At 59.6% G+C, this 57,671-nt stretch carries 53 protein-coding genes and 2 pseudogenes (1 of these 55 running past the window's edge); 39 read left to right on the top strand and 16 right to left on the bottom strand.

Features of this window, described 5'->3' with window-relative positions; translation table 11 throughout:
• The 14 genes and pseudogenes from ACNS84_RS14915 to ACNS84_RS14850 form a co-directional block, all read left to right on the top strand.
• Positions 1-1,141, top strand: the 3' portion of a protein-coding gene (locus ACNS84_RS14915; RefSeq protein WP_435075655.1) for a primase-associated protein. The gene continues 383 nt to the left of window position 1, outside the view; the window shows 1,141 of its 1,524 coding nt (coding positions 384-1,524); its start codon lies off the left edge, out of view; the stop codon is at positions 1,139-1,141.
• A gap of 147 nt (positions 1,142-1,288) precedes the next feature.
• Positions 1,289-2,602, top strand: a complete 1,314-nt coding sequence (locus ACNS84_RS14910) for a hypothetical protein (protein WP_435075654.1) — start codon at positions 1,289-1,291, stop codon at positions 2,600-2,602.
• 676 nt (positions 2,603-3,278) lie between these two features.
• Positions 3,279-3,719 (top strand): DUF8030 family protein, encoded by a 441-nt coding sequence (locus ACNS84_RS14905; RefSeq protein ID WP_435075653.1) that lies wholly within the window; start codon positions 3,279-3,281, stop codon positions 3,717-3,719.
• A 180-nt stretch (positions 3,720-3,899) separates the two neighbouring features.
• A complete protein-coding gene (locus ACNS84_RS14900) occupies positions 3,900-4,445 on the top strand; it encodes a hypothetical protein (RefSeq protein ID WP_435075652.1) in 546 nt (181 codons plus the stop codon).
• Between the two features lie 73 nt (positions 4,446-4,518).
• Positions 4,519-4,809 (top strand): DUF8069 family protein, encoded by a 291-nt coding sequence (locus tag ACNS84_RS14895; RefSeq protein WP_435075651.1) that lies wholly within the window; start codon positions 4,519-4,521, stop codon positions 4,807-4,809.
• Positions 4,809-5,000 (top strand): annotated as a pseudogene (locus ACNS84_RS14890) (DUF7558 family protein); the annotation flags it as partial. The gene ACNS84_RS14895 and the pseudogene ACNS84_RS14890, both read left to right, overlap by 1 nt.
• Positions 5,001-5,080: 80 nt before the next feature.
• Complete coding sequence (locus ACNS84_RS14885) at positions 5,081-8,419, top strand: hypothetical protein (RefSeq protein WP_435075650.1); 3,339 nt, start codon at positions 5,081-5,083, stop codon at positions 8,417-8,419.
• A gap of 328 nt (positions 8,420-8,747) precedes the next feature.
• Positions 8,748-8,858 (top strand): annotated as a pseudogene (locus tag ACNS84_RS14880) (DUF7558 family protein); the annotation flags it as partial.
• Between the two features lie 94 nt (positions 8,859-8,952).
• A complete protein-coding gene (locus ACNS84_RS14875) occupies positions 8,953-9,549 on the top strand; it encodes a DUF7437 domain-containing protein (RefSeq protein ID WP_435075649.1) in 597 nt (198 codons plus the stop codon).
• Positions 9,546-10,055: a PIN domain-containing protein gene (locus tag ACNS84_RS14870; protein WP_435075648.1), complete on the top strand. Its 510-nt coding sequence runs from the start codon at positions 9,546-9,548 to the stop codon at positions 10,053-10,055. The genes ACNS84_RS14875 and ACNS84_RS14870 overlap by 4 nt, the downstream gene beginning before the upstream one ends.
• A 143-nt stretch (positions 10,056-10,198) precedes the next feature.
• Positions 10,199-13,636: an AAA family ATPase gene (locus tag ACNS84_RS14865; protein WP_435075647.1), complete on the top strand. Its 3,438-nt coding sequence runs from the start codon at positions 10,199-10,201 to the stop codon at positions 13,634-13,636.
• Between the two features lies 1 nt (position 13,637).
• Positions 13,638-15,023 (top strand): hypothetical protein, encoded by a 1,386-nt coding sequence (locus ACNS84_RS14860; protein WP_435075646.1) that lies wholly within the window; start codon positions 13,638-13,640, stop codon positions 15,021-15,023.
• A gap of 803 nt (positions 15,024-15,826) precedes the next feature.
• Positions 15,827-16,726: a DNA-binding protein gene (locus tag ACNS84_RS14855; protein ID WP_435075645.1), complete on the top strand. Its 900-nt coding sequence runs from the start codon at positions 15,827-15,829 to the stop codon at positions 16,724-16,726.
• Positions 16,727-16,854: 128 nt separating this feature from the next.
• The gene (locus ACNS84_RS14850) at positions 16,855-17,895 is read left to right on the top strand and encodes a homing endonuclease associated repeat-containing protein (protein ID WP_321167230.1); all 1,041 of its coding nucleotides are present in this window, start codon (positions 16,855-16,857) and stop codon (positions 17,893-17,895) included.
• A gap of 349 nt (positions 17,896-18,244) precedes the next feature.
• Here ACNS84_RS14850 and ACNS84_RS14845 read toward each other — a convergent pair whose 3' ends face one another.
• Entirely contained in the window at positions 18,245-19,735 is a 1,491-nt protein-coding gene (locus tag ACNS84_RS14845; protein ID WP_435075644.1) for a hypothetical protein, read from the bottom strand.
• A gap of 264 nt (positions 19,736-19,999) precedes the next feature.
• On the bottom strand, positions 20,000-22,135 hold the full coding sequence (locus ACNS84_RS14840; RefSeq protein ID WP_435075643.1) for a hypothetical protein: 2,136 nt from the start codon (positions 22,133-22,135) through the stop codon (positions 20,000-20,002).
• A gap of 337 nt (positions 22,136-22,472) precedes the next feature.
• Between ACNS84_RS14840 and ACNS84_RS14835 the strand changes: the two genes are divergently transcribed.
• The 9 genes from ACNS84_RS14835 (at position 22,473) to ACNS84_RS14795 (ending at position 27,827) form a co-directional block, all read left to right on the top strand.
• Positions 22,473-23,399 (top strand): transcription initiation factor IIB, encoded by a 927-nt coding sequence (locus tag ACNS84_RS14835; protein ID WP_435075642.1) that lies wholly within the window; start codon positions 22,473-22,475, stop codon positions 23,397-23,399.
• Positions 23,400-23,493: 94 nt separating this feature from the next.
• Positions 23,494-24,375: a biosurfactant protein 1 gene (locus ACNS84_RS14830; protein WP_435075641.1), complete on the top strand. Its 882-nt coding sequence runs from the start codon at positions 23,494-23,496 to the stop codon at positions 24,373-24,375.
• Between the two features lie 138 nt (positions 24,376-24,513).
• On the top strand, positions 24,514-24,702 hold the full coding sequence (locus ACNS84_RS14825; protein WP_006183366.1) for a DUF8012 family protein: 189 nt from the start codon (positions 24,514-24,516) through the stop codon (positions 24,700-24,702).
• A gap of 91 nt (positions 24,703-24,793) precedes the next feature.
• Positions 24,794-25,174: a hypothetical protein gene (locus tag ACNS84_RS14820; RefSeq protein WP_246989562.1), complete on the top strand. Its 381-nt coding sequence runs from the start codon at positions 24,794-24,796 to the stop codon at positions 25,172-25,174.
• 67 nt (positions 25,175-25,241) lie between these two features.
• A complete protein-coding gene (locus ACNS84_RS14815; RefSeq protein ID WP_435075640.1) occupies positions 25,242-25,904 on the top strand; it encodes a DUF6735 family protein in 663 nt (220 codons plus the stop codon).
• A gap of 73 nt (positions 25,905-25,977) precedes the next feature.
• Positions 25,978-26,394 (top strand): DUF8025 family protein, encoded by a 417-nt coding sequence (locus ACNS84_RS14810; RefSeq protein WP_435075639.1) that lies wholly within the window; start codon positions 25,978-25,980, stop codon positions 26,392-26,394.
• A gap of 103 nt (positions 26,395-26,497) precedes the next feature.
• The gene (locus ACNS84_RS14805; protein WP_435075638.1) at positions 26,498-26,989 is read left to right on the top strand and encodes a DUF7995 family protein; all 492 of its coding nucleotides are present in this window, start codon (positions 26,498-26,500) and stop codon (positions 26,987-26,989) included.
• A 3-nt stretch (positions 26,990-26,992) separates the two neighbouring features.
• The gene (locus tag ACNS84_RS14800; RefSeq protein ID WP_435075637.1) at positions 26,993-27,358 is read left to right on the top strand and encodes a DUF7568 family protein; all 366 of its coding nucleotides are present in this window, start codon (positions 26,993-26,995) and stop codon (positions 27,356-27,358) included.
• A 73-nt stretch (positions 27,359-27,431) separates the two neighbouring features.
• Positions 27,432-27,827, top strand: coding sequence for a DUF7567 family protein (locus ACNS84_RS14795; protein ID WP_435075636.1), 396 nt, complete (start codon positions 27,432-27,434; stop codon positions 27,825-27,827).
• 285 nt (positions 27,828-28,112) lie between these two features.
• Here ACNS84_RS14795 and ACNS84_RS14790 read toward each other — a convergent pair whose 3' ends face one another.
• The 5 genes from ACNS84_RS14790 to ACNS84_RS14770 form a co-directional block, all read right to left on the bottom strand.
• A complete protein-coding gene (locus tag ACNS84_RS14790) occupies positions 28,113-29,633 on the bottom strand; it encodes a sodium:solute symporter family transporter (RefSeq protein WP_435075635.1) in 1,521 nt (506 codons plus the stop codon).
• The gene (locus tag ACNS84_RS14785) at positions 29,633-30,370 is read right to left on the bottom strand and encodes a TenA family protein (RefSeq protein WP_435075634.1); all 738 of its coding nucleotides are present in this window, start codon (positions 30,368-30,370) and stop codon (positions 29,633-29,635) included. Before ACNS84_RS14785 ends, ACNS84_RS14790 begins: the two co-directional genes overlap by 1 nt.
• Positions 30,367-31,026, bottom strand: coding sequence for a thiaminase II (tenA, locus tag ACNS84_RS14780; RefSeq protein WP_435075633.1), 660 nt, complete (start codon positions 31,024-31,026; stop codon positions 30,367-30,369). Before tenA ends, ACNS84_RS14785 begins: the two co-directional genes overlap by 4 nt.
• A 143-nt stretch (positions 31,027-31,169) precedes the next feature.
• Positions 31,170-31,721, bottom strand: a complete 552-nt coding sequence (locus tag ACNS84_RS14775; protein ID WP_017342097.1) for a hypothetical protein — start codon at positions 31,719-31,721, stop codon at positions 31,170-31,172.
• Positions 31,718-33,031, bottom strand: a complete 1,314-nt coding sequence (locus ACNS84_RS14770) for an NRAMP family divalent metal transporter (protein ID WP_435075632.1) — start codon at positions 33,029-33,031, stop codon at positions 31,718-31,720. Before ACNS84_RS14770 ends, ACNS84_RS14775 begins: the two co-directional genes overlap by 4 nt.
• A gap of 166 nt (positions 33,032-33,197) precedes the next feature.
• Here ACNS84_RS14770 and ACNS84_RS14765 point away from each other — a divergent pair, with 166 nt between their 5' ends.
• Genes ACNS84_RS14765 through ACNS84_RS14755 form a run of 3 tightly spaced genes read left to right on the top strand, consistent with a single transcriptional unit; the run spans position 33,198 to position 36,056 of the window.
• On the top strand, positions 33,198-34,127 hold the full coding sequence (locus ACNS84_RS14765; RefSeq protein WP_435075631.1) for a thiamine-phosphate synthase family protein: 930 nt from the start codon (positions 33,198-33,200) through the stop codon (positions 34,125-34,127).
• 47 nt (positions 34,128-34,174) lie between these two features.
• Positions 34,175-35,536: a bifunctional hydroxymethylpyrimidine kinase/phosphomethylpyrimidine kinase gene (gene thiD, locus ACNS84_RS14760; protein ID WP_435075630.1), complete on the top strand. Its 1,362-nt coding sequence runs from the start codon at positions 34,175-34,177 to the stop codon at positions 35,534-35,536.
• A complete protein-coding gene (locus ACNS84_RS14755; RefSeq protein WP_435075693.1) occupies positions 35,523-36,056 on the top strand; it encodes a hypothetical protein in 534 nt (177 codons plus the stop codon). The genes thiD and ACNS84_RS14755 overlap by 14 nt, the downstream gene beginning before the upstream one ends.
• Positions 36,057-36,069: 13 nt before the next feature.
• On the opposite strand, the gene ACNS84_RS14750 is transcribed toward ACNS84_RS14755, so the two are convergent.
• Positions 36,070-37,434 (bottom strand): restriction endonuclease, encoded by a 1,365-nt coding sequence (locus tag ACNS84_RS14750; protein ID WP_435075629.1) that lies wholly within the window; start codon positions 37,432-37,434, stop codon positions 36,070-36,072.
• 117 nt (positions 37,435-37,551) lie between these two features.
• Between ACNS84_RS14750 and ACNS84_RS14745 the strand changes: the two genes are divergently transcribed.
• Together ACNS84_RS14745 and ACNS84_RS14740 are read left to right on the top strand one after the other, a co-directional pair.
• Positions 37,552-38,238 carry a DUF6166 domain-containing protein gene (locus ACNS84_RS14745; protein ID WP_435075628.1) on the top strand — a complete coding sequence of 229 codons (687 nt, stop codon included), beginning with the start codon at positions 37,552-37,554 and terminating at the stop codon, positions 38,236-38,238.
• Positions 38,238-38,372 carry a hypothetical protein gene (locus ACNS84_RS14740; RefSeq protein WP_256867918.1) on the top strand — a complete coding sequence of 45 codons (135 nt, stop codon included), beginning with the start codon at positions 38,238-38,240 and terminating at the stop codon, positions 38,370-38,372. The genes ACNS84_RS14745 and ACNS84_RS14740 overlap by 1 nt, the downstream gene beginning before the upstream one ends.
• Before the next feature lie 11 nt (positions 38,373-38,383).
• Here the strand turns inward: ACNS84_RS14740 and ACNS84_RS14735 are convergent, their stop codons facing one another.
• Positions 38,384-40,471 carry a PDDEXK family nuclease gene (locus ACNS84_RS14735; protein WP_435075627.1) on the bottom strand — a complete coding sequence of 696 codons (2,088 nt, stop codon included), beginning with the start codon at positions 40,469-40,471 and terminating at the stop codon, positions 38,384-38,386.
• A 142-nt stretch (positions 40,472-40,613) separates the two neighbouring features.
• On the opposite strand from ACNS84_RS14735, the gene ACNS84_RS14730 reads away from it, so the two are divergent.
• The 4 genes from ACNS84_RS14730 (at position 40,614) to ACNS84_RS14715 (ending at position 43,669) form a co-directional block, all read left to right on the top strand.
• On the top strand, positions 40,614-41,774 hold the full coding sequence (locus ACNS84_RS14730) for a hypothetical protein (RefSeq protein WP_435075626.1): 1,161 nt from the start codon (positions 40,614-40,616) through the stop codon (positions 41,772-41,774).
• A gap of 97 nt (positions 41,775-41,871) precedes the next feature.
• Entirely contained in the window at positions 41,872-42,183 is a 312-nt protein-coding gene (locus ACNS84_RS14725; RefSeq protein WP_435075625.1) for a hypothetical protein, read from the top strand.
• A 139-nt stretch (positions 42,184-42,322) separates the two neighbouring features.
• Entirely contained in the window at positions 42,323-42,544 is a 222-nt protein-coding gene (locus ACNS84_RS14720) for a DUF8129 domain-containing protein (RefSeq protein WP_435075624.1), read from the top strand.
• A gap of 123 nt (positions 42,545-42,667) precedes the next feature.
• Complete coding sequence (locus ACNS84_RS14715) at positions 42,668-43,669, top strand: DUF6610 family protein (RefSeq protein WP_435075623.1); 1,002 nt, start codon at positions 42,668-42,670, stop codon at positions 43,667-43,669.
• 51 nt (positions 43,670-43,720) lie between these two features.
• On the opposite strand, the gene ACNS84_RS14710 is transcribed toward ACNS84_RS14715, so the two are convergent.
• Positions 43,721-45,397 carry a hypothetical protein gene (locus tag ACNS84_RS14710; protein ID WP_435075622.1) on the bottom strand — a complete coding sequence of 559 codons (1,677 nt, stop codon included), beginning with the start codon at positions 45,395-45,397 and terminating at the stop codon, positions 43,721-43,723.
• Positions 45,398-45,742: 345 nt separating this feature from the next.
• Here ACNS84_RS14710 and ACNS84_RS14705 point away from each other — a divergent pair, with 345 nt between their 5' ends.
• From ACNS84_RS14705 to ACNS84_RS14695, 3 genes are all read left to right on the top strand, one after another.
• A complete protein-coding gene (locus tag ACNS84_RS14705) occupies positions 45,743-46,090 on the top strand; it encodes a DUF8013 domain-containing protein (RefSeq protein ID WP_435075621.1) in 348 nt (115 codons plus the stop codon).
• Between the two features lie 87 nt (positions 46,091-46,177).
• Positions 46,178-47,125 carry an ArdC-like ssDNA-binding domain-containing protein gene (locus tag ACNS84_RS14700; RefSeq protein ID WP_435075620.1) on the top strand — a complete coding sequence of 316 codons (948 nt, stop codon included), beginning with the start codon at positions 46,178-46,180 and terminating at the stop codon, positions 47,123-47,125.
• Positions 47,126-47,215: 90 nt separating this feature from the next.
• Entirely contained in the window at positions 47,216-48,031 is an 816-nt protein-coding gene (locus ACNS84_RS14695; RefSeq protein ID WP_435075619.1) for a hypothetical protein, read from the top strand.
• A 13-nt stretch (positions 48,032-48,044) separates the two neighbouring features.
• On the opposite strand, the gene ACNS84_RS14690 is transcribed toward ACNS84_RS14695, so the two are convergent.
• Positions 48,045-48,848, bottom strand: coding sequence for a DUF6036 family nucleotidyltransferase (locus ACNS84_RS14690; protein WP_435075618.1), 804 nt, complete (start codon positions 48,846-48,848; stop codon positions 48,045-48,047).
• Positions 48,845-49,771: a helix-turn-helix transcriptional regulator gene (locus ACNS84_RS14685; RefSeq protein WP_435075617.1), complete on the bottom strand. Its 927-nt coding sequence runs from the start codon at positions 49,769-49,771 to the stop codon at positions 48,845-48,847. The genes ACNS84_RS14690 and ACNS84_RS14685 overlap by 4 nt, the downstream gene beginning before the upstream one ends.
• Before the next feature lie 138 nt (positions 49,772-49,909).
• Here ACNS84_RS14685 and ACNS84_RS14680 point away from each other — a divergent pair, with 138 nt between their 5' ends.
• On the top strand, positions 49,910-50,233 hold the full coding sequence (locus ACNS84_RS14680) for a DUF6788 family protein (RefSeq protein WP_435075616.1): 324 nt from the start codon (positions 49,910-49,912) through the stop codon (positions 50,231-50,233).
• A gap of 629 nt (positions 50,234-50,862) precedes the next feature.
• Positions 50,863-52,095: a DNA replication protein Orc4 gene (orc4, locus tag ACNS84_RS14675; RefSeq protein WP_435075615.1), complete on the top strand. Its 1,233-nt coding sequence runs from the start codon at positions 50,863-50,865 to the stop codon at positions 52,093-52,095.
• Between the two features lie 139 nt (positions 52,096-52,234).
• Here orc4 and ACNS84_RS14670 read toward each other — a convergent pair whose 3' ends face one another.
• The 3 genes from ACNS84_RS14670 to ACNS84_RS14660 are packed head-to-tail and all read right to left on the bottom strand — an operon-like array spanning position 52,235 to position 55,658.
• A complete protein-coding gene (locus ACNS84_RS14670) occupies positions 52,235-54,403 on the bottom strand; it encodes a type B DNA-directed DNA polymerase (RefSeq protein ID WP_435075614.1) in 2,169 nt (722 codons plus the stop codon).
• 2 nt (positions 54,404-54,405) lie between these two features.
• On the bottom strand, positions 54,406-54,711 hold the full coding sequence (locus tag ACNS84_RS14665) for a DUF8156 family protein (RefSeq protein WP_026046145.1): 306 nt from the start codon (positions 54,709-54,711) through the stop codon (positions 54,406-54,408).
• Positions 54,712-54,713: 2 nt separating this feature from the next.
• Positions 54,714-55,658, bottom strand: a complete 945-nt coding sequence (locus tag ACNS84_RS14660) for a hypothetical protein (RefSeq protein WP_435075613.1) — start codon at positions 55,656-55,658, stop codon at positions 54,714-54,716.
• A gap of 272 nt (positions 55,659-55,930) precedes the next feature.
• Between ACNS84_RS14660 and ACNS84_RS14655 the strand changes: the two genes are divergently transcribed.
• Both ACNS84_RS14655 and ACNS84_RS14650 read left to right on the top strand, forming a co-directional pair.
• Complete coding sequence (locus ACNS84_RS14655) at positions 55,931-56,521, top strand: hypothetical protein (protein ID WP_435075612.1); 591 nt, start codon at positions 55,931-55,933, stop codon at positions 56,519-56,521.
• A gap of 65 nt (positions 56,522-56,586) precedes the next feature.
• Positions 56,587-57,273 (top strand): SOS response-associated peptidase, encoded by a 687-nt coding sequence (locus ACNS84_RS14650; RefSeq protein WP_435075611.1) that lies wholly within the window; start codon positions 56,587-56,589, stop codon positions 57,271-57,273.
• An 18-nt stretch (positions 57,274-57,291) separates the two neighbouring features.
• Here the strand turns inward: ACNS84_RS14650 and ACNS84_RS14645 are convergent.
• Positions 57,292-57,671: BlaI/MecI/CopY family transcriptional regulator (locus ACNS84_RS14645; protein WP_435075610.1), on the bottom strand; the 380-nt coding region annotated here is incomplete at its 5' end.

Raw genomic sequence — 57,671 nt, 5'->3', positions numbered from 1 at the left:
CGGGGATGGATCACTCCAACAGGACATCGCCGACGTGCTGTACAGCAAGGAGCCCGGCGAGGATGGCCCACACCCGGGTCGGGTCTGTACGGGCATCACAGAGATGTCGGAGTTCGGGGATGGCCTCTACCTCGAAATCCCGATGGCGGCGGCGTCACGCAAATGCCTTGTTCGGGAGGACGAAGCGGCGACGGGGAGTGAGGATGGCGGGGAGATACTGACGCGAGTGAAGGACAACAACATGTACGTCCCGGTGGGTGATTTCGACAGCAAGTATCGGGACTACGCTGAGGGGGCGTTCAAGAAGCTCCTGCGGGTGCAAGAAGACGGGCTCTCCGACGACCAGCTGACGTGGTTGACCACGAACCAGTCGGCGATCAAGGAGCGGATCGATCGCTTCCTCGAGACCGGCCATCACGAGCGAATCTGGCGGAACTGGGACCGTGGGGAACGGACGATCCGCGTCCTCCGTCGGGCTCTGAGTGATGCGCCCGACGACGTCGTGCAAAAGGGCAAGTTCCACACAGCGAAGGAACTCTATCGAGCGGTCGAGGCGTATGAGGCCGAGGACGAGTGGGAATCCTCCGTGACGGATTGGATCTCGAGTCCAAGCAGTCTCGCGAAGACGCTGGCCGACCACGAGTCCCACTCGGCAGTCACGATCGACCGCGACGGGCGCGTCAATACGTATCGAATCGGGCGAGCTGGGACCGGCGCCGAGCAGATCGAGGTGGAAGAGATCGAGGACCTCTTCGAACTCCCCTGTATGGCGAATATGGAGGAGCGACTACACGAGAAGAAGCCCGTCCGGAAGGACCTCTACAACTTCGCGCGGATGGTGATGTGGCTGCCACAGTACCAGGGCAGTAGCCTCGACGAGATTGTCGCGGACCTCAAGGATGTCTTCTCACGGTGGCCGTGGTACGACGAGCAGGAAACCAAGTACCAAGTTCGCTACGAGTTCTCGAACACCATCGACGGGGACACACCGTTGCCGATGAACTGTGATAACGACGATCTGCAGCGTTACTGTATCGGCCAGGACCAGTGTCCCTACTCGATTTGGGGCAGCCTCCCGTTCCCGGACGAGATGTACGAGCAGGTTGAGGAGGAATCAGCTGGCCCCGCTGAGCAATTCTAAGTCATAGACTCCCCCGAATCTGTGAAACCCCTAGATAGTGGGTGGTATGGCGACTCTGCTGAATAGAGAGAGCGGATCGACCAGCGCGTTGAATCGCTAAGCACTGTACCACATCCTTATGTATATTCAAGGTTACAAAGATGGGTGATGCCGAAGCTGAAACGGAAGAAAAACGGTGACTACATCATTCACAAATCTGGCGATACTCACCCAGTGAATACTTTCCAAGTCACCGATGAAGGGGCTGAAATCGTCCTAAGCTCCGGGCGAGATCTTCGGGAATCCTTCCCTGATCAACTGTTCTACCTGCTTCACGACCTCGACCACCTATCCACCAAAGGCGAAGACACTGAAGAAACTGGAATCGACAGAATCCGTAACCTGGACTGGGCGACCGACGAACTATCTGTAGAGGAACGCGTCAATGTTGCAACCCAGATCGTTGAGAAACACGGTGTGGACCAACTACTGGAGGGTGACGCCGCCGAATGGATACTTTCGCTTACAGGGAAGGCAGCTTTCACCCTCAAACCGCTTATCGAAGAAATCGCAGAAGCAGCGGGGTACAGCTACTTCACAATCGAAGAGTACAGCGAACGGCTGACCTCTAATTACGACCATCTTGAAACCGCTCTCTGTGCGTACCTCCAGATGGAGGGTCTTCGAACAAAAGAATTCAATTCCCCAGAAGATTCGACTGGAGGTAACAAGATAGTCGGTGCTGACGGCGACTTCGTCTACCTAGATATCGGTGAAACACCGCGTCCGAAGTACTGTATCGCCGGGGATATACCGGACGCCGTACCGGAGGAATTGAAGTCAAAACTCGTGCCGGTCTACGCTAATTCTGTAGTAGGTGATGAGGTGGAGCCAGGAAAGCAAATGGATCCGTCCGGGTTCGCTGAACTGGCTAGGATCGAGGTTCGACTAGATTATGACGTCAATGAAGGAATGGTGCTGCCACGGGGACGACTTGAGGACTTCCCCGTCGAACTTCCGCCGCGGTCCGAGCTTACCGAGCAGTACGAGGCTTTCCGAATACTGCAGAATCATGTTGACCGGGTGCTGTCGTCGTCGGAGGCTGATGTTGAACATGGAGACGAATCGATCTGTGAAAAATGGTACAACCACATCAAGATACGCCTACAAGTCGGAGCTGACGGAGAAGACGGACTTGGAAGCCAGCAAAATACACGGGTCGATCACTCTGCCACGGTTTACAGAGACTGCTACGGTGACGGCGAACAAATCACCGACTTCACATGCATCGAAATGACCCACCCCAACGAATCACAGCAGTTGAACCTGTACGCTTTCGGCCCGTTCGACCACGGCGAACAAGTCAAGGTACCTGTAGCCCCTGAATCCAGAGAACCGTTACCCGTGTACCCTAAGTCACAGCAAGAGCTCGATCATGCCTTGGAGTTGCTGGATGAGTTCTCTGCGAGACCCGAAGCCTGAGCTACCGTCTAGAAGCTGAGTATGCACACCTAATTCACGGTTAATTCTCCATCACAGGTGCGAAACAAACATCGGCAGCTTTCAGCATCTACCCCTATATTCAGTATGCCGGTTGTGTAAGTCCGGAAGGTTTCAGCAGAGCCGATCATCTCAGTATATCAATAATAATATTACGGACCAGAATCAGGTTCTTCTGAACTCCCGTCGAGCAATGTTCAGTGGCTAGCACTACCGGAATCGAGGGGTTCAGTGGTATTTTACGATTCGAATTGCCGAGCCGGGGACCTGGAGAGATTCAAAACAGGTGAAGTAGCGGTCCCAATATATTCAGATACGCCCGACATCACCTTTGTTACCCTGTCGTCGGGCGATTTTTGAAATCATAGCATTATCCGGAACTCGTCGAGGTACTTTCTACTTTTTCAAATCGGCCCGACGGGCCTCTTCTGCGATCTACAGGAGTGATTCCGCCTTGCATATCGCGTATTTTGTCCAAAGAAAGAGGCGATATGCAGTGTGCAAAGGCCGCCGGCTCTCTCAGGCCGAGGGGCCGGCACCGGGGTAGCGGATTCACGGACATATCAGATCTAGCTCATAGATTGAACGGGTGCGTTTCGGTGGTGTCTGTCACCCCCCGCGAAGGGTGGCGGGGCGCATCATGTGCCTCCGATAGACGATGGTTTCGGAACGACACAGCAAGACACGAGCAGCGCATCAAGCGGAAAGTACTCCTGACGATGAGGCGCCGTGGACAGATCTCGAGGTGGTGGTCCCGACCCACCGGGATCACGCCTCGGTCGTCGCCCTCGTGGAGTGTGCTCTCGTCGAGCTCACGTACGAGGCCGTGGGCGCCGTCTTCGTCTCACGGCAGGTCGGGCGATCGACGCAGACGCAGTACGTCGCGGCCGATGACGTCGGCGAGCAGTTCCAGAAACGGCACTTCGACGACCGGCTGGGCTGGCAGGAGACCACCATCCTTCGACGAGCCGTTCGCGACGAGCTCATCACCCAGCTCACGCGGTCGCCCTCGACGCCGGCGGAGTGGTTAGGTGAAGGAGCAGCCAGCGAGCCAGATACCTTCGTCGTGAAGCCAGTTCGAGAGCTCCGAACGCCGTAGCAGCTAGACTTAACCAACATTCCCGATCAATACCGGTACAGTGTTGGTTAACGCTGGAACTGGCCCACTCCCTCGCCCCCACCCACCGCCCGATTTCTCGAGTGAGTGAATCCTAGCGTCGGTCGGCCGTTGAGGCCGTCGCGACGGGTTTTATCAGCCCGCTACTCCTCGAGAGCGAGTATGGTCGTCGTTGAGGAGGTCACCAAACTGAGCGAGCGCCGCACCCAAACCTCGTCCGAGACGTTTCCGGACGATGCGCTGGCGTCGATTCGGGCAACCGTCGAGGCCGTCCCAGCAAGTGTCTTCGACGGCTCGACGAAGCACACAGAGGTCGGTGGGTTCGATACCGCGATCGCCGACCGGCTCTCGCAGTACGAGTACGAAGGGGACGCCGCCGGCGGCTACAACCCGAACTGCAAGCTCTGGTCGCATCAGGGGTTTAACTACAGCGTCGACCTCTACGACGCCGACGCCCGCATCGCCATCGAGGTCGAGAAAAGCGAGCGGAAGAACGTCAGCGACGACCTGCTCAAGTTCCAGAAGGGGTACCGCACCCAGAAGGACGGCCGGCCGAAGATCGAGTTCGGCTGTCTGGTGGTGCCGGTGAACTATCTCGGCCGGCATAATCTCTACCAGCACAGCCTGACCAAGCTCGACTTCATGAAGGGCGTCCTGTTCATCGACGACGTCGCAGTCATCGGCTATCGAGACCCGCGACCGAACTGACGCTGTCCGCCCTGACTGTTTGTCGGCGCCGGGAGGCGTGCAGCGCGCGACAGCGTACGCTGCGTGACTCACCATGCCTGGTCCCGATCCTCACGACGATACGAGTAGCGACCACGAACAGTTCGAGAAGGAACAGCTCACACAGGACCGCGACACCGCCGGCGTCGACACGGCAGACGTCGACGACGCGACGGCCCAACGCCTGGTCAACGACCTCGTCGGCGCGGACGTCGTCACGCCGGTTCCCGAGGACCAAGTTCTGGTTCACGAGCCGAGCGGCACCGCATTCGACTCATCGACACAGTTAGCCGTCTTCCCCCGTGGCTGGACGGCCGGGCGCGACGCCGACGCGGGGGGAAAGTGATGCAGCAGACCCTCGTCGGCTGCGCGTTCTGCGACGCGCGGCCCGGTATCGAGACTGGCGAGGCCCACACCTGGGGGCAGGACGAGCGGGTCACCCACCCGATCTGTGTCGACTGCGCGATTCAGACGGAGCCGGATCCCGACGAGCGCGATCAAGCGTCGCTCGTCGCGCTCGTGGAGTGTGCCCTCGTCGAACTGACGCACGAGCACGTGGGAGCAGTCGTCGTCACCTCCGGAACGGTTATAAAATAACCGAGAAAACGGTGTACGCAGTGAGCGCGTTTGCCGCTTCGTTCATCGCTGGATTAATCCTCGTTGGAGCAGAGCGGGGGTCCGAGTGGGCGCACAGTTGGATCAACGACCTCGACCGGATGACAGAATACTCGGTGGACCTCGAGGACGTGGAAACCGAGTTCCAGCGAGCACTCGAAACCCAGCTCACCGAGCGGGTCGACGACGAACGAGCCGAGCCGCTGACGAACGCGCTCAAGCCGTGGGACTCGTTCGTCCACGACCTGTACGGATTAGAGACTGCCGTCACGGAGCCCGACGAGTTGGATTCCGCCGAGCATGAGTGGATGACGACCCAGACGGAAAGGGAAGCGATCGAAGCAATCTTGCACACTTGGGTCGCGAGGGTCGACTCACAGATGACCGAGCCGGTGCCTAGGGAGCAGATGCGCTCCGCCTTGGTCGACGCGTACCGGACGGCGATGCGAGAGTACGAGACCACAGTGGCCGGGACCGAACTCGCCGACGAAGCCCTCCTTGCGTCCGTTCGGGACCTACGCGAGCGACTCGCGTCGCTCCCCAATGATCGAACCGGAGTGAACGTCTACAAGTCCTTGAGTGAGTTCGAGCGCGTGACGGCACTGTTCGACACCCGACCGGAGTACGTCCCTATGCCAGCCGTTCGCGAGTCGGAACCTTCGCGTCGGGAGCGCTCGCCAGATCGCGTTGCGGACGCCCGGGCAGAACTGCTTCGGTTACTCGAAGGGGGGACAGACGTGATAACCGTCTCGGGCGACGGTGGAGCTGGCAAGAGCAGGCTCCTCGCTGCCACGGGTCAGATGGTTGACGCTCAGCTGGACTGCGAGGTGTTCTTCGTAAACACGCCAGAACCTGAGCCACTTCCTGCCGACCGGGATGTCGTCCTGTTCGTTGACGACGCTGGCCGACTCGACATGGACTACTTCATCCGGCAGGCAGTCGAGGAGCACCGCGACGAGTCGACGCGTGACGTTGATGTGCAGGTCGTCGCCGCGACCCGCTCCGCTTACGAGGAGTCTGTCTCTCGGTTCGTCGATGGACTCGGATCCGTAACCACCCGCACACTCTGGGTGAACCCGCCGACCGAGCGATCGCTTGTCCAGCTGCTGGAGCCGTACGACACCAACGAGGAGACCGCCTTCCAGATTGTCCAGCAAGCGGATGGTAACCCCTTCTTCGTGCTCCTGCTCGCGAAACTCGCCGCCGACACAGGTGGCGACTCTCTGACTCTAGAGCGGGCGTTGTCCAACGTCGTGGGTGAGATGACGAGTACCGAGGGAGACCTACAACACGTCGCAGAGGTCGACCCAGCACAGGTCGTCGAACGACTACTCAAGTGGATTGCCGTCCACTACGAGTACGTTGAACCTTCTGATGAGAGCCTCCTCACTGACGATCTACCGGCTCTCGATAGCGGGCTGGCTCGTCGCGATCAACTGGATTCGCTCACCGACGCTGGGTATCTCGATCGGGATGATAAGGCGACAGATCACGAGTTTACATACAGCCACCGGTACGACGTGGTCGCCGATTTCCTCCGGATCAAGGTGCTCGATGCACAGCAATTCCGGACGTACGCTCGCTCCGAGACGGTCCGGCGGAAGGCGACCGAAGTCGCGCGCGGCATCGCCGATCTGGAATCGAGCCCGTTACTGGACCTCTACCCTGAGGTTCGAGAGACGATCAACGCAATCTCAGGGCAACTGGCGAGCGAGATCGCAGATGCCGACCTCCCGCTTAAGACTGTTCTGGACGCCGAACGGTACCTAATGGCCGTCGCTCCGTCGGCAGTACCCATTGCAGAACTTCGAGCCGAGGTAGTCGACGGACTACGGAGCGATTCGATCGGAGACCACGCGTTCCGGTTCGCCGGGCGGGTCCTTCACGAGGTCGGCGACGGAGTTTCCGTCGACGAGGCGACCGAGTGGGTGACGTATATGAGCATCCTCGCCGACGAGGGAGAACTTTCCACCGCCGAGTACGGACAGGTTCTCTCCCATGCGGTTCGTAACTACGGTGCCATAGGTGCGCTAGAGGCCGTCGACGACGTTGTTGCGACGATCCAGAACCTGCCACGCGAGAGTACATCCCCGGAGTTCGCGGTCGCACTGGGAAATGCGGCTGACATCTACGCTCGAGCTAGGGCCTTCGATCGGGTGGAGACGACGCTTACAGAACTACGAGCACTCGACGATCACTACCACGACGACAAGACGTGCGACGCGCTCGCGATGGGGTTGATGAACGCTGCCGGCGGCTACGGCGCGGTTGGCGAGTTCGAACAGGTCGAGCGAATTCGCTTAGAAATCGATGCACTCTATCGGGCTCGACCGGAGACCGATACCGCAAGATACTACGGCATGCTGTTAGCCAACGCCATTGCCGACTACGGCAACCGCGACCGATTCGACTCCATCACACGGTACCGTTCGAAGCTTGACTCGTTGGCGGACTCCGTGTCAACACCGGCCCTTCGCCGGGAGTATGCAATCGGGCTGTACAACGCAGTCTCGCACTATGCTCGAGACGAGAACTTCGAGCAGGCTACTGAGGCGGTGTCCGAACTCGATGACCTGTATGCCTCGTCGGACGAGGCTACCGTCCGCGACGAGCTGGCCGACGCACTCGCGGAGCTCACGGCCTACGTGGGAACGGATCACCGTACGACAGCCGAGCACGCATGCTCCAAGCTCCAGGAGCTGTACGACGCGACGTCGGATGGAGCCGTTGCCGAGGCGACAGCCAGGGCGACAGCCAACACGATTGATGCGTACCGCCGCAATGGACAGTGGGACAACCTCGACGCGGCACTCGACGACGTTCGGAGCCTCTACGGCGACTTCCCAAATACGGAGATCGCGCGTATACTCTCGCGGGCCCTGCTGGCCGCGATTGCGAGCTACACAAAGACGACCGAATGGGAACAAGTCGACGAGGCACTCACCGAACTCGACGACTTGCACACCTCACACCCGACGGAGTCGGTCCGCGAGGATCTGGTTGGGGGACTCTTGTATGCAACCGAAGCGAGCCTCAAGGCCGAATGCGTGGACGAGGTCGATGACTACCTCTCTGATCTGCGGGCACTCGGGGAGGCTCACGGCGACCTCTCGACGCTGGTAGGCTCCGACAGGTTCCAAGGATCGATGCGTGAGATTGTTGCCGCCTCGCTCCGGGCCGATCCCGACATTACGGCCACCGTCCTCAATCTCTTGCCGGTAGTTTGCGACGGTTCGGCACTGATTGCGACCCGGACCCGGTGCGAACGCGCCGTCTACGAGGCGGTCGAGCGCGACGAAATCAGTACGGTAACGTACCGACAGCTTCTCGATTGTCTCTGAGGGTGGACTAATGTCGGTTCTAGATACAGGTGACCCAATCTATTGGGTGTCGCCACTGGAGGCATAGAAGAGACAGCACATTCCTTTAAACAATCCAAATATAAATACACTAATATATGAATTCTCTGACGTTGCGCACGCTTTGAGATAACGATTGTAGGATTCTTTGCTAAATAGAGCGTATTGGGCTCACTATCCGGTCATTTCCACATCTTCAACGGCCCGTCCCTACTCGCCGCTGCCGACCTCCGGTGAACAAAGCTCACCGATGTCCCGCTTTTTTTGTTCGCGGGCCTCCCGCGTCGCTCGCGCGCAACCATTCCGGTGGGTCTTCGACACAATCACAACCCTTCCTCGGTTTCGGATAGAACTCGGCCACGTTGAAGGCCCACTAAAGCTGTGCAAACGCTGTAGTCCGGGTGGCCTTGCGACGTACTGAACGCGCGACCTCGAGGAGCATCTCGTCGCGGCGCCGGCGGATTGACCCAAACACTCTTTACTGTTTCGCTGTAAACTGTAATCAAGAACAACCTGTGTCAAGCACCTCAAATCGCGCCGACGGCGATATCGTCCAAGACTTCCTCTCGGTCGCTGACCTTCTCGAGGAGCCACAGCTGGCCCAGCTGTACGCGTACCTTACTCGGGAGGGCGAGGCAACCGTCCAGGACGTGATGAAGGATCTCGAGCTCGCACAGGGGACCGCCTACAGCTACGTCAACCGACTCGCCGACGCCGGCGTCGTGGAGATCACCGACGACGAGCAGCCCCGCCGGTACGCCGCCCGGGAGATCGACCTGACCGTGACGACGGCCGCCAGCGACCGCGAGTACACCATCACGCCGGCGCTGATCGACGCCTTCGGCCGCCGCGAGACGGACGCCGACATCGACACCTACATCGACCGCCACGGCGTCGCCGGCCTCGCAACGGCGCTCACCTACGCGATCGCTCGGGAGCGTGGCGAGGTGACCCACCGCCTGATGGCGGAGGACCTCGACATCTCCCCGCTAGCCGCGGAGATGATCCTCCAGGCGCTCCGGCCCGTCGTCCACGAGCACTACGACATCGAGGAGGCTGGGGCGGGACTCGATGAGTTAGAATTCGACGGCGACAGCACTGACGACGCGTGAGCCGGCTCCACATCGCCGACACCGGCCTGTTCGTCGCGATGGGACACCCGTCGAACAGACGCTACCAAGCCGTTCGGCGGTTCGTTCGCCGAAACGACGTCAATTTCGTCCTGCCCGAACGGGTGTACGAGGAGCTGACCGTCGATGATCCGGATGTCGAAAACCCGCCCGTCGACGCCGCAATCGACGAGGGGTGGGCGACGGTTGCGGCGCCACTCGAGTTCTCCGAGCCTGTCGTCTCCCGGGCGATGGACGGCGTCCAGCGGTACATCGCGAACGCCGATGACCGCCCTGCCGACGAGGTCGAGCGTGCGGACGCCGCCCTCGCCGCCCTCGCTGCCCAGCATCTCAACGCGGGGACGGCAACCGAGGTCTACATCTACACGACCGATATCGCGGCCGGCGAGGGAGCCGAAACCGTCCTCGCGAGCGAGGGGTACGGTGACTCGGTGACGTTCGTGAACGGCTTCCGGTTCATCGAGGACCTGGTCGCCGGCAACAGCTGACTGATTGCTAGTCTGATTCAATGGGAGAGGACCCTCGAAAGCCCTCGGCCGCTCGGCATCCTACGACCACCGAACCGGGATTGGCACGGGACACCTGGTGGTAGATTTTAAGGTTCTGATATTCGACTGTTCACAGAACAGCGATGCCTGAGACATATTTGGTCCACACGAATCGACAGAACGAGCCGGATGTCGACTTCTCTCGACTGTTCAATGAGCTCGGTGTCGTGGCCACATATGGGCCCGAAGAATACGGCGAACAACTCCGTTCACTTGCCGCTGGTGACCACATCCTCTTGTACGACCAGCCTTCCGGCCAGTACATCGCTGCAGGGACGGTCACCGAACCATGGGACGAGTCAACGATCACTGATCCCGACCGGAAGGTCGTCCCTCGCGATGAAAGCACGGAGTATCACGTCTCGGTTGACTGGGAGCGATGGTACAATCCGACGGAGGGATATGATAGAGGGACGGTCAATCGCGCTTTGGGCTATCCCACGAGTTACGCACCGCCCCGGACTGTGAGTTCAGCAGATGGCCCGGACGATGTCGATCTTGACCGGGCGTACACTGCCCTCGTTCAGAACGAAATTCTGGGCCCGTCACTGACTGCTGAGCAACGAGCGATTCTTGAGCAGTGGCGAGATGTTGTGAAGACGACTCCATCAGGTGCTGAATTTGACCTCGAAGGCCACAACCGGACAGATGTGATCTCCAAACGCGCAGACGAGTTCATTGCAAACCCCACGCCTGAGCGGTTCAAAACGATGTGGAATCAGATGCATTCCGCCATCCAGGGAGGGCAAGCGACTCAGATTCTGAACAAGTGGACTGGATCCATCGATGACCTCGCGAGTCTTATCGACGAGATTCACAATGCCGACCAGTACAACGATCACTGGGAAGATTCTCTGGGCGGGAGGACGACCGTCCGGGAACTCTTCGGCTCTCTCCACATTGACGACCATCCAATACTGAACGCTGCATCAACGAACGGGCTCACGTTCTGGGGCTATGAGGATCCCCGTTCGTACGCCGAAGGCGAGCAGTATTTCACCGAATTTCTCGCAACGTACGAACGGATCGTCGGCTACGCGACGAGGGACGCAGACCACGGTGTTACCGTCCCGATTCGATTTGAGGTCGACCAGCTGTTCAATATCATCGATAAAGTCGATGAGCAAAGTATCGAAGACGAACCGTCTGATGTAGCAATCGAACTGTATGAGACAATTCTCGAGGTGAAACAGCGATCAGCGGAAGGAGAATCGTCGGTCTACTGGGTGACGCAGACGAACCGAGACGAGATCGAGAACGAATATCTGGAGGCGTCTGTCGACGATGTCTGGCACCACGACCTCACTGTACTCGATGTCGGTGATACGGTGATTCATTATCACCGCCCGGAGATCATTGGATATTCAACCGTCACCACAGAAGCATCTGAAATCGAGCAAAACGGGGGGAAGCGCTATCGTGTCAATGTGGATTTCGAATGGTTCGACGAACCGCAGTCGATCGACGAGGTACGCGACTACTTGATGCGTGACGACGTCCGCGGCGAGAAATACTACCCCCTCGACAGCAACGGCGAGGTTACGCAGACCTATCTAAGTCGTTTGACCGACGCCGCAGCTGAGGACCTCCTTGAGGGTATGACTGGTCCGGACTACTACTGGATTACGGCGAATCCCGATATCTGGTCAGTCGAAAGTATCGCACACGGTGGTGAGATATTTTACACTGCCACCAACTCGAACGGGAATAGGCGGCGTATCGCCGGCGCGTTCGAGTCCGCCTCGCCCGGTGGCCGGGTCGTCTTCTACGAGTCAAATCCCGTGAAGGCCATCGTCGCCGAAGGCACGATCGTCGAGGGACTGCACGAAGAGACGAAAGACGAGTATGGCGGGGCAATCGATGGAATCACCATTCAGTACGATCGGAGAGTGGAACCGATTACGTGGGAGCAGCTCACCGACCTTCCTGATCTCGAAGAAGCCTCTCCGATCCGGAATCGGGCACAGGGGAGCCTGTTCGAACTCTCTCCGGACGAGTACGAGACGATCTTAGCACTCGAGGAGTTGGCACCCATCGACCGACCGGATTCGTCGACCCGATACTTCTGGGTGAACGAGGAAACGTTCCGCCATGAGGATGGCGCCACGGCGTTCTATGCGACGATCGGTCCCTCCGGATCTCCACGGCTAAATCTCGAGGCGTACAAGCTCGCTCGACCGGACGACAAGGTGCTCCTCTATCAGGTGGCGCCGACGAGGGCGATCGTCGCACAAGCCCACGTCTCCGAAGGCCTCCACGAAGAGTACTCAGAAGAGCACGGCCGAGAGGTCGAAGGCATTACGATCGAATGGGATTCGGCCCTCGATGGTGCAACATGGGAGCAAGTCGTTGACGACCTTCAACTGGCGAAAAGCGAGATCATCCAGAGTAAAAACAATGCGATAATCACGGAACTCACCGAGGCGGAGTACGATCGAATCCTTGAACTCGGGACACAAGTCACGTTCGGCGATCACACCGACGATCTAGCGGCGCTCTCAGAGGGCGTTACTGTCGACTCGGGCCCGCTGTACTTCCCCGAGCAGGAGTGGGAAACCATCGAGTCTCGCGTTCAGCGCGCTCTTGAGAGCGGGAATCACGTCCTGCTCTTCGGTCCACCGGGAACAGGGAAGACAAAACTAGCACGACAGGTGTGCGAGGCGACCGTCGGCGAGGGCGACTACGAGATCGTGACTGCGTCCGCTGACTGGTCGACGTTTGACACCGTCGGTGGCTATCAGACGACCGCTGAGAATACGCTCGAATTCCAGCCCGGTGTCGTGCTCGATCGCTTCCAGGCCGATACGGATGGGACACCTGCAAACGAGTGGCTGATCATCGACGAACTCAATCGCGCGGACATTGACAAGGCGTTCGGCTCGCTGTTCTCCGCGCTCACTGGCGAGAGTGTCACCCTTCCATTCGACGGCTCCAATGGCGACCCGATTGAGATCCTTGACTCTTCGAGGACAGACACGACCGTCCGTCCGAGTCGGTTCTACATCCCGGACGATTGGCGAATGCTCGCAACGATGAACACGCTCGATAAGACGTCGCTGTACGAGATGAGCTATGCATTCATGCGACGCTGGGCGTTTATCCCTATTGGGATTCCCGCCCTCCCAACACCCGAGGAGGAAACTGCCGACGGTGAGCCGAAGCTCGCACGGCTCGTCGGGGAATACGTCGCGGTCTGGTCGGCTAATGAGGCCGTGCCCGAAGTTGAACAGCACTATGAGACAGTCGGTCGGCTCTGGTATGCCGTCAACAAACACCGTGCGATCGGACCGGCCATCATCGAGGATATCTATACGTACGTCGCTTCGACGCCGACAGTCGAGGACGCGGATTACGTCTCACCCATCATCATGTACGTGTTCCCCCAGCTGGAAGGGCTGCGACGGGGCGAACTCGAAGACGTTCTCGACGAGCTCGACGCGATCGTGGCCGATGACCAGAACGAACTCTGGCCGACTGCCCGCGACTTCTTCCAGGTCGACCTCGAGTCAGGGAGTGAGTAGAATGCCGAAAACATCGAGTCAGGCGCTCCTCGCTGACATTGCTGACGACTTCCACACGTACCTCAGGAAAGGCGTTCGATTCGACCGCGTCATCGACACTGCTCACCCGGACCTCGACGTCGATGATATTGAGACGTTGCTACGAATTCACTTCGTCCTCACGGATGCTGGTGACACCGACGAGTCCGTCGGTGTACTCGACTTCATGCGGACGTTAGAGGACCGTATCCGCCAGATGAAAACGACCGTTTCAGCGACCTCGGTCGAACAGCGAGGTGAAATTCGTGGCCGGATCGACTGGCCGGAAACGACAAAGCGACGGGCACGAGCTGGCCGCTTCGACGAACCACTCTTTGTCTGCCGGCAGCCCGAAGAACGCTACGACGTCGACGAGAACCTCGTCCTGAAGCGACTCCTGCGCCTCGTCCACGAGATCGTGCATACCGACTTGCAACCGGCTGTCGAGAATCCAGATGGCTACGAGTGGCTGTCAGAGTGGGTCAAACCAGCTGATGACGCGTCCCGAAGTCCGGAGTCCGCAGCGGCCAGGCTCAACCGAATCTATGAACGGAATATCTACCTCCAGCGTATCGAAGAGGCTGATAAGGATGTAACCGACCGGACAATCGAATCGGTGAAACGGTCCCGGTCTGCGTTCTACCGTGATGCCGCCATCCTCTTGGATCGCTATCGCCGCCTCATGAACCAAGAACTCGATAGTGACGAGGCTCGCGACATCTTGGCTCATACGGTCATCGCACCGGAGGAAACGGAGACCCTCTTTGAACTATACTGGATCTTCCGTATCCTCGACGCATATGATGCCGTCGAGTACAGAGTACTGACGCACTGGCGGAACGATCCCTCGACGGTCGCGACGTGGGAACAAGACGGGTCGCGGTTTGTGATCTCGCATGACGCGACTGGTGAGTCCCTTACGTTTCGAGAGTCGTTAGATCCAGATGCGGTGGAGCCGGATGGGTATCTCTTCCGGCTGAACCAAGTACTTACGCGGTGGAAGTCGCTCTCGCAAGACCTTCTCGATTACAGCGCGAGCGATTCGCTCTGGGGTGGTCGCCCAGATATCCTGCTCCAACGTTATGATCGGGACGAGACGGGTGAGTTCGAACTTGCACATGTGTTCGTCGGCGAGGTGAAGTACACCCAAAATATCGGCTACGTTGCGACAGGACTGCGTGAATTACTGGAGTATATGGCGTTCGTCAAGCGCTCTCAGTCGGGGGCATACGTCGAAGCTCCGGAAGACGTGCTTAACTCTGTCTCGGTGCGTGGCCTCCTGTTTACAGACGATTTGGATCAGGAGACACAGTCACCGGATGAGATCGAGATCGTTCAGTACTCTGATTCGTTCGGTCAAGTACTGTAACCCACTTCGAGATTGAGCACAACGATACTGTCTCTCCGTCTCTGTAGCTGGAACATTCTGTATTAACCAACACAAAGTGAATAATATCGAATAGTGTTGGTTAATCTTGGGAACAGTTTGCTAGTTAGAGTTATTGGCGAATGAACGTCTATCTACCCCAGAAAGCTTGAGACCTATCTCGAGGCACCAACGGAAGAATGATCGACTGAATCACGACTGGCACGGCGTCCCGTACGTTGACCGAGAGCATCATCTCCGAAAGCCTTCGGCCGCTCGGCATCCCGCGACCGCCGCTGCGCGCCTCATCCCTGCGGTGCTTGCGGGGTCGGGGGACAACCGAGACGGCCTCGCCCTTTCTGAGTCCGCCAGGACAGTGGAAGGCCCTCCGAGCGACGTAGCCGGCTGAACAGATGCGGACGTGACGGCCCGCACCGCTCGCCGCTGCCGCCCTCCGCGTCGCTCGCGACCGACCATTCCGGGCGGTCTGCCTGCAGTAGCGGGCGGACTGCCGGGCTAAAGTGCATGTGCCCTCGACGCCAGCGGGAAAGCGCGGGGGGTTGCGCGGCGTGGCTGCTCACCCCCCACGCTTTCTCCGCTGGTCGCTCGCTCCGGGCGGGTCGGCGCGCGGTGCTGGTTGGGGCCACCTTATGCAGGCGCGCTCTCGCTCGTGCCCGGTAGGGCGCTCGCGAAGGCGCGAGCGAGAGCGCGCAGATGGTTCTGTCGGTCGTTATCGTCGGAAAACCGCGATGTAGGAGCATCGCGGTGTCGGCGCGTGAGCGCCTTCGGAACTTGGTGAAGTTCCAATGTCAAGTAACAGCTCTAGTAGCAAGGTCGTTACGGTGGATGAACAGGCATTCGAGAACGCGGGCGGCCATGCGGTCGATGAAGACGGCTTCCCGGTCGTCGACGAGACGCCGGAGTTCGAGGCGGCGGTCGAGCAGGAGACGCAAGCGAAGGTGGATGCGAACCACCCGGACGGGATCGCGGACACGAGCGAGGACCGGATTCACGGTGTCACCCTCGAACAGGAGGAGCGCATTCGGGCGCGGGAAGCCGAGCTGGAGCGCATCAGTGCCCAGGCCGAGCTGGGAACACAGGACGGCCGGGAGCAGCGCACGCGGGAGGTCGCCGCACAAGGGAGCACGAAGCGCCGGCGGAAGTTCCAGCAGCGAGCCGCGAGCGTGGACCCGATGGCCGACCCCGAACGGGATGATCCCCGAATGGAGCTGACCCAAGATGAACTGGCGACGGTGAACACGGAAGCAGATCGACTCACGACGCGGCTGGATGGCTGGTCGCGTGCGGCGATCAGTCGACGCCTGGCCGACGCAGTCGTCGACGGCCGGGACATGGCGAGTGCGGTCGTGCGGGTGTTCGAGGAGTTACAGACGGCGCCGGGGGGCACCGTGCCCATCGACGCCCTCGAGGACGTCGATCGCAAAGAAGTGAGTGTCGAAGGACAAATCGAGGTGCTTTGGGATAGTGACTCTCCAGCCATCGCTCAAGTTGGCCTGATCGCAGACGAAAGCGGGCAAACGAAGGTGACGATCTGGGAGAAATCAAATGCCCCTTGGGTCGAAGAAGGTGAACGGGTGCGTATCCACGGAGCAGCGAGAAATTGGTACGAAGGACGCGTCTCACTAGCCGTCACTGGCTGGTCGACCCTTCATTTCCCGGAGCGCGGCCGCTGGTGGGACGAATAGCCGAACGGAGCAGCCTCTTTTTTGTTGTGTGCCGGACCGGCCCTGACCCCGCCGCCCCACCCTCCGCTCCGTGCTCGCTTCGCTGCGCGCGCAGCCACAACCTCTCGGACAGTTTTTCTGGCGCCGCTATGGGTGCCGGCGCAAGTAGGCCGGCGAGTGACACAGAAATGTACGAATGCGACTACTGTAGTGCTACGTTCGATGGAGCTAGCGCTCTCGGTGGTCATGTTGCCTCCGTACACCGGTACGGGGAGTACGAATGCGAGACGTGCGGTAAGAGCTTCGCCTCGCTTACAGCCTATCGTGGCCACCTCGGTGGCCAAACCTCGATCGGGCGTGACGAACTGAAGACTGAGCTTCGACGACTCACTAAGCAACTGGGCCGGTCACCCACGCGAGACGAGATGGAGACAGACGGGTCGTATTCAGCATCAGCGTACTGTACCGAGTTCGGTTCGTGGAGTAACGCTATCCGCTCGATCGGGCAGAAACCAGCCCAGGAAAGCCGCATACCAGACGAGGCTTTGATAGAGGCGATCCGCAACTTAGCTAGTGAACTCGGGCGTGTGCCGACTGCTCCAGAGATGGATGAACGGGGTGCGTACTCACAACGGACCTGTGCGAATCGATTTGGATCGTGGGTCAACGCGGTACTTGAAGCGGGCCTTGAACCCGCTGGCAAGCAGAATATTCCCAAGCCGGAGCTCCTTGCTGAGATCAATCGGCTTGCTTCAGAACTCGGCCATGCCCCGACGGTGGAGGAGATGAATTCGGAGGGGCAGTATCACGTTGCAACCTACTACGACCGTTTCGAATCGTGGCGCCAGGCGAAACGCCGTGCGGGGTACGGTGACTCACAAGACGAGCGAGTGGCGTGGAAGCGACAGAAGTGGAGCCAGACGCGGTGGCGCCGACAGCGTCAACGAGTCCTTGAGCGTGACAACTACTGCTGCCAGACGCCCGGGTGTGAGATCAATCAATCCGAACACCACGCGCGTTATGGAAAGGACCTCCATATCCACCACATCAGACCTCGGCGTGAATTCGTTGATGCGGACGGTCAATATGACGCTGAGGCGGCGAACGCGCTAGATAATCTTATCACTCTCTGTGCTGTACATCATCGCTTCTGGGAACAGCTAGCCCCGCTCCAGCCCGATATTCGCTAACCGCACCCGGTGGTGTTGCTCGCCCCCGCGATGGGTGGCGGGGCCACCAGCGATCCCGTCCCACTATGACCGACGACACGACACTCACGGCCCGTGAACGGCTTCGCATTCACCTCCGCGAAGCCCGCCGCACGACCGACTCGCCGATCGTGGAAGTACAGCTCGACGCCGCGCTGGACGCATGGACCGACCTGCCTCCGACACCCCTGCGGGAGTGTCCAATCTGTGGGAAGGTTGGGGTCCCAGAACGAATCCAGCATCACAGATGTAAAATCCAAGATCAAAATGATGAGAATATCGAATTCTAATACGGTGTGGTGGCTCAACACCCGCCATACAATTCCAAAAGTTAGCCGAATAACTCAGACGAGCCCACACCAAGGGCCGCATCATCCATCAGCTCGCCAATCTCGTCGATACTCAGTCCTGTCTGCTCAGTCACGTCCATATAAGCGACGACAGAAGCACCCATAAAACGGCGCGCTTCAGCCACTACGTCCTTCGGATGGTCGAACTTCTCGTCTAACACCTTCAAACGGCTATTTTGATCTAGAATATCGGCAAGATACTGATTCTCGTGTACAATATCTCCCCTAAGTGAGTAGATATCCTGTAGGAACTTCTGGATGTACTCCCGTCTGTAGGGTAACCTATCGTACAATATCTGGCCACCACGTAGTTTGAGTCGGAAAGTAATCGAGCCTCCGGATCCAACTCCTTGAAGAAGAAGTCCCTCAAGCCCGATCAGACAGTCAAGGAGCTGATCTTCGTAAAATCGCTTCGACCAGATCTCGTTAAAACGCTGAATTGAACGCGTGAACTGACCGTCCCTATCAAGACGGATTCGTCGACAGTGGCGCCCCCAAAAATCAGTGAATTCATCAGAGGAGTCTGGATACAGTAGATATGCTTCTTGAGGTTGCGTTCGGTCTTTGTGTGCGTCTCCGATTACTGTGAAGTCGGGGATTCCCTCTCTGAATTCAAGCCAATTAGGTTCTTGCCGGAAGGATGTGCCAACGATCAAGTCTCCTGTTTCTGGGTCGGGGTCAAAAAGCCGCAGTGCGGTCGCTAACCGCTCTCCGATTTCTTCCCCCGGATCATAGAGAGTGGCTTCAGGTTCTCGGGCCGCTATCTCCGCATGGATTTTATAATCACAGGCGTCAACAGGATTGAGATTGAACCGTTCTCCTCCACCTGCGGAGGATGTATGGACACCCCGTCTTTCTGAATCAGTGATAGGGCAGATCCGAAGTGATTCAACTCGATAGTAATTGTGACGTCTTCGACGGAGTTCAAATTCTGGCGATAAATCGATAACTGACTCGTCGTCTTGTGGAATATTAAACAGGTGAAGTGGAATAATAATCTCGAAGGTTTCCAGCCCAGTCTCGTACTTCGGAAGCCAGTGTTCCTCGTATGCTCGATCGAACCCTCTATCCGTGACCACGTAGCCTCCCGAATAATCCATCACTGTGCCAGCGAAGTTGAAAAGCGCGTTAACGTAGGAGAATAGATTAGCATCTTCAGGGGGGTTGTAGTCTTCCGGTGCGTCGAGAAATAGAACGTCTTCGTCATCAGGGTCAACAGGCTCGTTAAGACCAAATCCGTTTCCGGTCTCATACATCCACTCTGCAGTCTCTTCGAAGAACTCCTGCTGGCGTGAAGAATAGAACGTAATAATCCGGGAAGGCTCATCAATGAACTTCTCTTTCCTGTCCATCCGATCTCCTGCGGCAATTCGAAGTTTAGGGACGAAATCTTGCTCCTCACGAACGGTTTCAACGAAATCATCCACACACCCTCTGACCCGCTCCTTCAATCCACTTCCCGAATTGCCCATAGTAGGGGAAGTAACCTATTTGTCTTCAAGACTGTGCTACCACCGATACGGCGGTAGCTACGAAGGGTTGTTTCTATCGAAGTCTACTAATCGACGACAGAATCAGGCAATTCGCGAGGAATATAGTCCCAACACCAGTGACGTGGGGTCCAATTTCGTAGACTGCCCATTCTGCGGCATCATGAACCAAATGAGACACAGAGAGTACGACAAAAAACCTGCTGAGGAGGCCAACTAGACAGTACCTGTATAAGTGACGGATTTTTAATTAGTGTCCTCCGCGAAGTCTTGTAATTCGTTGTGGAACTCTTCGTACTGGCTTCCGTCGCCGTTCAGAGTATTACATATCCGATCTTGGAAGCCATTAGTCCAGATCGTATCTGGTCGGAGCCACCAACCATCGCGATAATGGAAAGTGTTTGTGGGATAATCGTATCTTTGTAATGAGGACGTGTAGATACGTCTACCGCTGGTATCTACATCTTGGAAATTTTCTGTGAGTGCTTCTTTTAATTCTGGGCTGATATCGTTGAGATCGTGGAATTGGCTAATCCATACGCCGAAGATTTTGAGTTCTTGGTAAAGCTGGTGTAGGGTCCGCTCGTTGATTGTTCCAGGTGAGGGGTGGTCGTCAACCAGATCCATGTAGAGGGTGACGAGTGGGTCAAGAAATGTTGCTAATGCGTCTGGGTCTTCTCGATAGAAGTAGATTAGGAGTGCGTAGAAGTCGGTTATTCGATGGTTTATGCCGTGATCAAGATTTTCTGTGGCTTCGAGGCTGCGTCGATAGTCTTTTTCGATTAGTCTGGTGAAATTGTCGTTAAGATCAATTAGGAGATTTCGTCTGGCATCGCTATCGACGGGTGCTGTTTCTTGTAGGACGAAAAGGAATTGAGTGTAGCCTTTGTAGATATCTGTGTGGTTGTCTTCTGGGTTTTGTAGACTGACTTTTCTGAGGAAGCTGACTAGTTCTGAGAGATATTCAGATATATATTTTTGTTCGGCAGGGTCTATGTCTTGATGTTGCTGGAGATGTGCGCCTACTCTTCCTGCGAACGGGTTAAGTCCGAATAGACCTGCGAATAGTACTTGTTTTGAATATCGTCCATAGTTCGATTTTGCTTGGTTGAAGCTGTCTGCGAAGTCTTCCAATAGTGTGGACACATCGATGTCTGGCGCGTATCCGTCTGTACATAGTGCGTCGATGAACGCGACATACATTTTCTGATATTGGAGGTTAGCGTTTTGGAGAAGTCCGGCGAGATAGCTGTGGTTTGCTGAAGCACAGAGTACAGCAAGTTTGTCGACTTCTCCTTGGTAGACTCGGTATGAATCCATGTCTCCGTTCGAGATTGCGGTGACACTCATATCTCCGAGTTTTCTTAATGCGATATGAGCTGCTGCGGTGCGGTCAAATTCGAGCGAGTCTTGGAATAGGGATTTGAGGAGGTTTGCCCATCTCGATCCGGGTGAACCTAGTTCTCGGTGGTTGGTGATGGCCAGGCCAATGTCTCCGACGGTTTCAACAACGGTTTCTGAGTATTTTTGCCGGGTATAGTCGTCGAAGGCAGCTGATCCGATGAATTGGAACTGGTCGTTCAGTTCGTTTAGGAAGTCGTCGTTGACTTCTGATGGTGTTGTTTCTTCAAGATATTTTTCGACGATTTCCGAGAGAGCGTTCAAACAAGTGTCTACCACGTTTTCTTGGTTCTCCTCTATGGCTTGGATACAGGTGCTGACAATGAGTTGTGTGTCTGTGTTGAGTTTGGATACGTAGTCCTCGTCTTGAAGAGCAATACCCAAGAAGGCTGGGCGGTAAATTCTGTCTTGAGAGATTTGTTGTTTCAAGTCCTTTACGATGTAGTCGATGATGTTGGAGACGTCTACGAAATATGCAGCGAATGCGATTAGGGATCCGACGAGCAGGGTTGTCGATATCGAAAACGCGTATCCAATTACTGTAAGTGGTGGACCCCAGCTGAAGTAGCTCCCTGAAATGTTGAAAATGGAAGCGGCTAGAATGAACCCGATAGTCCGTAGGAAGTATTTGTCGTGTAGTATAACGCCTGAGAGCCTGGAAGAGTACTCCTGGTTAGCATTCTGTACTAAGAAGATGACGACAACGAAGACCAGGCTGATGATGCTCAGTATCAGATTTAGTGATGACCCAAAGAACCCGCTTGACGGGTTTTGAACAAGGATGGCAAGAGCGTCAATGGAGAACCCGATTTTACCTAGTGTGACTCCGATTGAACTGACCACGATTACTGCGACAGCTGCCCAGAATCCAATTTTCCCGTACTGGTAAAACGAGAGTGGTGCTATACGACTGCGAACATTGATATCTAAACGTCTTGAGACACTAGAACGCAGATTAGAGAGGAAGGGAATGATTTCCATGATGTAGTTGGATATTCACTCCTCCGTATGCTACATTTAAAATGACTAGGTATTTTTCAGAGAGGGTGGCATGAATTTCGGTAGTCTTGCTGGCATTAAATTCTCAATTTGGACTTAAAAGGCGTGAGAACTATCTAGATTCCTTGCCTGGTTCTAACGTAAGAGAAGCGTCCTCGGCACTCATAGTGCCCTACATTATGATTTCGAGGGCTACAGCACCGTAATTCAATTCCGCCAAATTCCTCAGTAGATGCGGCAGCCCTACACAGAGTCTTTCGTCCCTCCAATGGGTGAGGGGCGCGCCGAACTGGCGGGTTCCCGAAACACGGTGAGAACGATGGCAACGAGAGACATCTACGAGAGCGGATTCGACGAAGACGTCCGACCGGAATCGAGTGCGAACCAGTGTCCTGAGTGCGACGGACGGGTCACCACGAACGCGGTCGAAACGGTCTGCGAGGACTGCGGGCTGGTGATCGACGAACAGCGTATCGATCACGGGCCGGAGTGGCGGGCGTACGACGACGAGGAGCGCGAGCGAACGGGCGCCCCACTCACTGCGGCCCGCCACGATCGCGGCCTGTCGACGGAAATCGGTCGCGGTACCGACGCGAAGGGAAACGAGATCTCTGGGCAGAAGCGACGGCGACTCGCACGGATGCGCCGTGAGCAGACTCGTGGCCGCTGGCGGTCGAAAGCAGAACGGAATCTCGCCCACGGATTGGGCGAAGTGCGTCGGTTGGCGAGTGCCCTCGAACTCTCCAATTCGGTCCGCGACCAGGCGTGTCAGCTATTCCGGAGCGCCCAGAGTGAGGATCTGCTTCGTGGCAGATCCATCGAGGCCATCGCCGCGGCCAGCGTCTACGGGGCCTGCCGGTGCAACGGCCTCTCGCGGTTGGTGGACGACGTCAGCGAGATGGCCCGCGTCGCGGAGTCACGGGTCACGAACGCGTACAAAACGCTGAACGAAGAGCTGGGCCTCCCCGCTGAGCCCGTCTCCCCTAGCATGTTCGTGCCGCGCCTCGCGTCGGACCTCGAGTGTCCGGACGAAATCCGACAGCGGGCCCGAGCCCTCGCGGAGCAGGCCGAGGAGCACGGCCTCACGACGGGCGTCCATCCGGCCGGGTTCGCCGCGGCCTGCCTCTACAAGGCCGGTCGCGAGGAGGGACGATGGCTGACGCAATCCGAGGCCGCGGACGTGGCGAACGCCTCGAAGGCGACCGTCCGGGCACACCGGGATACGTTGGAGGAACAGGTCGCCTGAGGCAGATTACTGTCTCTCCGTCTGTACTACACATCGGTCTATCCACGCTACGATTTAAACACGAAGACGAGCCATGATCTCTGTAGACTGCTCTATGAACGGTCGTTACTCCGACTTTGAGGAACTGCGGCCGACCGGCGAGGCGTCCCACATTCCGGACACGAGGCTGGACGACGGGTGTGAGGGTGCCCCCCGGCGGCAGCGCGTCGCCACGAGCGCTGGTGGCTACCCTGATGCGCCGACGGTAACCGATGGCGAGTGCCGGTCGTGTGGGGCGTCAGTCCCAGACGGCCAGACGAAATGCCGGTTCTGTCTCAGCAACCATCTCGGGAATGACGCCACTAGCACGAACGAGTCAGCGTCGACGACGTGCCTCGGCATCGTCCACCTGGTCGTCGAGTCGACCACGTTCTACGGCGCCGTCGCGAAGGGCGGCGCGGCGGCAAACCTCCTCTCCGCCAACGAGGCGGAGCCGGCCGTCGACGAGTACACGCTCATCTACGATCTCGACGAGGCGCCGGCGCGCCAGCTGGCCGAGCAATGGCCCTCACTCCCCGACGCGGTACAGGTGTCGGCAGAGGAGGGAGAGCGGCTTCTCAGTGCCGCCCGTGACCGGACTGGGTGGCACGGGCAGGAAGCGTCGGAGCGTCAGGAGCAGGCCACGACGCGGCTCTACGACCAGCGTGGGGACGGCATCCGCGACGCGTGGCGTCTCGACGCGGTCCTCGAGGACGCCGACAACGCGGTGTGGCTGGTTCCAGCGATGGCGTTGACCGAATCTACTGGTGAAGCCGCGGCTGATCGGCAGGAGTCGTCGGTACCGACAACTCGGGAACTCGAGTGTCAAACCTGTGGACGGGCGACCGACCATCGGTTCAACACCCACGAGTCGATCCCGGATGAAGCGTGGACGGGACAACCGATCTGGGAGTGCGGGGTGTGTGGCTCGGCTCGCTACGGCCCCAATCTCGAGTAGCCCCAGTGCTCGGCTTCGATTAACCAACAGACTGCGAGTACCGTCGAGGTTCGTTGGTTAAGGCCGCGAGCTCCTCCAAGCCCGACGCCAATCTCGATGGGGCGTCTTTCCGCGCCGGCGAGCGGTGAGGCGCTTTCGATGGAGCAAGAGTTCAAACAAGGATACCGGATGCATCGTATACTCAGCAATCTCAACCGACTCGACGTCGACCGATTGGACGACGCGGATCGAGAGCGAGTCGAGACCGCGAGAGACCTCCTGGAAGAGGTGAGCCTTCTCACGCGGCCGAGCGACGGAGCCGGGGCGGACGCCCACGCAGATTCCTGACTGGAGTCCCCGGCCACGACCAGGGAGGCAACTCTCGCGTCGGTTTATCGCCCCCGACAGGGGTGCGGGGGCGACCCCGTGAAGTCCAGACATGGCGACACTGCAAGCTGCGACGACGTCGACTGGCGCGATCGTATCGGATCCGCAGGCAGTCCGCGAGCTCTGTGAGAGCTACTGCTTCGGGACGCTCGACTGGGAGGTGACCGAAGACGGAGAGCTCACCATCTGGGGGTACGACGACTTTGAGGTGTACGAGGCGCGGGAGAACGGCCTCCCAGACTACGAGGGCGGCATCGTGACCCACGAATTCCTGCGAGAACTCGCCAACCACCTCGAAGCCGACGAAGAGTTCGAGATCCAGACGGCGGGGTTCACCAAGTGCCGCTTCCCAGTCCTGGCCAAGCGGTACGTCGTTCGCGACGGCGAAGTCCTCCACGCGGACCTCAGTTCCCTCGACCCGATCGACGAGTAGAGTTGTTCGTCCCCCGGGAGGGGTGCGGGGCGATCCAGTCGCGGTCGCCCTGTGAGGTGATTGCTCGATGGGACATCGCGCACTTGTTGCGTACGAACGCACGGACGGACAGTACACGCTCCACTACAGCCATTGGGGCGCAGCGAACCTGAAGCTCAAGCACCGAATCTCGGCTGAATCGCCGTTCGGTGGCGACGACACCGACTCCAAGTGGGCGAAACAGCTGCTGGCGGAACTGGCCGATGGCCTCGAGGCAGATGCGGTCGACGGCTACCTCGCCGGCGAGGATCGACCGTCGACGGTCGTCGAACCGAAGCCCCGCGCCACCGGACTCACCCTCGACGAGATCGTCGCTGACTATCTCGACTACCTCCACCATGAGGCGTTCTTCGTGGTGTCGACGACGTTCGAGGTGACCGCCTATCGGACGCTGTGGTTCGGGCTCCAGTACGACTCGGAGACAGTCGAACAGGGAGAGACGGTCGGGAACGGCGCGCTCGCGACGGTGCGCTGGTACGACGGCGAGCCGGTCGGCGACGGCCACCTGCAGGGCCAGTTCGCAGCCCTCAAAGACGTCGTCGGCGACATGCTCGACAAGGGCGTCTTCACGCCGTCGACGGCGAGACAGTACCTGAAACGGAAGCTGGCCGAGCGAGTTGGAGACCGACAGGAGCTGCTCATTCCGACCGGAGAGTCACCCTTCGAGAAGGCGAGCCTGAACCACTCCTAGGTCGATCTGCTTCGTGGCAACTGCTGTTTTTCAGGGTCGGAATGGGTGAGCCCCGCCGTAGGCTCGTGATTCGATGACCTCAGAGGACGACCCGTTTCACGACTGCGAGTTGGATCCCGAAGCGATCCTCGGAACACACACCTTCGAAGACGTCCTATTCACCGACGAGACAGAAACTCCGGTGAACGTGCTCACCGGCGAGACACCGGCACATTCGCAAGCAACCGTCGAGGAAGCAAAGGAGTTCGCTGCGAGTATCGACACGGCGACGCCCCCGATCGCGCTCCCCGCATCCGTCGAGTCGCAGGTCGAAACACAGAGCAAGCCCTACACGGCGGCCGCATTCTTCCACTTCAAGGCGACAGGCTCGCTCGCAAGGCACCGCGCCTACCACGCCGCCTACGAGGCGGACGCGTTCGCCGTCGACTTCGAGGCCGACTACGAATCGGGCGACCTGACCATCACTGTCGAACGAACGGACAAGGCCTGAGAATCCGCGGTCACGAGCAGGTTTTTCGAGCGCCGGCGATGGGTGCCGGCGCAGCTGGAGCGAGCAACGACACCCGGTGCGTCGGCGTTTCGAGGTGTTCGAGATGCATATCGTGATTTACGCACTGGTAGAGGCATCGACGCACGACGACGCCCTGGCCACCGGAAAGTCGGTGTTCGACCGCCTAGTCGGCGCGGACCCACACGCCGGCGCCGTCTTCGACTACTACGTCACGTTCGATGAGGAGGACACGTCCGTTGCGGGGAAGGCGCGGTGGGGAGAGCTGCCGACTGCAGCCCCCGTCGCCTCTGATGACGGCCAGGATCTCCTCGAGCGTGGCTGGGAGGCAACGAAGGAGGAGTTCGAGCGCAGTCTCGATCGAGTAAAAGAGGCCATCGAGGAGCTCTCCGACGAGGAGATAATGCGCGACGAGGACCTCGCCCGACACGCCTTCCACCAGGTCGGTGCGTACGACGGCCCGACGATCTTCCTGTACACCGAACACGGAACCGGCATTCGCCACCGTGGACAACTGGATCGACTCCTCGAGGAGAGTGAAGAGCTCTGGATCGTACCCGCTGACGTCCACTTCTGAATAATGCCTCGCATCACCAACTGGCGACGCGAGAGTCGCTCGCCGACGCTTGCGTATCGGAACACCGAGACCGATGCGCGAGCCGTCCTCCATCGAGCCCCGGACTCCTACCGGTACAAGTGGCGTGGAGCAATCATCGTCGACGGCTATCCGGTGTGGTCGCGGGGGTACGAGACGAAGGACGCGACGTCGTTCCGTGACGAACTCCGGGAGCGGCCGGCTCCGGACCTCAGCTGCCCGGAGTGTCCGAACGACGACGTTCGCGTCGGCGAGAAGGCGGCAGACGGGGCGAAAGTCCAGCGGTGGTACGACTGCCCCGATTGTGGATACGAAGCCCCCTCACGCATCGTCTACGGCGCCGAGCGGTGAGTGGGTGAGCGCTGGGCGCTGTTTTTCGGCCGGGCACGAGGTGGTGGCCCGGGACGACCGGGTGAGTCAACCAATGACCCTCGAAGTACTTGACCGACACAGCGCGGCACTGTTCGAGTTCCTCTGGTGTCCCGTCTGCGGGCAGGAGGTCTTCACGCACATCCCCTTCGAGGGGGTGTTCTGCAAGAACTGCAACACCCAAGTCGAACTCCAAGAATCCCGAGAAACACGCGGCTACGAGGAGGCCGTGCTCGCCTGCTTCAATTCTACCACGACCTGGAACCTCCACGTCGACGAGAAGCTGCGTCGCGACCTGCCTGATGGGTCGGTCCGCGTGAAGATCCTCGGTGCACCGGACGCCTACGAGGTCGACTGGTGGAGTCCGGAGCCGGGTGAGGACTGGGAACCTGTCGAGCGCGGAGAATTCGACGACATCGAGGAACCAGAAGAGGTGTCACATTTGGCGTAGTGGTTTAGTTGTAACCCTCAGTCGGTGATAGGTGTCAGCGACTCTGCTGCATGGAGGATGCGTACCTGCTATTTCACCCACTATCTATATTCGCGCTGAGTATCCCGGAAAGTAGTTCGACTCGTACACACCGTGGGCGTCCGAGTCAGGTTCGATGGGTGTCCAGAATCAACGCTCTGACGATGAAGATGAACACGAGTACGACGACGAGTATAGCGCCCCACACGAGTACCGAAAAGCCGGTCGGACCGATCGCAAGACCGAACACAGCCATGACCGACGGGGTCATTGGTTTTCCCCCCCGTTCGGACCCCCATCGGCGACCGGTTCATCCAAGCTCCGGATATCACGATCCACGCTGGAGAGGTCGACGTCGGCGTCCCAGAGGGCAATAGCGAGAATCGTCCCGCCGGTTGACACGACAGTCGCCCCGACGAAAGCGGGTAGAAACTCGGGTGCGGGCAGCAGCGGGCCAAGCCCCGGAATCGACGCGACCGGTCCACGCAGGAGCGGGAAGTAGGCGACACCGACCACGAGTCCAGCGAGACTCGAGACGATGGCCCCGGTTCCTGAAAGCCGCTCGGAATACAGCCCGGCGAGGAACGGGACGAAAATCCCAGCTGCGAGCAGGTCTGCCGTCAGGAACAGTTCAAGCACGCTGTACCCCTGCGAACCGATGACAATCGCGCCGATCCCGACGATCCCGGTGAGGGCGCGTCCACCCACCCACAACGACCGCTGGGTTGGCTGGTCGAGCAGCCGCGCGAGATCGGCGGTGACGACGCTCGCGATGGCATTGAACATCGTGTCCGCGGAACTCATCACGAGCAGGACCGCGAGGACGACGACCGCGAGCGTTACCCAACTCGGGAAGGCTGACTCGAGGACGAGGAAGAACGCGATACTGGCACCGCCGGAGTCGGTCAGGCCGAGAGCGGCCGCAGCGATACCGAACAAGCCGGCTAGCAGAATCATTGGAACGACTACGACGGCCGCGACGCCGAATCCCCACCGAAGCGACGATTCGCCGTTGGCAGCGTAGACGCGCTGCCACATCCCCTGGTTCAGCATATTCGCACCGAGGATGGCGAAGGCAACGTACACGCCGAACTTTAGCCCGGGACCGAACGTCGGATCCAGCAATGGCGCGTCCGTGGCGATCGCTGCTGCGTGTATTTCACCGGTTCCACCCAACGCAAGCACGGCGCCACCGAAACCGACAGCGAGCAGCGGGAGCAGGACGAGCGTCTGGACGGTATCGGTGACGATGCTCGCCACGAGTCCCCCGTAAGCCGTGTAGATCAAGACGAATCCGCCTACAAGCAGGGCCGTCTGCCACTGGGGGATCCCGATGACGAGTGAGAGGGCGCCGGCAATCCCCGTCATCTCGGCCGCGAGAAAGATGAACATGTAGAACACGGACACGACGAGCACGAACAGGTACATTCCGGTCCCGAAGCGAGCGTGCGCGAATTCGGTGAGTGAGTGGCCGGCCGGAACAATAGCACGGATGCGTGTGCCAACCGGAATGAACAGGAGGAGCGGAACCGCACTCCCGATTGCGTATCCGAGGATGGCCGGGAGCCCGCCGAAGGCCGCCCCGGCCTCGGCAGGGCTGAACAGTATCCAGACGCCCATCATCGACGCGATGATCGTAGCGGTGAGGGTTCCGGGACCGGCTGAGTCGCGGGCGGAAATATAATCCTCGACGGATCGGACCCGGCCGCGAGCCGCTAATAGGCCGAAAGCGGTAACGGTCAGTACTGTGAGCACGACAGCGGTGAGTGCGACAGCTGTTGAAACCATTACTGCCTACCCTCCCCGTCGGTCTCAACGGCCGCGTAGGCGTCGTCAAAGAAGGCAACTTCGAGGTCGACGGTCCGGCAGAAGATTCGCTCGATCTCCCGTTCCCGTGTGGAAGAGACCGTCGGGCCATGGGCGTCCAACTGGCCGCGGAGCCAGGTCACGAATTCCTGGAAGGAGGGGTTGGCATGCAACGCTATCCAGTCGGCGAAGTAGAACGGAAGCCCGGCAGTCGATTCGTGTGCTGAAGCTTCGCGTGTCGCCCACTCGGCGTAGATCCACTCCGCTGGAACGATGGCTGCGAGTGTTTCGGCGTAGCCGCCCTCGCGGGCAGTACGACCGAGCAAGTCGACGAACGCGGCTGTGGTCGTGGACAGTTCTGTCTGTTTCCACCGAGCATCATCGACGCCAAGCGCGCTGAAGGAACGCTCGAAGTAGTCGTTTTCCTCGTCAGTCAGGGTGTCGAGAAATTCGACGTGCGCGCGCTTCGCTGAGACATCGGGTGCTTGGGCCACTGCGAAGCCGAACGTACTCACGAGGACGTCCACGAACGCATAGTCCTGGATGAGGTAGTCGGCGAAGACCGTCTCGGAGAGCGCGCCACTACAGATCTCACGGGTGAACCGATGATCGACGGCGTTCGTCCAGTCGGGTTCGGCACGCTCCCGCAGCCAGTCAGTGAACCGGGGGTCGCTGACGGTGGCCCGGTAGTCGTTATACCTATCGGGGACGTCCGTCATAGACCCCACCCTTCTTGCGTGTAGGCCATCTCCCAGAACCGAAACTCGAGCTTCGCGCTAGTTAGAAACGCCGCCCTCATAGCGTCGTGTTCACCGGGAGACTGTTCGCCACATCGGTCAACGAAGCCGCGACACCAACTTGTCGCGTCACGGAACTCGTCACTGGTGTACATCTCGATGAAGGGTGTGTACCGGTGTTTGTCGGTGGCGAGCGACGCCATATGCTCTCCGACGTCGAGGTAGCCCTGCATGCACGGGTACAGTGCGGCCGCGATCTCCGCAATCGAGCCCTCGTAAGCCGTCCGGATCAAAAAATTTGTGTAGGCCACGCATGTGGGCGCCTTCTCGACTGCTTCGAGCTCGCCGTCGGAGATTCCGTAATCGGCCGCGAAGCCACGGTGAAGGTCCATTTCGTGGTCGAGCACTTGGTGGGCCACGCCGAGTAAGTGCGTCATCGTCTTCTCGTTGGTAGCCTTCGTGCCCGCAATCGCGAACAACCGAGCGTAGTCCAGGAGGTAGCGGTAATCCTGTTTGATCCAGTGCTCGAACGCCGCCTCGTCGAGAGTTCCGGTCGCGAGTTCGCGGACGAAGGGGTGCTCCTTCTGGGCCGCCCATACATCCTGTCCCGCCTCAAGAAGGGTATCGCTGAATGGCACTAGCGAGCCGTACCGTCTGAGAGAGGATATAACTTGCCTATATTAGTTAGTTATATCTCGAACGTTGTCAATGGCTTCGAACCTGTAGTTGACGACGATTTCACTATCGAACCGATGCAATAGATCCGCTTCGGTTCCGACGGTCAGTCCAGTTCGATCGTCCGATTCGCCCAAGAACGGAGTTCCGACAGTGCTGCCCGTTCCTGACGTGACACCGGGTCGTCCGTTCCAAGCTCGTCGGAATCGAACGCGTTGAGAACAGCGCAGCGCACACGGTCGCAGTAGCCTGTGAGCGTATCTACCTCGACGAACGTGTGCTGGAGCGGGATGGTCGCGTCGTTGACGAAGACAGCGGTTGGATCCGGGGCAGCCTCCAGAACCTCGAGACCACGGGTGGCGTTGTCCTTCGCAAGTGTCGCCGATTCTGCCTCGTTGGCCCCTTCCGCTCGGGGGGCATGCGCGTCGAGGACGCCGTGCCAGACACCGTCAGGAATAGTAGTGAACCGGTCCAAGCGACCGCCAAGGATCTGGCCTTCGCGTTCTAGTTCGGGCGCGAACTCCAGAACCACGACTCCATCAGTACCATGCCGTCCAACCCAGGCCTCGAGGGCGCGGGCCGTGAGACGAGTCTTTCCGGCCTGGGACGGCCCGACGATCAGCGTCGAGCCGGTCAACGGGAACGGAAGCCCAGTCACGCTAGAGGCACCTCCTCGCGGACATACTGTCCAAAGAGGACGAGCGTCGCGGCAGCGAGAACGAGCGCGAATATAAGTACGAGTCCGGAAAGCAGATCGAGGCCGGTCGCGATCTGAACCATGACGAAGTTGGCCGCGAGACCACCCGAAACGGCGAGTATGGCAAGCCCGCCGAGGTTCGCGAGCGTTGAGTTCGAGGCGCCGACACTCTCAGCGTTCAACAGATAGAGGACGACGGCGATGGCGAAGGGCGTGCCAACCGTGCCAAGAGCCAGAACGAGGACGAGCTGGCCGATGACCTCACCGCCGATGAACGCACCCGGCACCGATAACACAGCAAAGAGTGCGAGGAGCACCCGGTACCGCGTATCCTCGACGGTCGTGCCCCAGCCAAGTTTGTCGGCAACGAGGAACGGCGGAACGATGGTGTTGCCACCGAGCGTCGAGACGGCAGCGGCGCCGAGACCGAGCAGGAACAGCCACTTGGCGGCCGGGCCGACCAGAGGTCCGAGGGCTTGGGCTGCACCGACGGTCGTCAGATCCGGATCGGTCAGAGTACTCGCTGTGACAAGGAAGATGGCGATGCTGTAGATGCCAAACGCGACGAGCATCGACGCGAGTACATCCACCGTCGCGAGGTCATAGTCACGTTCCGTCCAGCCCCGGGCTCGCATCGTGTAGGAGTGCATGGTGATAAGCGTGATGTGGACCGCGCCCCCGAGGATGCCTGCAGCGACCAGTGCGCTGCCGCCGGGCAGCGTCGGTATCAACCCCTGGGTAGCCTGGCCGATGTCGATCGAGACGACGAATAGTGAGGCAACGAAGGCCAGGACGACCGCGGTGACTAGCAGCTTCGCGAAGAGCTCGACGAATCGGTATCCCTGACCGGCCAGACCCAAAACGAGGATGCCGCCCCAGGCAATGCCCCAGAGGCGTGGGTCGATCCCAGTGATCGTCGCCGAAACGGAAGCGACCGTCTTCATGATGACGAGCTGGGCGACACCGGCCGCGATGACGACGTCCGCGACCAGGATCCACGCCCAGGTCTCTCCAAGATGGTCCTCGACGACGCCGACAATTCCCCGCTCAGTAAGCAGCCCCAGCCGCATCGCGAGGTACTGTGCTAGGGTGCCAGCGACGGCAGAGAGCACGACAACCCAGAGGAGTTGATAGTCGAAGATCGCCCCCGCGGTGATTAGACTCGCCATCGTCGCTGGACCGGCGGCGATTGCCCCCGCGACCCAGGAGGGCCCCATCGCGCCGAAATACTCGCGGACTGTCCCGACCTCAAGTGAGTATTCGCTAGTCATACTACCAGAGAATATTGGGTTGGGTAAAAAAGTACCCCGATGCGGACGCCGAGGAGTCGGCCTGGCCCGGTTAGGCCTGTGTCACTCGATGCGTACGGTTTCGATGAGATACGGACTTCGTTCACCGGTGGGCACGATTTATTGTGGGGCAACTGATCCTATCCGTATGTCACTCCACCTCCCGAGCGAGATCGTCGTTGAGCGGGTCCTCCCCACCATCCGTGTCTGTCTCGCCGGGGAACTAGCTAATCGGGAGATGACCCAGCAAGAGGTGGCAGAACATATCGGCGTCTCCCAGGCCGCCGTCTCGAAGTACATCAGCGGCGACGTGGCAGTCGAAGAACGCATCGAAGACCATCCGCTGACCGCCGAGACGGTTACGCGTATCGCCGAGGGGTTCGCCTCCGGACACATGGATGGGTACGAGGCGCTCGATGAACTGCTCGCGCTCGTTCGGGCTTTTGAAGACCGTGGCCCGGTGTGTGAACTGCACGAGGAGGCGATGCCCTCGCTCGCCGGTCTCGGCTGTGACCTCTGTGTCCGTGGTACCGACGAGCGCCTCGCCGCAGAACGGGAGACGTTGACGGACGTCCGGACGGCGGCACGCATCCTTGCGACAGCACCCGGGATGGCGACATACGTCCCCAACGTCGGGACGAACGTCGGATCTGCGCTCCCCGGTGCGAACGACGTTTCCGAGGTTGCAGCGATTCCCGGGCGGATCTATGCGGTCGACGGTAGCGTCGAAATCCCAGCAAACCCGGAATTCGGGGCATCGCGACACGTCGCGACGGTCGTGCTAGCTGCGATGGCCCAGGACGACGGGCTACGTGGTGCGGTCAACATCGCAACCGACGGTGCGCTCCTCTCGACCGCTCGGGCCCGGGGGCTCGACCCGATGGAGTTCGACGCCGAGTACGATGACCGGAACCAGCGACTCCTGGATCGGTTCGCGTCTCGGGATGTCGTTCCGCGAGTCATCTACCACAGCGGCGCATTCGGGATCGAACCCATTACCTACGTCCTCGGGGAGACCGCGGAAGACGCCGCTCGCCTCGCGGTCTCGCTCCTCGAGACGGTCCAGGAAGCCGAGTGACGCGGCTCGACCATTACCGATTTGTACTCGTCGGTTATATCACTGATATGCCCACAGTACGAGGGCCAGCCCCGGTTGAGCTCCCCCAGGTCATGACGATGGCCGGGAGTGACTCGGGCGGTGGCGCCGGCATCCAAGCGGACCTCAAGACGATGGAGGCACTCGACACCTTCGCGACGAGTGCAATCACGAGCCTCACGGCACAGAACACCGTTAGCGTGGAGTCGATCCATCCCGTCCCGGTCGAGGAAATCGAGGCCCAGGTCGAGGCTATCCGTACCGATTTCGATTTACAGGCCGTCAAGACAGGCATGTTGGGTGTTGAACCCGTCGTAGAGAGGGTTGCGTCGTACGCTGCTGACATGGACGTGCCCTTCGTCGTCGATCCGGTTATGGTCGCCGCCTCGGGCGACCAATTGCTCGATCATGACGCTGCAGCCGCCTACGAGGGGTTGATCGCTGAGTCGACGGTCGTGACGCCAAACGCTGACGAAGCTGAAATACTCACAGATATCCCGATCGAGGATCCGGACTCGATGCAGGCTGCGGGGCAGAGACTCGTGGAGATGGGAGCCGACACAGCACTTGTGAAAGGTGGCCATGTCGGCGATGAGCATGTCGTTCGAGATGTCATCGTGACTCGGGACGACGTAACCACACTTGAGCACTCGAGAGTAGACTCGGACGCGACACACGGTTCGGGATGTACACTTTCGAGTGCGATCGCGGCACGACTGGCTCACGGCGATGACATCCTGGAGGCGATCGAATCCGGCGTGGCATTCATGACCCGCGCCATCAGATACCCGCTCGACGTCGGCGAGGGACCAGGACCGGTCCACCACCTCGCGAATATCCGGGATCGGTCAGCCAGACAGCCCACTCAGGAAGCTGTCGAGTCCGTCGTGGAGCAGCTGGTCTCTGCTGGCGTGTCGTCGATCGTTCCGGAGGTTGGGATGAACGTGGTTGGGGCCACGCCCTACGCAGAACGGCCGGAGGAGACCGTCGCCGTCGAGGGACGGATCGCCCGGACGATGACCGGAATCCGCGTGACGCGGGGAACACGCTTCGGCGCCTCGAGCCACGTCGCCCGCTTCCTGCTGTCGGCGCGGGAGCACGACCCCGACATCCGGTTCGCCGCGAACCTCCGGTTCGACGATTCCATCGAGGCAGCCCTGGAGAAGATTGATGCCCCAGTTGTCGAGATCGACCGCTCAAACGAACCGGAACCTGACGAGGAAGGCTCGACCATGGGCTGGGCGGCCGAGAGAGCCTTCGAGCAGGTCGAAACCACGCCGGCGGTCGTCTTCGACCGAGGTGACGTTGGCAAGGAACCGATCACGCGCATGCTTGCAAGCGACGCCGCCGATCTTGCGGCCCGTGCACTCTCGATAGCTGAGGAGTTATGAACCGTCCGAGGGCAACTGGATTGCACAAAACTACCGACACTCGGACGACGATACCGCCAGCGTCCTCCGTGAGCTTGAGCAGCTGAAGCAGCTGCTGGACGAGACACGAACAGAGCGCGGGGCTGCGTACGCCGCTGCCCAGTTCCTGTTCCTCGACACGCTCTCGACGATGACCCTCTACGTGGACGAAGGGCGTGACCGGAGCATCCACGCTGACCAACCCTCGGATCTCCTCGACCCGGACAATATGGAGCACCTCGACCAGCCGATGTTTCTGCTCGGACACGGGGTCGAGAATCCGGCCGACGGCATCCACGGCGACGAAGAGTACCTCTACGTCGTCGAACTTCCGACCCGAAACCCGTTCGACGACCCCTCCGAGTGGACCGTCAAGGTGAGTGGTCACTCCGCGTTCCCGCGCTGGGATGGCCCGACCGAGAAAGCCTTCGAGCGGGCTAGCTGGCAGTTCCACGGCCCGCTTGAGCACGCGCTCGAAGAGATGGTCACTGAGCCGGCGTGAACACTGAGCCCGCTCAGATGATGCCGCCGATGACGAGGAGTCCGACGACGAGCAGCAGCGTCGCGACCACGCTCCCCCCGGCCAGCCACTTGTTCTCCATCGCCTTCTCGTGAAGCGGCATGTCGGCGTACTCCTCGCGGAACGCTTCGAGGTTCTCCTCGTCGTAGAAGTACTTCGTCTTCAGCGCGAACCGTTCCGTCACCGCACAGCCCGTACAGATCGGCTCGCCTTCCAGCCGCTCCGTTTTGATGTGGCTGGAGCAGGCGATGGCCCCGCAGTTCGGGCAGTAGGTGTACGTCTCGTCGACGCCGCTCGTGTCACAGTGGACACACCGATGGATTCCATCCTCGGCGGTCACTCGTGACGGACCTGCCGCGTAGGACTCGTAGGGATAGGTGTACTCCTGGATGTCGGTGGTGTGCCGAACTTCCGGGAGGTACACTGGTTCGATCGACTGGACGGAGATGTCCGAGCGGTTCGGCTCGCAGGTCTTGTTGTAGGTGACGTTGTTGTCGCCGGTGTAGGTGACCGTCGTCGTGTGATGCTGCTGGAGGCGCTCGACGGCCCACTCCTTGTACTCCGTTTGCGTCTGCCCGAACCGTCGATCCTCGACATCGTCGAACACCTCTCCGAACTGCTCGGCGTCAGGATCGACCGTCGCGTGGAGGTTCTCGGTGACCAGCGTCCCGACGTCCTCATCGACGACCTGCGGCTGCCCGCGTTCGGCGTGGGCGACGAATCGGGTCCGGTCGTTGATCCGGTGAATGACGCCTACCGACGTCTCGAAGACGGCGTTCGTGTCCGCGGTGACCGCGACCACCGGGCGGAACGTCACCGATGAGTGGGGTTCTGGGAGGTCGGCGGCCTCGATGTTCTCAATGTCGCGGAACGCCTCCGTGACTGGCGCGTCGACGTCGACAGCCGGGTCGTACGGGCGTAGGGTCTCGTCGCAGAGAATCTCGATGCGCCCGTTGTAGAGGTCGAGGCCGATCTCGTCGGCGATCTCCCGGAGATCCTCGCCGTCGAGCAGCTCGATTGGATGTGGGTCGTCGTTCTGTTGGAGGCGGTCGGCGTACTCCTGAGCAGGGTTCGTAAACCGGCCGGTCGTGACGACCATTCCGCGTTTCGGGCCGTCGAAGTCGAACGTCGCGATCGCCGAGTGAAGCTTCTGGACGACCGGCCGCCCGACTGTCCCCGTGTGCTTGCACTCGACGATGATCGCACGCCGGGTGCCGTCGACAACCTCCTCCATGATGACGTCGCGACCCTCGTCAGCCGTGCGGTCGGCCTGGCGGACGTTCTCGTAGCCGAGGTTCCGGAACACGTCCTCCATCACGTCCTCGAACTCGAACCCCGAGAGATCGTCCAGTACAGCCATCCTCAATTATGTGGACAGTACGTTGCAACTGCCAAATACGTTGCCGAACGCTACGCCGTCCTGTTTGTTGAACCCCTGAGAGGGGTGCGGGGGTCACCGAACCGCCCGCGAGCAACGATGAACGGGAATGTACCTGTAGCAAGTTCGGAATCGGATCCAGTAGCATCGCCCGGTCAGTCTCACCGAGACACAGTCGAATACGTCGGCTTCCGCGTCGACGGCCAAGCCGTCGTTCTGAACCTCTCGGAGCATCGGCGACTCTCCCTCGAGCGCAGTCTGGACCTGGTCAACCACAGTCCGAGCGGGTTCGAGTGGGGGTACAGCGGTAGCGGGCCCGCCCAGCTCGCGTGCGCGCTCCTTCTCGACTACTACGACGGTGAACAGTTCGCCCGTGAGCACTACATCGCGTTCCGGAATCAGGTAGTCTCACAGCTGGAGTGCGACGGTGCAACGGCGTGTTGGCACCTCACTGGCGAGGAGATCGACGCCGCGATGGCGGCCCTTACCGACGACGTCGTCGCCCTCGCCGACGGCGGACGGCCGTCACCGACGCTCCCCGAGAACTGGCGAGCCGTCTCCCGCCCTGATCGAAGAGTGTTCCAGCGCGCTGATCGCGACCACTACATCGTACTCGGGGATGGAAGCGACGAGTGGCTGGTCGTGCTCTGCAGCCAGGGTGACCGTGCATATCCTGCCCCGCTCGCACATCGGACGGTTGCCGAGGATGCTGACGTAGAACAGGTAATCCAGGAACTCGCCGAAGAGAGCAACAACCTCATCGAACCCCCGGAGGGGAAGCACTGATGGAGACGCTTCGACTGGCGCGAGCCACCCACCAGCTCCTCGAACGTGGTGTCGAGGCGCTCGAAAAAATCGGGCGCGAACTGGAGCGATACAACGACCGGCAGGAGCCTAAGCACCAAGCGACCGACGAATAAGCTAATGGCGGCTATTCCGTGAGGAAGTCGGTATCTGAGTTGCGCATCTCAATCGAGACTGGATTCGACGTTTCCTCAATATCTGTCCCGATGTCCCAGGTGTCCTCACCTAACGGGCCAATACGTGGAGTCGAGTCAAACTCCCCAGGCAGCCCTCGATAAGTACCACCAGCCAGCAGGTGATCCAGCGTAGCCACCAAATCGTACCACTGTGGTTCGGTAAACTGCGCCGTCACGCCGGCTTTCTCACCCGTACCTAAGTCCACCTCAAAGATTTCGTCGCCTTCGCCCTCGTCGACAAGACTCCGGATCTCTAATTCTAAGAGATCCTCCTCTCCGAAACGTCCCTGTAGTCGAAGATGTTCACTGTCACCCCGAATCGGGAATGTTTCCAAATCGATTACTTTGCCCTGTCCACGTATCGTCGCCCCATTGAGGTCCGAAATGTTCAGCAGAACCGAGAGCAGCTGCTGGATGGACTTGCCAGAGAACCAGAGATAACCCCCCACCCACGAGCCACCGCCAAAGTTCAACTTCAGCCCTGGTTCGTCAGTGTCCTCAAACCACTCCAATGCCAAGCGAGTGTAGCCGCCCATCATCTCATCTTGGTCGACATCAGAGTCGAGGAGGTACGGGCCAGCTTTCACTCCACGGAGGAGGTAGTACCGCACTCGCTCCTTTGTGAACTCATCTTCTGTTCGTTCGGCGCCCGTCCAGTCTTCGACGTTAATCCAGCTCCCTGCGGGCACGTCCAAGTCGGCTGCCTCAATAATGGGTTTCGCGTAGGCGACTGGATCGGGATGCTTGACCCGTTCGGCTTCTTCGTCGGTGAGGTATAAGTTTGAGACTGGTTCAAGCCACGGGAGCTCGAGATCGCCATACCCGACCTTCCGATCATGATGATTCTCGAGATAGCCATCGTATTTCGGCGTCAGGTGCGTCGCTTCGCGAACGCTGTTGACGCCACCGGTGTCGTCTACGGTGATGAGCCCAACTGTGTCAAATCCGTGCTTCTCAAGAAATGTGACTGCACGCTCGCTTAGCGTTGTTGGAACAGCAAGATAGAGTTTTGAAAGAGTTTCAGTTGCTAAGAACTGTTCTAATTGCTCGGTTTTTCGCGAACCCGAAAAAGAGCTCTCACCCTTTGACTCGATACCAATAACCGCATTCGATTCGGGGGTTTCGACCGCTGCAGTCGGATCAATATCCCCTTCGAAGGCCAGAATGTCGATCGGGCGGGTGGGAGTGTCCGAATCCAAGTCGTTCGGGATATGGGCTTCCGGGATGCCGCCAAAATGAGTCCAGGTATGATGTCGCACCCATGGTTCTTCTGTCGGAGAGATCCGGCCAGTGGTATCATCGCCAGCATAGACTGGCTCGGCATCCCGGACGATCGAGGGCATCGGACCGTCACCGGGAGTAAGCAGGCTAGAAAAGTCGGACTTGGATCCGTTCTTTTCGATCGGGACGTGAATCACACCCAACTCCTCTGGAAGTTGTGTCCGTCGTAGCTCTTGAACAGCCTCGTCGAGAGATATCGGCTCGTTATCCTCCGGGGAACGATCTAACAGTTGTCGAATTAGGTCCTCGACAGTACGATGCTCCAGCGAGTAGGCAAGAAAGTCTGCAGAGATCGCGTCCCGAATGTGAGTGATAACCTCCGATGGTGTGTACCAGTCCTCATCAACGCCCGCAGCTAACCGATAGCTTATCGCACGGATTCTCATTTGGTCGACAGGATCCGATTCCGGATTGGTCCCAAGTTTGTCGGCGTCGGGAGCAGCAAAGTACAGCTTATCGAGGGCTCCGCTGTCGATATACCGATGGGTTTGGGCATATACGTCTCTATCGAGCCCGAATTCAGATGCTCGCTTCAGCTCGACCCCGATAATCTCTCCCGACGGTGATTCCGCGAGCAGGTCGATGCGACCAGTCCCGAGATTGACCTCACCATCGACTGTGTATCCCTTAGACTCCTCCAGCCAGTGCCAAACTCGTTGCTTGGCTAATGCCTCAAGGAATGACGCCACAATAGTTGACTGGAGTTTGTCATAGCGAGTAAGCGTTCCGGTTCTATTGAATCCAGTTGCGGTATCCACCTCAGCTGGGGGAGCAGTGCATCTGAACAACCAGACAACCACCTCTTCTCGTTTGTGTTGTTTTTGCGCCCGGGAGAGGGGCGCAGGGCGCGAGTCGATGCAGTCGCACGTCGACGAGGATTCCTGAAGTGAGGTGACTGAGATGAAAGATCCAGAGTCCAGAACCATCTTCGCTGGCGTCGATGGACGTACCGACACCGAACTACCCCAGTGGTACCGAGAGCGTCACGGGGATGCAGACCCCGTGAGCTTCGCCGAGGCGGTTCGTGATCTTCCGCAGGCCGTCGAGACGACCGTGGCGTACCAGAATCCCTACACCGACGAGTGGGTTGAGACGGAGCGGTTCAACGCGCTCGTCGAGCCGAGTCGGGCTCGGGAGCAGGCCCGAGATGAGGACGCGGAGACGGACCCGTTGTTCCACGTTCCCACTGACAGCTACTCGATCATCAACCCGGTCGACGTCTACGGGCCGCTGGAGGAGGTCCTCCGCGAGGAGACCATCGACGGGACGCCGCTGGGTGAGGTGATGTTCGGCGAGATTCGGCGCTACCGGGGCGGCGGCGAGGTCCACATGGACATTATGTTCGACGGCCTCGAGGTGCGCCTTCCTGGCCGGTCGGACCCAATCACGATGGGCGTCACATCTGGCTACGACTTCTTCGGCGAGCACGCCGTCTACGTGGAGGGGTTCGCCCAGGACGGCTACTGCTCGAACACGATGCGCTCGCTCACCGACAAGGAGGTTATCAAGCACGTCGGCGACGTGCGGAACTTCCGCACCTGGTGGGAGGAGCTCCTCGCACAGGTCGAACTCGTCGCGGACGACCTCTTCGAGTTCATCCGGGACGCTCAGGATATCGACCTCGACTTCTCGGAGCTCCCGTTCACCGTCACGGAGTTCTACACCCTGTTGGGGTTCCCGGACTACCTGGCCGAGCGTGCCGCCGGCGATGCGGAAGCCAATGCGGCGTCGCCCTTCGAGATCGATATGTGGACGCTGCATTCCGGCGCGACGTACGCCCTCACCCACTTCTTCCAGGGGAAAGAGGGGGCATCCCTCGATCAGTACGTTCGGATCGCCAACGACATTCTGTTCAACCCGGAAGGTACGATCGAACGCGTCGAGCAGGCGTACGAGCAGCAGCTAGAGGCAGACGGTGACGACGGGTCACAGGCCTCACTGGCCGGCGAACGAGCGCTGGCGAGTATCGAACGGGTCAGCGACGACCTGCAGGAGAAAGTCGAGCAGTTCGAAGAACGCGAGGACGCGCTGCGTGAGCGGTTCCAAGAGGCGATGGGCTAAGACCAGTTGAAGAGACAATTCGCCAGGCGTGCTTCCGTTCTAGCGGCTGGAATCCACTGCTGACAGTATTAAGTGAGTAGGGGCGTACCCAGAGACCATGTCTATTGAGCATAATCCGACTCTCGACGCGCGAGAGCCACAGCAGGGGGATATAGAGACTTTTGAAGAGTTGGAGCGTGGTGACTCGGTCAAATTCTTTGAATGGCCCGTCGAGCCGTTGACCGTGATCGGCTGGGAAGAAGACGATAATGTCGGGAAGCGGGTACGAGTTGAAGCAGAAGGCGGCGAGTCGTTTCTCTACCAGGTAGACGGCCACCTCTGGCATTACGTCCCTGAGGACGAGTTCGCCGGCGAGAATAACCCATACCCTGTTCAGAACCTCGTTTTTCTCGAATCCTCGGAAGCCTGATTGGGCTTCGAGACAGCTCGAATCCTGTCGTGAAGGCCTCTATTTTGATGGTCTCATTCGCAGTGGGTGCACCTTCCCAAGATCTACTGCTTCAATTCTCTGCTGTTGCTCGTGCCCTCGATAGGTGGAGGCATCCGTTATGGGTACTTCTACAGACGACTCAGAGGCGTCAGACGAATTTCCGCCTGAAAAGCGGCTTGAGGCACCGAACACGGGCCTGATCAAGGCAGGGATCGCGACGATTCCGGATATGGAAACCCTCCAGGAGTGCGTTGCCTACGAGAACGCCCACCAGAATCGAACGCAAATTCTGCGCCGGCTCAAGTGGAAGGCTGAAGAGCTGCGTGAGAACGAAGAGTAAGCTCTATTCTTAACCAACACACTCCACGTGAGTTTCCCTATTGTTGGTTAACTGCCTGAGTCTCGGTTTTTCGGGCCCCTGAATGGGTGCGGGGCAGCCAGCAACGGCCTCGCGAGCCTAATCATGTCCCTCGAGCTGAGCTCCAGCGCCAGCACCGCCCGCGAAATCGCCGCCGCCAGACAAGCAGACTATGTGGCGTTTCTGCATCGAGCGCCGTTTGTCGTCGACGCTGTCGACCTCGGCTTCCTTCCCGGCTTTCGCGAGGACTGCGGGTACCAAGAGACGCAGTATCAGAACCTCAGCCTTCCCGTAGGGATGCTCGACAATGATTTCCGGAATCCCGATCTGGAGCGTTTCGTCGACCGCTTCTTCGAGTACGAACCAGAGGTCGGGGTCATCGGGGACGTCGACAAAATCGACGACGTCGACGCCCACGTCGCTGCTGCTCGTGAAATCCAAGCGAGCTATCCCGAGGCCGAGCTCATCGTCGTTCCGAAGTCGCGGGCGGTGATCGACGCGATACCCGAGACCCTCGTCCTCGGGTATTCACGGGGATACGCCGACCGCCTGGCCCACGAGTTCTCCGACCCAGCCGATTGGAGAGGGCGGCGCGTCCACATCCTCGGCGGGAGTCCGCCCAAGCAGCTCGACGCCATTCGACAGCTGACCAGACCGACACTCACCGACGAGCCACCAGCCGACATCGTCGGCGTCGACTGGAACGGGCTGCATCGCGGCGCGCAGTTCGGTGAGTTCTGGACGGCCGACGGCTGGGATGACAGCGGTCGCGACGCCGACCACGTCACCGTGCGAAAGACGGTGCGTCACAGCCTCGCTCGCGTCCGTGAGTTTTGGAGGATCCACGGAATCTGGCCCGAAACGACACCGCAAAACGAGGGGCTCAACGTCGAGTACGAAGGTCCGAGTCCAGCTGATCTCGAGCACGCCGCCTGTACCGAGTGCGGGACGAACGTCTGGCGAACTCGCCGCGGCCCGTACGTCGCCGAATACGATACCGGCGCAATCTGTGGATACTGCAGCTACGAGTGCTACTTCAGCCACCGTCATCGGAACAACCTGGAGGAGATCGCCGGCGAGCAGAGTGTCTACCTGCCACCACCGTGAATTCACGTTTTGACGCTGATAGATGCGATCGGAGAGTAGCCTCCAATGTGATTAGGGATGTCCAATCAGCTCGTCTAACCTGTCGACGAAATCCACGCCGACATCCTCTTCGATGAATACCTCGTCTCGGATGGCCGCATAGACATCTTGTAACTGCTCCGCATACTGTGGGTTCGCTCGTCTACCCGTGAGCCGCTCTTCAAGATTTGCGAGCAACAGCTCACTGTATTCCCACGGCAACGACCCCTCCCCATGGTTTCGGAGTTCGACCCCGGTCAGGAGGATTCTCTCCGTAATGTCTCGTTTGAACCGATCCGGGATTTCGCTGGTGGTCAGTATCTCCTCGTTGCACGATACCAAGATGATTCCGGTCATCTTGGGGATGCTGGCAGAATCACGCCCAGTGTATGAGCTCCGAATAGTGAGGTACTTTTCAAATTCGTCCGTATCACCCGTTTCGTCCTCGGTACTGGCGGTTTCACTAGAAACTGAACTCTTGTCTTTATCTGTCGAGGTCCGGGCGGCGGACGTCGTTGCCTCTTCAGGTGCGTGCAGTGGCACATCACAAGCTTCGGTATCGCTGGTTCGTGAGACCACCTCTGCCTGCATCATCCGCATCCAGTCACACATATTCCCGACCATCTCGTTCAGGAGCCGAGAGTAGTCGTTTGGCACTGAAGCATCTGGGTCACTGTACTCCGTTATTTCGTAGTTCCGGCAGATCTCTCGTGTGAACGTCTCATAGTAAGAGAGCCACACATGCCACGAAACCTTCTGATGGAACGCCTCTTTCACCAGCACGTCGAAAAACTGGATGCCGATGAACACCGGATCTCGAAAAATATGGTCGTCTGAGATTCTCGTATCAGTTAGCCGTTGATCATTGTACTCGTCGAATTCCTGCCTGCGCTGGTCTACAATTATATCCCGGACGGCATCACCGACCGGCTTGTATATATCTAAGTCCTCAACTCGATCCATATCCGAAAACAAGGCGTGAATGAGCCGATTATCTTCCTCGATCTTGTATCGATACATTCCGTCTGTGCTGGTGTTATTCTGCAGATCCCGATATAGGAGACTGTTCTCGGTCTTTACCAACGTGCGAAGATATCGATGAACAGCTTTCCGTCTTTGAAAGCCCTCCAAAGAATCATCACGAATCAATTTCACTCCAAGATCGGGGTCGATCACCGGATACTGCGCACTGAATTCTGGATCAAGGAACAGGGTTTCAGTGTAGGACGACGCCTCCGGAGCAGTATCCATCAACCAATAATTAACCAGTTGAACATAGTATTGAGCCCGGTACCACCGGATTACCCTCTCTCTCAGTGAATCAGGCTCATCTTCCACCTCCTCTCTCAGTTCTCGCGCGTAAACCTCTGCTAAACTGGGCTGCCTCTGTGGTTCCTCCGGGTGGTGAACAAGAGGCCGATAATGGTTCTGAAGGAGATTGACTAGTGTGCTATAATCGCCCTGATTATTCAGATCACGAAGAATAGACACTATTTTCTCTTCGTTCTTCACCCTGACAGAGGACTTCAGAAAGACCCCCAAGAACAATCCGACAATCCCTAGCACGGCAACTAATTGGAGAGATTCAACCAGCAGCGGGGTGACCTCCACAGAACCAACCCCATAGCTAACCGGTACGCTGGCCGCCTCAAGACTCTCCAAATAGATTGAGAGCCAATACGATCCGATAATCACCAGGAAGGCGATCAAGATATACGCGAATCTGGGCTTCGTCCATAGATTGTATCGAACACGGAGTTGGCGGTGTCGAGGAAGTATAGAATAGACGGCAACGATAGAGGCGAGAAACGTGAAAACCAATAATTCAGCCATAAATTCTCTGTCTTAGTCTGGTCCCATAACACTTGCCGAGAAAGAGTGTGCCACCCCAGACAGGCAGGCGCGAGGGACGGGATTCCTCAGGGCGTCAGATTACATGTGCCATATCCAATACAGCTTTGAAAACCAATTACTAGTATAGAAATCCGCGTGCTGGTTTTTCGCGCCCCCGGAGAGGGCGAGGGCTCCATCAAGAGTCCTCAGAGGTGACTGCCTGTGAGTCAACAACAGAGTCCCGACAACGTCTCGATCGACGACATCCCAGTCGATATCGCAAACACGCAATCAGAGGAGATCAATCCCGCCGATGTCCCCGACGAAATCGAGTCTATCACCCGTGGGCTCGCCGGTGAGCAGCCGCCGACGAATCCCATAGTGGTTCTCAAAGCGGCTCGCTGGTGGTATCTACACGGCAAGGACGGCACGGATCCCGCCTTCCAGTGGGCCATCGAGTGGGCGCGTCATCTTGCGACGGACACGCCCAGCGATGTCGAACGGTTCGACGAGTTCCTCGAGTACCTCGTCTCGGTTGGCTTTGCGGACGAACGCCACGATCTCCGGTGACCGACAGAGCGGTTTTTTGAACGCCCCTGAGGGGTGCGGCGTGGTCTGAACAGACGCAGTCGCCGTGAACTCGATTCGGTGATCACGATGTCTACGACCAGTGACTCGTCGGTCTCCTTCGACCAGACCGACACGCGATCAGACGAGATGAACAGTACGATCGAACAGTGGATCGACGACCTCGTCGCCGGCGTCGACGACGCGCAGGCCAGCGAAGAGTTCCAAGAGTGGCTCGATGTCCAGAGTCGTTTCCACGACTACTCCTACCGGAACGCGCTCCTCATCAAGCGACAGTGTCCCGAGGCGAGCCGGGTGGCGGGCTATCGGACGTGGCAGGAGGAGTTCGACCGTCACGTCAAGGAGGGTGAGTCGGCCATCTGGATCTGGGCGCCGATCATAACCACGCAGTGCCCGGAGTGCGAGAACTCGCCGAGCTACCACGAGGACAGTGACTGTGACTACGACGAGACGCCACCCGAGGAGTGGTCCGAGGGGCTGGTGGGGTTCAAGCCCGCGCCGGTGTTCGATGTCTCCCAGACCGAGGGCGAGCCGCTTCCCGACCTGGACACAGAAGCGACCGGGGACGCCGGCGACCTCGTCGAACAGTTGACTGCCGCCGCTGACGACCTCGGCGTGACGGTGCGGATCGTTCCAGCCGAGGAGTGGGCCCACGGCGAGGCGAAGGGCATCTGCGAACAGCTGAGCCTCGTCGACGTCCAGCCGCTCGTCGAGGTGCGTGATCGGGAGAACGAGGCCGACCTTGCGCGGACGCTGGTTCACGAGTACGCCCACGCCCTGCTCCACTTCGATGTCGACGACGACACCGAGCGGGCGAAACGCGAAGTCGAGGCCGAAGCCGTCGCGTACGTCGTCGGGCGCTACTGTGGGTTGGACACCAGCGGGTCGGCGTTCTACCTCGCTGCGTGGGAGTCGGACGATTCCGAGGTCGTTCGCGAGCGCCTCGGCAGGATTAGTCGAACGGCAGAAAAACTCATCGACGTGCTTGAGAGCGAATCCTCGTCCCAACCTGGTTAACCAACAGAGTGATGGATCCCTCCCGCTCTGTTGGTTAAGTTTTTCAGCGCCCGCGGAGGGGCGGAGGCGCGTTCTGACCTCCGTCGAATGATGACTGAACCCTATCTCACGACGGTTCTTTGGGAAGCCGAGCACGTTGCCGAGCAGCACGACCAGGTCGCTCGAACGACAGACAACCAAGCCCACGAGTACCTCCGATACGCCGTCCTCCGAGTGCTTGAAGGCGAGTCGGACCACCTTCCAGCAGACTGGACGCCGATCGACGGCGTGACCGTCGGCTACGGGAGCGACGACGCGATGTACGACAGCTGGGGCTCCAGCGAAGACTGGTGGGAGACCGTCCCGCCGCAGGAGGCGTGTACCCGCTTCCGGGTGTTCTTCCCGGATGAACACCAGACGGTTCCCCGTGACATCGTCGACGTGATGGCCGCGCTTGGGGCCTGGCGCGTCTGGACTGGGTGCGCAGCGGCGTGCGGCTCCTACGACCATCGCGAGCGCCGCGAGGTCCACTACCTGTGGCCGGAAGGCCATCCGGTGGAGGAAGTGCTCCACGAGCGGCTCAGTGGCCCTGCGGAAGCCGTCGCTCCGGACGGGGGTCGAACGGGCGACGTTCGCGACCGGCTGGTCGTCGACGAGAACGCACAGTCGCAGGACGATCTCGAGCCCCGCACGAGGCGTGCCGTCGGCGAAGCGATGGACGTTTCGCTCCTCTCGAAAGGTGGCCGTTACGAGGTGCAGTCCGCGTCCGGGAACCGGTACGAAGTCGACGTCATCGACGAGTCGTGTACCTGTCCCGACTGGCAGCAGCGTTCACCCGAAGGCGGCTGCAAGCACCTGCGCCGCGTCGATCACGAGATCAAACGGGGCCGTGTACCCCGACCAGACGGCCGCCTTCCCTCTCCGTAGGGTAACGATTGAGCTACTCCACGGGACGGACTGTGTCGCCATCCCGACTGGCCCGGTCGAACATTGAGAGATACGCGATCCGGTCCCGAACCTCCTCAGCATCCAGCTCCAGTTTCGCGGCCAGTTCGTCGACGGTCATCGGCTCATCGAGTGCCTGGAGGACTTCGAGCCCCCGGTAGTACCTATTCGTGAGCTCTTGGACGCGGCCCTCGATCGGCGTGGTCACCCCGTACCGCTCCTCGAGTTCGACCAGGGCCTCGTTTGCGAACGTGGCGAACTGATCGTCCCCCAGGCGTTCGATCTGAGCTTCGAGTTCATCTCGGACGACGTCGTAATCGAGGCCGGCCTGCACGAGCATATTCATGTCCTCGATGTCGTCGTCGCGGCCTGCGATCGCCTTGAACAGGAAGATATCCTCGTTGCTGACCAGCCGGACCGTCAGTCGATCCGTGTCGAGGAACGGCTCGCTGCGCTCTTGCATCCCGTCGGTGAGAACGAGCTTGTTCGCGACCTGCTGGTTGAAGATGTCGAGGCGACACCCATCGTCGTTTTCGACGCAGCTCGTCGCCCCCAGCGCCCGGTAATCTGGATCCAGCGACTGGACCTCCGCATACCCGAGGTCCATCAGGACGGCCCACAACTGCCCGTATGCGTCGCCATCTGGGACGACTAGGTCGATATCTTTCGTCGCCCCCTTGAGGTCGCGCAGCGACATCGCGCCACCACCGATCAGGTAGACCGTGAGCGGTTCAGATAGCCCGTCCCCGATTCGCTGGAATTCGTTCTCGATGTACTCGCGTCCGAATGTTGGTCTCATTGTGGTAGTGGCACCTCGTAGTCAGCCGCCAGTTCCTGGAACTCGTCCCACTCCGGGAGCCGGTCGTCGTCGACCTCGCCGTGCGTCTCGAGGTAGCGCAGCAAGGCGTCGATTTCGTCTTCGAGGCCATACTTCGCCCCCTGCTCTCGGAGATCCTCCTCGTCGACGTCGACGTGGCTGAGTAGAAGGAGACAGTACGAGCGGTGGCGGCTGCCGTCGTCGATCAGCAGCGTGTGACAGCAGAGCTCCGCCCGCGAGACTGCGTCGAGATCCTCGGAGTAGAAGTAGTAGCGATGGCCCGTGAGCAGGAACTGGAGGTCGAAGGCCGCGAACCGAGCGAGGCCGGTTTCGTGGAACTCCTCCGCATCGATCTCCGTCTCGGCCTGAGCAAGGAATTCGTCGTAGTCTTCCCAGAGAATCGTGCCCTTCGGGGCGACGGCTTCGAGGTGGTGGCGATGCAGATGGTGTGCGAGTTCACGGGCGAACTCGTGGAGGCGGTCGAAATCGGCGTTGAAGTCATAGCGGCCGTCGGCCGTCCCGACAAGACCACGGTCACGAAACCGCTTGAGGACCCGGTTGACCGTGTTGCGGTAGTTGTCGCTCCGGTCGGCGATCTCGGAGACGGTTCGCGGCTGGTCGAGGTAGTACAGCACCTCGAGTGCCTTGCCGGTCAGTAGCTCGGGGAAGTCGATATGGGAGTGCTGGCGGACAAGATCCTGGTAGCGTTCGACGGCACGAGCATCCGACGGGACGACCCGTTTTCGCCGGCCGTCGCGTTCCGTGTAGACGAGCCCCTTCTCGACGAGTTCGGCGACAGCACGAGAGAGGTAGCTCTCGCTGTGGTCGAGCTTCGTCGCGAGTTCGGAGATCGTGTCGCCGCGGTCGACCGTGGCGAGGACCTCGAGTTCGATGCGCCGGAGCACGGTGTAACATAGTACGAAACTCGTATATAAAGAAGTTTCGAGTAGTGTTACAGCCAGCAATCGCGAGAACCGTCCCCATCGTCTTAACCAACAAAACTATGGACTCGTGGGTCGTGTTGGTTAACACGAGAGTAGCCGATGTCCTACGAACCCCCGACCCCACCGGCGAACCTCCCGACGGAGATCGTCAACACGCTCAACGAGTCGAGCCCGGAGCAGCTCCGAGATGTTGCGACGTACGCTGAAGCGCTCGCCGAGCACAAGGAACGGGAGGCCCGTCTCGAGGAGTCGGCAGATCAAGAAGAGGTCGAAGAGCGACCGGACGATCTCCCGGATGACGTTCCTGCCAAAGCGACGATCACGATCAAGGAGATCAACGATAATCGCTACTACTACTGGCAGTGGCGGGAAGGAGAGAAAATTCGTTCTCAGTACAAGGGCCCAGTCAACCCGGACGAGTAAAACTCGGTGAGGGAGGACACCCACCCCACGTTTCCGTCGTAACTGGATGTGGGTGGAGGGGCGACGCTGATTTCGAAGATCCCACACCCCCCGCATTTCCGTCGTTTCTCCACGACAGCGTAGGGAGAGGCTACGATAGTGGTATGCAGCTACTAATTATGTTGACCTAGAAACAATATAGAGATGAACTAACTTCTAGAACACATAGATTAAAGTAGCATACCTGAGAAACGCTCATTAAGTGTACTTTGACCAATGAGGGGGCGAAGTACTTCGCCCCCTCAGCTGAAACAATCCTTTCCAGCTGCTCCTATAGACGGCCAGCTTTGGACGGCTAGGCCGCTCTCGTCTTTGATATCTCGTCGTGGACGTCTTCTTCGAGTCCCCTCCCCACCTGTTCGGTGATTACGACGGAAACGTGGGGTGTGTGGGTTCGGGATTCGACAACAACGCGCCGCTTCCGTCTACGAGTTTCCTCTCTCACGTCGGAAACGCGGCTATTTTGTCAGCAATCCAATTCCACCGAATTACGGCATTTTCCCGCTGATATCGGACAAGGAACGTCGGAAACGTGGGGTGGCGTTCTCCACTAGATTTATACTCCCCCCGCTCACACCGTGTGATATTCAATGACGCCCGACTCTTCACCCAGTTCTGTCGACGATCCACTCTTTGAATCCGGGCATCGCATCTTCGCGAACAAGGATCTCCTGAAAATTGGCCACGTTCCGGAGGCTGACCGGATCGTCGGTCGCGACGAGGAAATTTCGAAGCTCGCGAAACGTCTCAACGGTGCTGTCCACGGGTACTCCCCGGAGAACGTGATGATCTACGGGAAAACGGGGACCGGGAAATCTCTCGTTTCAAAACACGTCTGCCAGCGAGCTCAAAATGCCGCTCAGGATGGCGTCGAGATTGGAACAGCGTATATCGACTGTGCTGAAGACAACACGGAGACTCAGGCGATTTCCTCACTTGCCGCGAAGCTGAACGATGAATCTTCGACTGGAATCTCCGTCCCACATACCGGCCTCAGTACGTCGAAATACTACAAACTCCTCTGGAAAACGCTCGACGCTCAATTCGATTCTGTGATCATCATCCTCGACGAGATCGACTTGATGAACGACGACAGCGTGCTGATGAAGCTCTCGCGCGCTGAGGAGGCGGGGAAAATCGACTGTAGCGTCGGCGTCATCGCGATCAGCAACAAGATCCAGTACGTCGACAACGTGAACGAGCGCGTGAAAAGTAGCTTCCAGCACAAGGAGCTGTTCTTCAAGCCATACGACGCCAACCAGCTCCGGGAAATCATGTTCAACCGCGAGGACGCCTTCCAGGACGACGTCCTTTCCGAGGACGTGATTCCGCTCTCGGCGGCCTTCGCCGCGCAGGAACACGGCGATGCTCGGAAGGCGATCGACATTCTTCGCCACGCCGGGGAGGTCGCCTACGAGGCCGGAGCAGAGCAAGTGACGGAGAAGCACGTCCGCCAGGCACAGCAACACGCCGAAAAAGACCGGTTTAGAGAACTCGTGAACGGCGCACCCACGCAGGCGAAGGCGGCGTTGCTGGCGCTCACGGAACTGAGTGTCAACAGCAATGACGATGCGTTCCTCACAAGCCGGGTGTACGACCAGTACGAACGCATCTGCAACCATCTCGATATGGATATCCTCTCAGTCCGTCGGTTCCGCGACATCCTGAAAGAGCAAGCCTTCCTCGGGGTTGTCGAAATCGAGAAGATCAACAAGGGGAGTGCGGGCGGGATCCACCTCCAGAACCGACTCATCGAAGATCCCCAGGTCGTCCGCGAAACGATACTCGAGGACAGCCGGATGCAGGACTGGACTCGCGAGTAGTAACCCCCTACTACTGAGTTGGTGCGGACGACGGAAATCCGGGGTGGGGCGTGAGGAAACGACGGAAACGAGGGGGGTCGAAAATTACGTCGGAAACGTGGGGTTGGATCGAAACGACGGAAACCAGGGGTGGTGTCCACTACGACAGTTCGTTGGCGGCTCCGAACGAGGTCAAAACGGCGTCCCTCTCACCGGAGAGCTCTCGACGAATGTCGGAGCGGTCCCACCCGAGCGGTGAAAGCATGCTCTCGACCGCTCTGACCAGCTGCGTCTCGTAGTACGAGGCGTCGTAGGTCTCGATCTCCTCGTGGGCGAGGGCGACCCGGTCTCGCGAGGATTTCTCGTCGTCGACGACCACGTACTCGATATCCTGGCCCGGGTGGACTGCAAGTTCCTGCTCGCGGGCTCGCTTCAAGGCGGCCACGTTCTGGGTATTCTGTGAGTAGCCCTCCAGGGGCTTCGAGACACGGTTCCGTTCGACGAGCCGCTCCACTGCCACGTTGCCCGCCTGCAGTTCGTCGATTGCTCGTTCGAGCCGTCCGAGCACCGCGTCCGGTGACCGCGTGGCATCGAGCCGGTCGAGACAGTCCCGCTGGACGTCCTCGATAAACGGCGGGGTTGAGCGCTGCCGGGCTTCGATGCCTCTGATCTTGAAGTCGTCATCGCCGGCAACCTTCCCGAAGTACTTCGTCAACGCCCCGGCGTCGCTCTCGCGCTGCGGCACGAACGCCACCCAGTCGTAGTGGGCCTCGTGTTCGAGCCGGATCTCGACGCGTTCCGTGATCTCCGTCGCGAGCGACCCGAGGTCCTCGCGGTCCTCGTCGTCGACGTCAGGGTCCGGCGTCACCCAGATGGAGTCGACGATGCCGTGGACGACCCGCCAGCCGCCAGCTTCCAGTCGCTGTTTCGCCGTCAGGAGAATCTCGCGAGCGAATGCGTTGATCGCTTCGTGGCACTCGATGCGGCCGAACTTCGCGTTGCTGAACCCCTGATAGCCGAAGCAGGCGACGAGGATCCACTTCAGCGCTCCCGACCGTCCCTCGAGTTCCGCCAGCCGGTCCTCGTCGGGGTTGTCCCGTTCCTTCTCGCGACGGATGGCTGCCTTGATCTCGTCGCGCGCGTCGATGATCGGCTGTAGCACGTCAACGAGGTAGCCCCGGTCGTCGCAGATCGAGTACCCGAGGCCGGGGACGTCGTCGCGGTCGCTGTGGCAGTCACACCGGATAACGTCCGGCGAGACGTTCCGGGTGCAGATGATGTTCGGGTACAACGAGGAGAAGTCGAGTTCGTGGACGTTTTCGTGGAGGCCGACCTCGGGGGCGAAGATGAAGCCGCCACGGTCGGCGTCGTGGAGCGTCCCCATCGACTTGTAGAACTCGTGGCGCCAGGAGTTCCACGGAACGAGGACGCCGCGGTCGTGGGCCTCGCAGATCTGGATCGCCGTGAGCACGTTCCCGATCGACGCCCACGCGAGCTCCTGGACGGGCTTGTTCGAGCGCGACACGAGGTCGAGGACGCCGTCGAGGTTCGTCTCCCCGTAGAAGAACGTGTTCGACTCGTCGATGATTGCTCGGCCGGGCACGTTGTACCGCGCCGGGGAGTGACCGACGCGACCGTAGCTCGAGTACGTCGACCGGCTCGCGAGCTGCTGATAATCGACGTCCGGCCACCGACTCAGCGAGAAGTCGTCGACGCCGGCGTCCGTCGCCATCTCGCACAGGTTCGGGACGATCTCGCTCGTTGAGATGACCAGGACATCCGGGTCGTGCGCTTCGAGCGCCCCCTGGACGGCGGTCAGGATATCCGTCGGCGAGCCGGTGACGGTGTCGCCGGCGACGGACAGTTCCTCGTAGACGTCGTTGCTCGTTTCGGTCACCGGAACGCTGAGCCGGAGCGTCGACAGCTCGCTCGCCGGCGTCGGATCGGCACCGGTCTCCAGACAGTACCGGAACTCTCGCGAAAAGTCCACGTTGAAACAGGCGAGATCCCCGACTGGAAAGGCTGACAGCTGGCGTGCTTGCCGGGCGAGTGGGGTGACGCGGTCGATGTGGGCGACGTCGACCGCGAGGACTGGTTCCTCGTCCCGACGAAAGCCCGGCCGTCGCGCAACCATTTCGGTCGTGACGACATCCGGGTGCTGGTCGTACACCGATTGGAGCGTCGTGAGGTCGAGATCGGACGCTGGGTCGCGAGCGGCGACGTAGAATCGAGGTGTGTAGTTATCCCGTTCTGTTGCGACGGCGCCGTCGGCGGTTGCCTCCCACTCCAGGACGCGCCCGTCGTCAAGGAAGTCGATTGTGAACGGCATCGTCACGGGTTCGCGTCCGGTGGGCCACTCTCTTGATCATCGCTCGCTGTGACCGCGGCTTCGAGCTCCTTGAGGCGTTCCTCGTGGTCGTCGAGGCGGGCCTCCTGTTCGAGATCGATGCTGAAAAGCGCCGGCAGCAGCGGATTCTGGTGGTTCAACAGCCCGCTCGCGTCGGCGTGCTCGCGGGCGTACTCGAACAGCCGGTCGAAGCGCGGCTGGTCGCGACGCCGCAGTGCCCGGCGGAACTCCGCCCAGCGCTCTTCGATTGCCCGCAGCGCATCTCGGTATGTCGGGTTTGTGCGCCCCATCGTTATCGGCCTCCTGTCCCGGTCGCGGTCCACGCATCGAGTAAGGGATCCGCGGTGGCCGCCACCGTCTCACCGCCAGCGGTGACGCCTGTCCCGACACCCTCCGGCGTCGGCGTCGACGGCGCCGACGTCGTCGGTTCCACGCCGACCTGCGTGGCGCGTGCCGCGAGCAGCTGCCGCCAGTACGCGAACGTCGTCTGGTAGTACGCGCCGTCGTCGACGGGATAGACGAGCGTCTCGAAGTCTTCGCCGACGACCCGTGGCCCCATCCGAGTCTGCTCGCACTCCAAGTGGTGGTCGGCGACCGTCGCAATTGGCTCGGTGAATTCGTTTCGTTCGTTTCGCGTAACGAGCACCGGGATGTCGTACCCCTCGGCGTAGCTCGCCAACCGGGCGAGAGTTCGGGCCTGGATGGTTTTCGCGTGGGTTTCGCCGAGAGTATCGTCGGCGCGGTACTGGGCGTCGACGGCCGGCGCGACGATGAGGGCGGGTGTGTGGGGCGATGTGTCCTCGTCACGACTCGGTTCCCCCTGACCGGCCGCCCCGGCGTCAGTGGTGGACATCTGGATCGACTTGTTCACTGCCGTCGGGAGATCACAGACGGCGCCGTAGTGCTGGTAGGCGGTGAATCCGCGTGCCACGTGGATTCGGTTGAGCAACCGTTGACTGGGCGCGATCTGAGCGAGTGTCGTCGTCGTCGCGTGTCCGTTTGCGTCGACCCAGAAGGCGGGCCCGTCGTGCAGGAGGAGATGGTCGAGCACGAGTGACTGCAGGATCGGGACGCCGCGGCCTCCCTCGACGTCGAGCAGCGTGATGCCGGTGTCAAGCTGTGGCAGCAGCATCTCGTCCGTAGCCGGATCGGCCTGGTCAGCAAGGGACCGATTGCGATCAGCTCCCCGTATCGGCTGGTCCACCGCCAATCGGTTCGACGTTGAGTGTTCTCCCATACTCGACTAGTTGTCTACGTTCCCGATAAGCCGCGGCGTGTCGCTTCCGCGTTTCAGGGAACTCGACTTGATCCCCTCCAATCCCGGTACAGTCCCGAGTAGTCTCCGCTTGGATCCTGTTTCCGAGAATAGTTCCTGAATCCAGTGTTCTCCGGATTAACCAACACGCGCCCGTATTGACGCCGGCGTGTTGGTTAAACCTTCACAGCTGCAGTCTCGAGCCTGACTGCTCGGAATGTTAATGCTCAACGCCACGTTGGAAGAGGTGCTCTATGAGCTATCCACGAACCCACGTCGACCACCGAAACCCCGATCACCACGAGTCAATGCACCCAACTCGAAATATCGTGAATGCCCACGTGGTTGCCGGGGAGTTCCTCACTTCACGGTACCACGATGCGCTTCAAACTGTTCTCCATCCCCTCGGCGAATCTCTGGACACCAAAGACCAACATGCGCTCAACGACCTTGGCATCGTCCATGCTAATGGTTCCTTGAACGAGCTTTCCCCTATCGTTCGTACATACGTCAAACTCGACGAGTATTGGACACGCACCCATCGTACTGCGCTCAACGAACTATTCGCTGATCGACGTGCTCACGTCCTGAGTTGCTGTACGCGGTTCCTTTCTGAGTTCCCTCGACACACTCTTGAAGCTGAATCTGGCCGTTCCGGAACTGCACTGGATACTACCCTTGCTCCGCTTCTCGAGTGCGGATTTCTCTCACACACAGATGATGAGAAAACCCCATACTCTGTTGATGAACACCACGCGCTATATCGACCGACTGAACGGCTCTTCGACGCACTTCTTGAACAAGCAGCTGTTCTCTGTGAGCTTCTGTCGCCGACCGAGCTCTAATCGGCGATTCAGAGCCGTTCACATTTCCAGATACGTTGAAGACTCTCCCGGCCGGACCCGGATGTATGTGTGGCCGGAACTCGCTCTTCATCGACCAAGCAGACCTCGAGGCCCGCTTCGACGCCGAGGTCGTCGCGGACGGCGGGTACACCCCCCGATACAACATCGCGCCTGGCGAGGACCTCTACATCATCACGAACGAGGCTCCAGACGAGATCGACGGCTACCACTGGGGGCTGATTCCGTTCTGGGCGGATGAACCCGAGGATGGCATCATCAACGCTCGCTCTGAGACTGCCGACGAGAAACGCGTCTTCGAGCGGGCGTGGGAATCACGTCCCTGCCTCGTCCCCTCGTCAGGGTTCTACGAATGGAAATCGCCGAACGGCGGGTCGAAGCAGCCCTACCGGATTTACCGGGAGGACGACCCCGCATTCGCGATGGCCGGGCTCTGGGACGTCTGGGAGGGCGACGACGAGACGATCTCGTGCGTCACGATTCTCACGACGGAGCCGAACGACCTGATGAACTCAATCCACGACCGGATGCCGGTCGTCCTCCCGAAGGACGCGGAATCTGACTGGCTCGCCGCAGACCCGGACACTCGCAAGGAACTGTGCCAGCCGTATCCGAAGGACGATCTGGACGCCTACGAGATTTCGACGCGAGTCAACAACCCTGGCAACGACGATCCCCAGGTCATCGAGCCGCTAGACCACGAGCAATCGGGCCTCGGCGAGTTCAGTTCCTGATCGGTGGCGGCATCACGGTCACTGCATCGGCGACGCCGCCGCTGAATCGACGAGCGAGTACTCTCGGTCCCGACTCGTCCCTTCCGCCTCGAGAAGGTTGTACTGCTCCATCTTCGAGAGGTACGTGCGGATAGTCCGCTTCGTCCGTGGATCATCGACCTCCTCGGTATAGCGCTCGTGGATTTCGCTCGGCCCGACCGGGCCGTGCTCGCGAACGATGTCGTAGACGACGCGCTGGTGCGGCGTGAGCGAGTCGAGGCTCTTCTGCTTGATCTGGGCCCGAGCATCCTCGGCGGCGTCCAGGAGAATGTCGTCGGTGATGCGCTCGTGGTTCTCGCGATCTGCTTTGCCGGCGGCCGTACGAAGGATGCCGATTGCGAGGCGGGCGTCGCCGGCGG

The organism is Halorubrum wangae (assembly GCF_051194135.1).
Lineage (GTDB): Archaea > Halobacteriota > Halobacteria > Halobacteriales > Haloferacaceae > Halorubrum.
This window is presented reverse-complemented; position numbering and strand designations above follow the sequence as displayed.

What these genes read in the sequence shown, in the direction of transcription:
- ACNS84_RS14750 (WP_435075629.1), bottom strand. Translation starts at nt 37,434, where the DNA reads ATGGCTGTACTGGACGATCTCTCGGGGTTCGAGTTCGAGGACGTGATG.
- ACNS84_RS14700 (WP_435075620.1), top strand. Translation starts at nt 46,178, where the DNA reads ATGTCTACGACCAGTGACTCGTCGGTCTCCTTCGACCAGACCGACACG.
- thiD (WP_435075630.1), top strand. Translation starts at nt 34,175, where the DNA reads ATGCCCACAGTACGAGGGCCAGCCCCGGTTGAGCTCCCCCAGGTCATG.
- ACNS84_RS14655 (WP_435075612.1), top strand. Translation starts at nt 55,931, where the DNA reads ATGAGCTATCCACGAACCCACGTCGACCACCGAAACCCCGATCACCAC.
- ACNS84_RS14840 (WP_435075643.1), bottom strand. Translation starts at nt 22,135, where the DNA reads ATGGAAATCATTCCCTTCCTCTCTAATCTGCGTTCTAGTGTCTCAAGA.
- ACNS84_RS14805 (WP_435075638.1), top strand. Translation starts at nt 26,498, where the DNA reads ATGCATATCGTGATTTACGCACTGGTAGAGGCATCGACGCACGACGAC.
- ACNS84_RS14910 (WP_435075654.1), top strand. Translation starts at nt 1,289, where the DNA reads ATGCCGAAGCTGAAACGGAAGAAAAACGGTGACTACATCATTCACAAA.
- ACNS84_RS14670 (WP_435075614.1), bottom strand. Translation starts at nt 54,403, where the DNA reads ATGCCGTTCACAATCGACTTCCTTGACGACGGGCGCGTCCTGGAGTGG.
- ACNS84_RS14680 (WP_435075616.1), top strand. Translation starts at nt 49,910, where the DNA reads ATGTCCTACGAACCCCCGACCCCACCGGCGAACCTCCCGACGGAGATC.
- ACNS84_RS14815 (WP_435075640.1), top strand. Translation starts at nt 25,242, where the DNA reads ATGGGACATCGCGCACTTGTTGCGTACGAACGCACGGACGGACAGTAC.
- ACNS84_RS14810 (WP_435075639.1), top strand. Translation starts at nt 25,978, where the DNA reads ATGACCTCAGAGGACGACCCGTTTCACGACTGCGAGTTGGATCCCGAA.
- ACNS84_RS14835 (WP_435075642.1), top strand. Translation starts at nt 22,473, where the DNA reads ATGGCAACGAGAGACATCTACGAGAGCGGATTCGACGAAGACGTCCGA.
- ACNS84_RS14790 (WP_435075635.1), bottom strand. Translation starts at nt 29,633, where the DNA reads ATGGTTTCAACAGCTGTCGCACTCACCGCTGTCGTGCTCACAGTACTG.
- ACNS84_RS14725 (WP_435075625.1), top strand. Translation starts at nt 41,872, where the DNA reads ATGTCTATTGAGCATAATCCGACTCTCGACGCGCGAGAGCCACAGCAG.
- ACNS84_RS14745 (WP_435075628.1), top strand. Translation starts at nt 37,552, where the DNA reads ATGAACGGGAATGTACCTGTAGCAAGTTCGGAATCGGATCCAGTAGCA.
- ACNS84_RS14905 (WP_435075653.1), top strand. Translation starts at nt 3,279, where the DNA reads ATGGTTTCGGAACGACACAGCAAGACACGAGCAGCGCATCAAGCGGAA.
- ACNS84_RS14865 (WP_435075647.1), top strand. Translation starts at nt 10,199, where the DNA reads ATGCCTGAGACATATTTGGTCCACACGAATCGACAGAACGAGCCGGAT.
- ACNS84_RS14795 (WP_435075636.1), top strand. Translation starts at nt 27,432, where the DNA reads ATGACCCTCGAAGTACTTGACCGACACAGCGCGGCACTGTTCGAGTTC.
- ACNS84_RS14740 (WP_256867918.1), top strand. Translation starts at nt 38,238, where the DNA reads ATGGAGACGCTTCGACTGGCGCGAGCCACCCACCAGCTCCTCGAACGT.
- ACNS84_RS14660 (WP_435075613.1), bottom strand. Translation starts at nt 55,658, where the DNA reads ATGGGAGAACACTCAACGTCGAACCGATTGGCGGTGGACCAGCCGATA.
- ACNS84_RS14850 (WP_321167230.1), top strand. Translation starts at nt 16,855, where the DNA reads ATGGGTGCCGGCGCAAGTAGGCCGGCGAGTGACACAGAAATGTACGAA.
- ACNS84_RS14720 (WP_435075624.1), top strand. Translation starts at nt 42,323, where the DNA reads ATGGGTACTTCTACAGACGACTCAGAGGCGTCAGACGAATTTCCGCCT.
- ACNS84_RS14825 (WP_006183366.1), top strand. Translation starts at nt 24,514, where the DNA reads ATGGAGCAAGAGTTCAAACAAGGATACCGGATGCATCGTATACTCAGC.
- ACNS84_RS14830 (WP_435075641.1), top strand. Translation starts at nt 23,494, where the DNA reads ATGAACGGTCGTTACTCCGACTTTGAGGAACTGCGGCCGACCGGCGAG.
- ACNS84_RS14855 (WP_435075645.1), top strand. Translation starts at nt 15,827, where the DNA reads ATGTCAAGTAACAGCTCTAGTAGCAAGGTCGTTACGGTGGATGAACAG.
- ACNS84_RS14695 (WP_435075619.1), top strand. Translation starts at nt 47,216, where the DNA reads ATGACTGAACCCTATCTCACGACGGTTCTTTGGGAAGCCGAGCACGTT.
- ACNS84_RS14665 (WP_026046145.1), bottom strand. Translation starts at nt 54,711, where the DNA reads ATGGGGCGCACAAACCCGACATACCGAGATGCGCTGCGGGCAATCGAA.
- ACNS84_RS14860 (WP_435075646.1), top strand. Translation starts at nt 13,638, where the DNA reads ATGCCGAAAACATCGAGTCAGGCGCTCCTCGCTGACATTGCTGACGAC.
- ACNS84_RS14690 (WP_435075618.1), bottom strand. Translation starts at nt 48,848, where the DNA reads ATGAGACCAACATTCGGACGCGAGTACATCGAGAACGAATTCCAGCGA.
- ACNS84_RS14770 (WP_435075632.1), bottom strand. Translation starts at nt 33,031, where the DNA reads ATGACTAGCGAATACTCACTTGAGGTCGGGACAGTCCGCGAGTATTTC.
- orc4 (WP_435075615.1), top strand. Translation starts at nt 50,863, where the DNA reads ATGACGCCCGACTCTTCACCCAGTTCTGTCGACGATCCACTCTTTGAA.
- ACNS84_RS14895 (WP_435075651.1), top strand. Translation starts at nt 4,519, where the DNA reads ATGCCTGGTCCCGATCCTCACGACGATACGAGTAGCGACCACGAACAG.
- ACNS84_RS14730 (WP_435075626.1), top strand. Translation starts at nt 40,614, where the DNA reads ATGAAAGATCCAGAGTCCAGAACCATCTTCGCTGGCGTCGATGGACGT.
- ACNS84_RS14900 (WP_435075652.1), top strand. Translation starts at nt 3,900, where the DNA reads ATGGTCGTCGTTGAGGAGGTCACCAAACTGAGCGAGCGCCGCACCCAA.
- ACNS84_RS14800 (WP_435075637.1), top strand. Translation starts at nt 26,993, where the DNA reads ATGCCTCGCATCACCAACTGGCGACGCGAGAGTCGCTCGCCGACGCTT.
- ACNS84_RS14715 (WP_435075623.1), top strand. Translation starts at nt 42,668, where the DNA reads ATGTCCCTCGAGCTGAGCTCCAGCGCCAGCACCGCCCGCGAAATCGCC.
- ACNS84_RS14650 (WP_435075611.1), top strand. Translation starts at nt 56,587, where the DNA reads ATGTGTGGCCGGAACTCGCTCTTCATCGACCAAGCAGACCTCGAGGCC.
- ACNS84_RS14785 (WP_435075634.1), bottom strand. Translation starts at nt 30,370, where the DNA reads ATGACGGACGTCCCCGATAGGTATAACGACTACCGGGCCACCGTCAGC.
- ACNS84_RS14765 (WP_435075631.1), top strand. Translation starts at nt 33,198, where the DNA reads ATGTCACTCCACCTCCCGAGCGAGATCGTCGTTGAGCGGGTCCTCCCC.
- ACNS84_RS14845 (WP_435075644.1), bottom strand. Translation starts at nt 19,735, where the DNA reads ATGGGCAATTCGGGAAGTGGATTGAAGGAGCGGGTCAGAGGGTGTGTG.
- ACNS84_RS14820 (WP_246989562.1), top strand. Translation starts at nt 24,794, where the DNA reads ATGGCGACACTGCAAGCTGCGACGACGTCGACTGGCGCGATCGTATCG.